This window comes from Pseudoalteromonas sp. HM-SA03 (assembly GCF_002289345.1).
In the GTDB taxonomy this organism is placed as follows: Bacteria; Pseudomonadota; Gammaproteobacteria; order Enterobacterales; family Alteromonadaceae; genus Pseudoalteromonas.
Map to the genome: position 1 here is coordinate 1 of NZ_NSDG01000030.1, position 44,143 is coordinate 44,143.

Consider the following 44,143-nt stretch of genomic DNA (forward strand, 5'->3'; position numbering starts at 1 on the left):
AGTTGGTTAGCTGTTGCCTTAGAGAATGCGGCCTGTCACGCCGGGGGTCGCGGCGGTTCGACGCTTCGATTCGAGTCCCGTCCACTGGGCCAGTTTGCAATTTCTTTTCTTAGCAAGTTTCCTTTACAAAAATCAAAAAGCTCATTTACGTTAGTCTTCCCTTTGTCATCACAATCAAGCAACTCATATTTTCTTAATGTCGATATAACTTTGCTCGTTGTAGCAAAGTGGTAGTTCAGTTGGTTAGCTGTTGCCTTAGAGGGTAGCACTCAGCTAGGCCAAAAGACGATTATCTACGCGCGACACTCATTGTTTTACGTCTCAGTTCTTGTCGCCTTTTATACAAATAGACTAGGGCCTGTTGGCCTTTGCTATTTGATTTTTGTTCTTCTGAGTGTGTTTTGGTCGCGACGCTCGACTTGCCGCCTAGTAATCTAGGCAAAAGTTGAGCAACAATGAACAAAGCGCACTCAGGTGAACCCAAAGGGCAGCGCTTGATTAGCATTTCTTCTGTGTTGCCCCACAAGGATGTGGGGTAAGGTGACTTTGCAGGAGCATAAAGTCTTTATCGCCAGACTTACATAGAATGACTATGCTACGCAGGCTCTGTCTTGTATAAATACCAATCAAACTGCTGCAAAAACAAACTTGAAAGATCAACAGGCCCTAGTTGTAGATCTCATTTCTCCTAAGCAAAACACGATTAACTTAAAGCGTAAACCATGGTTACTTTTTAACTCGCCTTTTTTCTAGCGATCTGCTTGCGATCTGTCTTTATTTAAATATACTGTATGTATAAACAGTATATGGTGATGTATGGCGAATTATATAGATCTTCTTGAGCGTAAAAACTTGCTTTGGCGTGGGCGTGGAAAGGCCGTGCAGCATAATGTCGTCAGTACTCGCTTTGCTGCACTTGATGATGTGCTGTGTGGTGGTTGGCCGCAACAAGGTGTGATTGGTGTAAAAACTGCAATGGGAATAGGGGAATTAAGGTTGATATTGCCCCACTTTGCGGATGATAACCGTTTGAAGGTATTAATTAATCCACCAGGAAAAATACATGCCGCGGCATTGCATTATTTATCGTTAGACCTGAGTGAGTTTATGATATTGCAGCCACCAAGTGAAAAAGAAGCACTGTGGGCTGCGGAGCAGTGTGTAAAAAGTGGTGCGTGTAGTGCGCTTGTACTTTGGCACGAAGCGCTTTCTATTGCTGCTGTAAAGCGTTTGCAGCTAGGTGCACAGGCGGGAGGTTGTAGGTTATTTGTTTTACATCAAGCACAGTACGCTCAAACTCTACCATTTACGCTTTCAGTAGCTTTACAAGCACAGCACAGCGGCTTGGATGTGATAGTGAAGAAGCACAAGGGGCACTTGGCACATCGTAGTCTTAAACTAGAAAACCCCCACTATTGGCCAGAGCTTGAAAAGCCAAATCTACCTCATGTTAGCAATAATATAGTTGCATTTACAGGCTATGAGCGGCGTTTAACGAGCTAGTTATGTGGTTATATCTCTATTTTCCTATGCTGCAACTAGAGGGAATGACAAAGCAAACGGTTTCCGGTGATTTTGTTACACCCGTTGTTATTATTGATGGCCGCAAAAACCAGATAGTGCAGCTAAATGATGCAGCGCAGCAGCGAGGTATAAAAATAGGAATGGGCCTTGGGACTGCTTGTGCATTGTGTACACAGCTTCATGTTTTGCCCTACGACGACCTTCTAGAAAGACAGCAGCTATTAGAAATTGCCAATACGCTTTATCAAGTAAGTGCAGATATTGTAATCGATGAACCTAATGGCCTTGTGCTTAAAGTCGATTCTATGCTGTCGCTCTATCATGACTTGCCAAGTTACTGGCAAGTAATATCTGAACAATTAGCGCAACTTGGCAAGAGTTATTATTACGGCATGGGTGAGTCCACAATAATGGCTAAGCTCTTAGCGCGAGAGCATTGCAATGCGCTTATGTTAACGCCGTGCCAAAAGCGTCATTATTTGGGGAAGATAGGATTAACACGTACAAGTCTAGACAGTCGAGTGATTGAGTTGCTTGCTCGCACCGGAGTTAAAAACGTGGCGCAGTTAGAGCAGTTTGCACTCAGTGAGCTGGCCAAACGTTTTGATACTGAACTCGTATATTATGTAGGCTGCTTGTTTGGAAAACTAAAGGAAACCCTTAACTATTACCAACCTGCGGAAACCTTTGAGCTTACTGCACCTTTACTTTACGAAGTCGAAGTAATGGCTTGGTTAGAAAAGCCAATCGAGCATTTGCTATCGCGCTTAGCCTTATTCCTACAGCAACGTAACTTAGTAACTCGAACGCTTTATTTTACCTTAGCACTTCGAGATAAAGAGGCTTTAGAGATCACATTAAACAGCGCGGAGCCTGAATATAAGGCGGCAAATTGGCAGCGCTTGTTAAACCTCAAGCTAGAATCCATAACCTTAGATGCACCCGTACAAAGTGTTTCACTCAAAGTTGATGCACTAGAAGCGCAGCATGCCACAATAAAAGATCTCTTCTCAACGCAGCAAAGTGCGATGTCTGCGCAAGGACTGCGGGCTATTCTATGTGCTAAGCTCGGTGAGCAGGCTGTGCAATATCTACAACTTACAGGCGATCCTCGCCCTGAAAAGGCCAGCACTTATAGCCACGAGCCACATTTCACGACACTCAAGAGTAAATTAAGACCTACCATTCTATTTCCGAAGCCACAGCCTTTATGTGAAAGAGTCAATATTATTTCTGGTCCAGAGCGCATCGCTTCAGGGTGGTGGGACGGTGAGCCGGTCCAGCGAGATTATTTTATTGTGCAAAATGAACAAGCGCAGCGGTTATGGGTATTTCGAGAGCAAAATAACCATTGGTATATTCATGGAGTATTTAGCTAATGTCTTATGCCGAGCTTTTTTGCCAGAGCAATTTTTCATTTTTGACTGGCGCATCGCGACCAGAAGAGCTGGTCAAACAAGCAGATTTTTTAGGTTATAGCGCAATAGCCATTACTGACGAATGCTCTTTGGCTGGCATTGTCCGTGCTCATGCTTATATTCGTGATCATAAGCTCAAGATAAAACTGATAGTTGGGAGTTTACTGAAGTCCAACAATATTGAGTTGGTTGCTCTTTGTCCTTGCCAGCTCGCTTATACAGAGTTATGTCGAGTGATCAGTAATGCTCGCCAGCGAACGGAGAAGGGACAATATCAGCTTAGTGAGTGGGATATTATGTCGCTTAAGCATGTCTTATTGTTGTGGTTGCCAAAGGGAAACAGTCAAGATGTTCAATCATTGCAATGGCTGTGTAAATACCACCAAAATAGAATATGGATTGGCTACCGACGTAACTTGAGTGCAAAAGATGTACATTATTTTACCCATTGTGTAAAACTGTCAAAAGCTTACCAAATACCTATTTGCGCTGTTGGTGGGGTGCTTATGCACTGCTCGTCTAGACTTGCGCTACAGCATACACTGACAGCTATTCGACAGAATCGTGTGATAAGCGAGATCCCTGAGAAAATGATTAGCAATAGCGAGTCGGCACTTAGATCTATCTCTAAGCTTAATAAGTTGTTTTCACCTACCTTTCTTGAAGAAAGTGTCAATATCGCGAAGCGATGTGTATTTAATTTAGATTCATTGCATTATCAATATCCTCAGGAGTTAGTGCCTAAAGGTTTTACTCCAATGGCTTATTTACGCGCGTTGGTCGAAAAGGGTAAACAAGTTCGTTTTCCTGATGGCGTGCCGCCAGAGATAGAAGCCATTATTGATAAAGAGCTAGCGCTTATCGAAGCGCTTGATTATCCGTTTTTCTTTATCACTATTCATGACATTGTGATGTATGCCAAACAGCATCAAATCTTATACCAAGGGCGAGGCTCAGCCGCTAACTCTGTGGTCTGTTACTGCTTAGAGATAACCGCGGTTGACCCTCGGCAAGTGGGCGTATTGTTCGAGCGTTTTATTAGTAAAGAGCGTAATGAGCCACCCGATATAGATGTGGATTTTGAACACCAACGTCGTGAAGAGGTGATCCAATATATCTACAAAAAATATGGTCGTAAACGCGCAGCATTAGCAGCAACGGTGATCACGTATCGTTTAAAAAGTGCCATGCGTGATGTTGGCAAAGCCTTGGGCATTGAAATGGCGCAAATAGAGTACTTTATTAAGCATCTCAACCGCCGTGATAAAGGACTTAACTGGCAGGCCCAATTAGTGGAGTTAGGGCTAGAGCTAAACTCATTAAAAGGTCAGCATTTTATTCAGTTAGTTAATGACATTATGGGGTTTCCAAGGCATTTATCGCAGCATGTTGGTGGTTTTGTTATCTCAGAAAGCCCATTACATGAATTAGTGCCCGTAGAAAATGCGGCTATGCCAGACCGTACCATTATTCAATGGGATAAAGATGACCTTGAAATCCTTAAGCTACTTAAAGTCGATATCTTGGCCTTGGGTATGCTAAGTGCTATCCGTAAGTGTTTTGGCTATATTGCAGCACACACGAAGCGGAACTTAGATCTTGCCCAATTGACTCGTATGCAAGACGACCCTTTGGTCTATAAGATGTTGCAAAAAGGAGATAGTGTTGGCGTGTTTCAAGTGGAGTCTCGTGCACAAATGAGTATGTTGCCAAGACTGAAACCCGCGAATTACTACGACTTAGTGATCCAAATAGCGATTGTACGTCCCGGCCCTATTCAAGGGGATATGGTGCATCCATTTTTAAAGCGACGGGATGGTGAAGAGCAAGTGACCTATCCATCAGAAGCGGTTAAATCGGTATTAGAGAGGACCATGGGGGTTCCCATTTTCCAAGAGCAAGTGATAAAACTGGCAATGGTTGCAGCTGGGTTCACTGGGGGAGAAGCGGATAGCCTACGCCGAGCTATGGCGTCATGGAAGAAAACCGGGGAGCTAATGCAGTTTAAAGAAAAGCTCATTCGAGGCATGTTGGCTCGGGGCTATGAAGCACAATTTGCTGAGCGGATTTTTGAGCAGATCTGCGGCTTTGGTGAATATGGTTTTCCTGAAAGCCACTCTGCTTCTTTTGCAGTGCTGGCTTATGCCTCTGCGTGGTTGAAATACTACTACCCCACAATGTTTTATACCGCTCTACTCAATAGCTTACCAATGGGGTTTTATTCGGCTTCACAGCTGTTGCAAGATGCATCAAGGCATAAAGTTAGCATTTTACCTATCTGTGTTAACCAGTCCGATTACGAACATCAAGTCGTACAAGAGCCAAGACAAGCATCGTTTGCGATCCGTTTAGGACTTCGGCTTATAAAAGGGTTAAGTGAAGAAGAAGCACTGCAATTATTACAATGCAGACCTCAAGAGGGGTTTGGTAAAATCGTGCAGTTACAACAAGCTGGTATTACCAACAGTACTATTGAAAAGCTGATTTCCGCAGATGCTTTACATCACTTCGTGGATAGCCGTTATGCTGCTAGATGGTCACTTGCAGATCAAAGTAAAGCGTTGCCACTATTCAGCAATATTGAAGAGAAAGGGTTGCAATATTGCCACTTTAGCGCCACAGAGTTTGAAAACTTACAGGAAGATTATAATAGCACTAAGGTTTCCTTACGCACTCACCCAATCAAACAACTTGAGCAAGCCAAGCTTATATGCCGAACGGTTAAGGCCAATGAACTGCTTTATCGACCACATAAATCGTTAGTAACAGTGATAGGATTGGTGACAGGAAAGCAAGCCCCGGGTACCGCAAAAGGCGTGACCTTTTTTACTTTGGAAGACGAAACAGGCAACATCAATGTAATTGTGTGGTCTGGTACTGCTCGAGCACAAAAACAAGCCTATATGGGCGCACAGCTATTAGAAATAAAGGGGATAGTAGAGAAAGAGGGTGAAGTGGTACATGTTATTGCTGGTAGGTTAATCGATAGAAGTGAATTACTAGCAGCGATGACAATTAAGGCTCGTGCTTTTCATTAGTTGCTTTTTAGTGATTTTTTGTGGCTTAAAGCTGAGAAATGTTGTTTTTGTAAATGCGCTCTATATTTTTATAAAGTTAAAGCCCCAATAAAGAGGCATTTTTGTCATGTCTTCAGCTTAGCCTTGGATCAGTTTCATCATGGCTGCTATAAAACCTTCTTGCTTGATTATTTGATATTTTTGACAGGTGTCTGGGTTTTTCAAATCGTGGCATAAATATAGTGTATTGCGCTCAAGCGCAGGCTTTGGATGTAAGTTTGAATCAAATAGCACAGGCTCTATACCAGGAAGACCAGACCAATATACACTACTAGCCACAAGGCCTAATTTTTCATAAGTAATCAGTTGTGGTTTTGGCAGGATAATAAATAAAACACCAATCACAGCAAACACTATCCACTTACCTTTACCCTTGGGTTTATCGTTATCTGTAGCGGCTTGTGTTTGAGGTGTATTTGTTTGCCGTGCTTGCGCGGTTTGTTGAGCCTTTATCGCTGCAATTTGTTGTGGCGATGGTCGGCGGTTCTTTATTGTACTAGTGCGTTTCTTTTGGTTGGGTTGTACTTGACCTAAAAGCGATTGTTTTTTTGATGGTTTTGCCATGCTTTAAGTAGCCTTTTAGTTGCAGGTCTCTATAATGCTTCTATGCTAAGTATAATAGCTTATTTTTACACTACAGCCTACGGGAAAGGACTATGGATCAAAATATCTCTATTTTAATCGTCGATGATGTAGGGACAGTTCGCAGCTTTTTACATCAAACCTTAATGCACTTAGGCATTGATCATGTAAGAGAAGCCTCCACTGCAACGCAATGCGTAAAGTCATGTGAAGAGCAACATTTTGATATTGTCTTTTTAGATATTGAGCTGCCCGATGGTGATGGTAAAGAGTTAATTGCAACCCTAAATGAAATAAACCCGAATATTAATGTCGTTATGGTGTCGGCACACTCAACGGTAGACAATGTTAAAGATGCTATTGAGCGCGGTGCTAAAGGTTTTGTTGTTAAGCCATTTTCGCCAAAGAAAATCGCGGCTATGCTGAAGAAGTTTTACCCAGATTTAGAATTGGTTTAAAACTGCGCTGATTTTATCTTTTGATACCAAAGTATATAAATTACAGACATAAAAAAACCGACATAATGTCGGTTTTTTCAATCCAGCAACAAATTAAAGTGCTTTGATCTTAGCAACTAAACGGCTCTTATGACGAGCAGCTTTGTTTTTGTGGATTAGACCTTTAGTTGCGTAACGGTCTAGGATAGGTGCAGCAACAGCGAATGCTTGAGTTGCAGCTTCTTTATCACCAGCTTCAATTGCAGCGATTACTTTTTTGAAGTATGTACGCATCATTGAACGACGGCTTGCGTTGTGCTTACGACGCTTTTCGCTAGTGATAGCGCGTTTTTTTGCAGACTTGATGTTAGCCAAGGTTTGCTCCTAACAATCTTAAAATAAGCTTAATTTAAAGGCCGAGGAATATGCCTGTTTTAATCGCAAAAGTCAATATAAATTAACAAGCGCGGCCTAATGTTCAACACCCAAGACTCGACTTGGGCTATTCTCAATTCTTAACCTGTACAAATCAAAACGTTGCTATGCGACATTTTTACTTTTATAGCAGGCAAGTAAACCCGTAATATCCCAAGTTGCACTAATAATTTGCAAAGCGTAGCTTCACAAAGTGCCTTGAAAATCTCAGGTCTGAACCAAAGTAAACAGTCAAATTTCACAAGGTGAAACAGGCCTACCAAGGTTAATGGCGCGTATTGTATCAAAGCTGACAGGGCGCGCCTAGTGCTAAATGCACAACGACTGTGGCATAATCTGCCGCGATTCACTGAATTTAGGAGTTAAGGTGGCAAAAGGGTTATTTAAATCGGGTATGATTGTCAGTGCCATGACTATGATTTCGCGGGTTCTGGGGCTAGTTCGAGATGCCGTCGTGGCAAACCTCTTGGGCGCAGGATTGGCCGCCGATGTCTTTTTATTCGCCAACCGGATCCCTAATTTTTTGCGTAGGTTATTTGCAGAAGGCGCGTTTGCTCAGGCCTTTGTTCCTGTACTTTCAGAAATTAAAGAAAAGCATGGAGACGATAGAGTAAGGTTATTCGTTGCACAAGCCGCTGGGACACTCGGGACTGTATTGCTTATTGTTACTATTTTAGGGGTGATAGGCTCTCCTGTGATCGCCGCATTATTTGGCACAAGCTGGTTTCTCGACTGGTGGCAAGGTGGTGCAGATGCCGAAAAATTTGTGCTTGCAAGCGCACTATTAAAGCTCACCTTTCCTTACTTATTTTTTGTTTCATTAGTTGCACTTAGTGGGGCGGTACTGAATGTTTATAATCGCTTTGCCGCAGCGGCCTTTACGCCAGTTTTACTCAACGTGTCGATTATTGGCTGCGCTATTTTTCTCCATGATAAATTTGCACAAGGTGCGTACGCTCTAGCACTCGGTGTATTTATTGGTGGTATTGTTCAACTATTATTCCAGCTCCCATTCTTGTTACGCTTAAAAGTATTGAGTCGCCCTCAATTTGCATGGCGGAGCCCTGAAATAACCAAAGTCAGAACATTAATGATCCCTGCATTATTTGGTGTTTCTGTTAGCCAAATTAACTTACTACTGGATACCGTCATTGCCTCTTTTCTCGTGACGGGATCGATTGCTTGGCTTTATTATTCAGACAGATTAATTGAATTTCCACTCGGCCTATTTGGTATCGGTATTGCGACCGTGATACTGCCTGCACTTTCTAAATTACACGCAGGAGAAAAAAGTGAAGACTTTCAGAAAACACTAGATTGGGGTGTACGTTTTGTCATCTTCTTGGGATTACCAGCGATGCTAGGGCTGATGGTGACAAGCCCACTTATTATTTCAGTATTGTTTGGCCATGGTGAGTTTGTTTCTCAAAATGCAGACAATATAAATAAGGTAAGCTTAGGGGTAGCCGCATATTCCGTTGGCTTGTTAAGCTTTATGTTGATTAAAGTACTGGCGCCGGGCTTTTACGCCAGACAAGATACCAAAACGCCTGTTCGTATTGGTATTATTACCATGGCACTCAATATGGTTTTCAACCTTATCTTGGCGCCTTTTATTGGTTATCTAGGCCTTGCATTGGCAACTTCATTATCAGCGTCTTGCAATGCGTTTTTACTTTATCGCCAGCTGTCGCATCAAGGTGTGTATCAGCTAAGCGCATTTTCTCTTGGTTTTACTGCCAAGTGCTTTGTTGCAGCGGTCGTGATGACTGCATGTGTCTACTTTCTCGGTGCCCGCTTTGAATGGCTAGAGTGGGGACTAATGGAGCAGGTGCTATTACTTTGCGGATTATTAGTAACTGCGATGGTGAGCTATTTTAGTTTACTATTTATACTAGGGGTAAGATTGAGCACAATCCGAGATGCTTGATTCGCATTTTTAAGCAACTTGGGTATAATCGGGCTCTTTGATATTTGCTGCACAAAGGCACGGCACTATGCAACTAATCCGAGGGATCCATAATATTCGACCACATCATTTTGGTTGTGTGTTGACGATTGGAAACTTTGACGGGGTTCATCTTGGACATGTAGAAGTTTTGAAGGGGCTGATTAGCGACGCAAAACACTATCAACTTCCAAGCACAGTGATGTTATTTGAACCGCAGCCCTTGGAGTTTTTTGCTAAAGATAAAGCACCGGCTAGGCTGACGCGATTACGTGATAAGCTAGTCCTGTTGCAAGAGCTTGGTATAGAGCGAGTCATTTGCGTCAACTTTAATCGCAAATTTGCCGCGCAAGATGCAGAGCAGTTTATCAAAGAAGTCCTAGTGACAAAGCTTGGAACCAAGGCGCTCACGGTCGGCGATGACTTTCGTTTTGGCCGCGAACGTGCTGGTGATTTTGCAATGCTAAAACGAGTGGGCGAACCGCTAGGTATGCAAGTAAAAGACACGGCAAGTTTTCGCAAGCAAGATTGTCGTGTGAGTAGTACGTTGATCCGCACGGCACTTGCGGCTGGTGATTTACGTCAAGCACATGATATGTTGGGCCATACCTATGCCATTTCAGGCCGTGTTATTCACGGTTGGAAGAAAGGCAGAGAGCTTGGTTTCCATACTGCAAATATTGCCTTAAAACGCCAAGTGAGCCCTGTGCGCGGTGTGTATGCAGTCAAAGCGACTGTGACTCACAAAACACATTATGGCGTAGCGAATGTTGGCACTAAGCCTACACTAAACGGAACGAAAGCCCTTTTAGAGGTGCATCTGTTTAATTTTAATGAGACCATCTACGGTCAGTTTATGAAAGTGGAGCTAATTGAAAAGCTTCGCGATGAGCAAAAATTCGAAACATTATTGCAGTTAACAGAACAAATCAGTCGTGATGTTAGCAATGCAAAACAGTGTTTTTCTTTAACGTAGCCGATACGGAAAGTAGGATAAATGAGCGACTACAAACATACTTTAAATCTACCGGAAACTGAGTTTCCGATGCGTGGTAATTTGGCGCAACGCGAACCAAAGATGCTGAAAAAATGGTATGAAGAAGACTTATACGGTCAAATTCGCATTGCGAAAAAAGGTAAAAAGCCATTTATTTTGCATGACGGTCCTCCGTATGCAAATGGTGATATTCACCTAGGTCACTCTTTAAACAAAATCCTAAAAGATATTATTATTAAGTCAAAAACGCTTTCTGATTTTGATGCGCCTTATGTACCTGGGTGGGACTGTCATGGCCTTCCAATTGAGCTACAGGTTGAAAAGAAAGTAGGCAAACCTGGTAAGAAAGTATCGGCTGCTGAATTCCGTGAAAAGTGCCGCGACTATGCTAAAAAGCAAGTGGATGGCCAAAAAACAGGTTTCAAACGCCTTGGTGTGTTAGGTGACTGGGATAAACCATACCTAACCATGAACTTTGATTTTGAAGCCAATGCGATTCGTGTGCTTGGCCGTATTATCAAAAATGGTCACCTGCACAAAGGTGCAAAGCCAGTTCACTGGTGTACGGATTGTGGTTCAGCGCTTGCAGAAGCAGAAGTTGAATATCAAGACAAACAATCACCTGCAATTGACGTGAAATTTGTATTTGCTGATCAAGCGACTATCATTAGTGCGTTTAGCTTGGCCGAAGGCCATGAGGGCAAAGGCGAAGTAAGTACCGCAATTTGGACTACAACGCCTTGGACATTACCTGCAAACCGCGCTGTGGCAGTACACGGTGCGCTAGAGTATGCACTGGTACAAATTGAAGATGAAGGTCAAGAGCAGCGTATTGTGCTTGGTTCTGAATTAGTCAAAGACGCTGTTGATCGTTTTGGATTCAAGCACTTCCACGTACTAGGTTACGCGAAAGGCGCTGCGCTTGAGAATCTGCGCGTTGCACACCCATTCTTAGATTTCGATGTGCCTGTTATTTTAGGTGAGCACGTAACAACAGACTCAGGTACTGGTATCGTTCACACAGCACCTGGTCACGGTCAAGAAGACTTTGCAGCGGGTCAGGCTTACGGTCTAGAAGTTGCAAACCCGGTTGGTGCAAATGGTGTTTATCTACCAGATACGCCGATTTTTGCAGGTCAGCACGTATTTAAAGCAAACGACAGCATCATTGAGTTATTAACTGAGAAAGGTGTGTTGTTCCGCCATAAGGCATTAACGCATAGTTATCCACATTGCTGGCGTCACAAAACTCCTATTATTTTCCGTGCGACGCCACAATGGTTCGTCAGCATGGATCAGGCTAACCTGCGTGCTGATTCACTGAATGAAATCAAAAAGACAGAATGGTTACCAGAGTGGGGTGAAAGCCGCATCGCAAATATGGTTGAAGGTCGCCCTGACTGGTGTATTTCACGTCAGCGTACTTGGGGTGTACCAATTGCATTATTTGTCGATAAAGACACCGGCAGCCTACATCCTGAAACGGAAGCCCTTATTGAAGCCGTTGCTAAATTAGTGGAAGAAAAGGGTATTCAGGCGTGGTACGACTTAGAGCCTAGCGCGCTATTAAGTGAAGCAGATGCTCAACAGTACGTAAAAGTACAAGATACACTAGACGTATGGTTTGACTCAGGTGTAACACATGCTTGTGTTGTTGATGCACGCGAAGATTTAACAGGTCCTGCAGATCTTTACCTTGAAGGCTCGGATCAGCACCGTGGTTGGTTTATGTCATCAATGATGACTTCTGTTGCTATCAACGGTCATGCACCTTATAAGCAAGTGTTAACGCACGGCTTCACGGTCGATGAAAAAGGCCACAAGATGTCTAAGTCATTAGGCAACGTGATCTCGCCGCAAGACATCATGAATAAGCTTGGTGCAGATATTTTACGCCTATGGGTAGCTTCTACCGATTATACGGCCGAAATGACCGTGTCTGATGAAATCTTTAAGCGCTCAGCTGACCGTTATCGTCGTATTCGTAACACTAGTCGTTACCTTCTTGCGAACCTAAGCGGCTTTGATCCAAAAACGGACTTAGTAGCAATTGAAGATATGGTTGAGCTAGATCGCTGGATTGTTGCACGCGCTGCACAGCTACAAACTGAGATCAAAACAGCGTACGATAAGTATCAAATGCTTCAAGTGACACAAAAGCTGATGAACTTCTGTACTGGTGAATTGGGCTCGTTCTATCTAGACGTGATCAAAGACCGTCAGTACACCGCGAAAAGTGATAGCCATGCCCGTCGTTCTTGCCAATCTGCGCTTTATCATATCGCGGAAGCGATGACACGTTGGATGGCACCCATCATGAGCTTTACTGCACAAGAAATCTGGGAAGTATTACCAGGTGAGCGCGGCCAGTTTGTATTCACGGATACTTGGTATGATGCAATTGAAGGGGCGACAGAAGGCTCGTTGAATAATGAGTACTGGCAAAACCTACTGGCAGTGCGTGATGAAGTAAACCGCGTACTTGAGAATGCACGTAAAGAAGAAGTGATCGGTGCGACGCTACAGGCTGAAGTAACGCTATACACAGGCGGTGACTTAGCTGAGCAGCTCAATGCCATTGGTGACGAATTACGCTTTGTTTTATTGACTTCGAAAGCAACCGTAGAAGTAGTAAACAGCAAGCCAGAAAATGCAATTTCATCAGAAATTGATGGTTTGTTCATTAGTGTAGCGGCAACATCGGCTAAAAAGTGTGATCGTTGTTGGCACTATACCGACGACGTAGGTACGGATGAGCAACATGCAGACATTTGTGGCCGCTGTATTAGTAACGTTGAAGGTGACGGCGAGCAGCGTCAATTCGCCTAGGAGTAAAACGTGACACAAACTACACAGAAAAGTGGTCTGGTGTGGTTGTGGCTTAGTCTACTGCTTTTTGCAGTAGACTACTTCACCAAAGCACTGGTTATGGCTGAAATGGAGCTCTATGAATCCATTGATATTTTGCCTATATTCAATCTCACCTATATGCATAACTATGGTGCGGCTTTTAGTTTCTTAAGCGAAGCAGGTGGCTGGCAACGTTACTTTTTAAGTGGCATCGCCATTGCGATTAGCACTTTACTGATTTTCTGGCTACGTAAATTGCCTGCATCAAATTGGAAGTTGGGATTAGCCTACGCGCTGGTACTCGGAGGTGCTGTAGGAAACTTATACGACCGTATCATTCATGGTTATGTGATTGACTTCCTTCATTTCTATTATCAAGATTGGCACTATCCAGCGTTTAATGTCGCAGACATGGCCATTGTCGGCGGTGCTGCCCTATTAATTTTCGATGCCTTTACCAGTGGCGATAAACCACAGGAGAAAAATGCGTGAGTGAGCAACTAATTGGAGCAAAATCAGAAGTCTTGTTCCATTTTTCAATTAAGTTATCAGACGGTTCAGCAGCAGATTCCACCAAAGTTCATAATAAACCCGCTAAGTTATTTATGGGTGATGGCAGCCTGACTGAAAATTTTGAAAAGTGTTTGCTTGGATTAAAAGCGGGCGATGAGAAATCTTTTGAGTTAGAGCCAGAAGATGCGTTTGGACAACCAAACCCTGATAACATCTACTATGTTGATAGAAACAAGTTCGGCGCAGAAACACCTGCTCAGGTAGGTAGCATCATTGCATTTACGCAACCTGATGGTACTGACTTACCTGGATTGATCCGAGAAGTAGCTGGCGACTCGGTAACTGTCGATTTCAATCACCCGCTTGCAGGCCAAAAAGTAACGTTTGAAGTTGAAATTCTTGAGGTAAATAACTAATGGATATCTTGCTGGCAAACCCGAGAGGATTCTGTGCAGGTGTAGATAGAGCGATCAGCATTGTTGAGCGTGCACTCGATATTTTCGAAGCGCCTATTTACGTTCGCCATGAAGTCGTTCATAACAAATATGTTGTTGATGGTCTGAAGTCTCGTGGTGCGGTATTCGTTGAAGAGCTAAATGAAGTGCCAGACGACAGTATTGTTATTTTCAGCGCGCATGGTGTTTCTCAGCAAGTACGTAATGAAGCGAAGCGCCGCGAGTTAAAAGTTTTTGATGCGACTTGTCCGTTAGTGACAAAGGTACATATGGAAGTGACGCGTGCTAGCCGCAGAGGAACTGAGTGTATTTTGATTGGGCACCATGGGCACCCTGAAGTTGAGGGTACTATGGGTCAGTATGACAATCCGAATGGTGGTATTTATCTTGTTGAAAAACCTGAGGATGTAGCAACACTTGAAGTTAAAAATGCTAATAATGTGTTCTATTGCAGTCAAACGACCTTATCGGTAGATGACACGGCGGATGTAATTGACGCACTGCGTAGTAAGTTTCCGAATATCGGTGGTCCACGCAAAGATGATATCTGTTATGCCACGCAAAACCGCCAAGATGCGGTTCGCGACTTAGCTGACAAAGTTGATTTATTGCTTGTGGTGGGGGCGAAAAATAGCTCGAACTCTAACCGCTTGAGAGAACTTGCAGATAAAATGGGAACTAAGGCGTTTCTTATCGATGATGCTTCTTCCATCGAAGAAAGCTGGTTTGATGGGGTTGCAAAGGTTGGTGTAACTGCAGGCGCATCTGCACCAGAAGTACTGGTGCAACAAGTTATTTCGCGACTTAAGGAACTTGGTGGGGAAACGGTAGTTGAAAACCCTGGGCAAGAAGAGAATGTCGTGTTTGCTGTACCTGTAGAGCTCAGATAAAAGCGTTAGCATGATGACACCACGTATTAGGTTGTTGTCAGCATTGTTGAGCGAGCGAGGCGTGCTAGCTTTGCTAGTGGCCTCGCAAATACTTGCAGTTATTTATACGTTGATTTCCGCAACTGCGTTTTGGCAACCCCTTGGGTTATCCAGTTTATTTATTCATTTTACCGCCTTTTTATCACTTGCCGTGTTAGCCATTGTTCGCCACGCTGTTGAAAAGCGTTCGGATCTCGTAGAAGCTGGAATTCTCATCTTGATCTTTGTGTTTTGCACTACGCTAACGAGTACGGCTTTTCCCTATGGTTTTGCATTACTGGGTTGGGTTGATGAGGCAAAAGTCGAATTAAGCCTATGGCGTAATATCGCAATATGTCTCTGCATTATCACGATTTTTGCACATTTCTTAGCTATTTTTACCGACAATATTCGTAAAGTACAAGCCTTATCTCAAGCGGAACTCGAAGCGTTACATGCGAGAATTCGCCCGCATTTTTTATATAATTCACTCAATACAGTGGCTGAATTGACCCATATCGACCCAACTGCAGCAGAAAAGTCAGCACTAGCTCTTGCCGATTTATCTCGCGCTGCGATGTCAACGCAAAATATTGTCCCGCTTAAAAATGAAATATCTTTGTGTAAGGCGTACTTATCACTGGAAAAGTGGCGCTTCGCAGAGCGTTTGAGAGTCGAGTGGGAAGTCAATAATGTGTCTGGTGAGGAGTTGGTCCCGGCGCTGATACTGCAACCTTTGATAGAAAATGCAGTTAGCCATGGGGTAGAGCCAAACCCAAACGGAGCGGATATTCGTATTCATATTCACTCTGACCAGCAGGTGTTAACTGTGGTAGTTTTTAACAGTTATGACGCAAAACTAAAGCCGACACATCAAGGGCATGGCATTGGAATAAGTAATATCAGGCGTCGCTTGGCTTTACACTACAATCAGTCTCTTGATTTTAAAACTGAGGCCAGCCAAGATAGCTATACCGTCAGTTTTTCGCTACCGCTATGAAAACAGTGATATCTTACCTTATTGTAGACGATGAGCCGTTGGCAAGAGCTCGTGTTAAACGATTAATGCAAAAGCACGCAAGCTTTCGTTGTATCGGTGAAATTGACTGCGCTGACGGTGTGGAAGCGCTACTAAATCAGGAGCCTGTACAGCTAATTTTTCTTGATATTTCGATGCCTGGTCAGTCAGGAGTTGAGCTTGCAAGCCAATTACGCATGCAATTTCCGAGGATGAAAATCGTGTTTCTAACGGCGCATCCAGAATATGCGTTAGAAGCATTTGAACTGCACGCCAATGGTTATCTAGTGAAGCCGTTAGATGGCGATAAACTAGATGCGTTATTGACTACTATCTTTCCGAGTATGGAGACGCTCAGCTACTACGTTGGCAGTGAGTTGCGTTACGTTCAGGTTTCGGATGTGATTGTTGCCGAGGCGGATGAAAAATATACACGAGTAACGTTGAATTCTAGCTTACAAGCATTAATTGACATGTCACTCAAGTCACTGTTAGATAAGTTCCCAACACATTTTATTCAAATTCATCGCCGCACATTAGTTAAGCGAACGGAAATCTCGGCTTTAGAATTACATGAACAGAAGCACTATGTTTACCTCAAGTCACTCCCCAATCGCTATGAAGTTAGCCGTAGAGCTTATACCCAAATAAAAACATTGTTTTGAGTGTTAAGCGGTGAATAAACCGTTTATCGCCTTAATAGACCTTTCATACTATCTCGTATTGAGTTTCAAAGACGACCGCTTACACTGAAACTAGGATAATTGAATTCTGGTTGAAATATGCAAATTTCGCTAAAGCAGCATGGCTTCACACTGTTAGAAGTACTTATTGCTTTTATGATTTTGAGCTTTGGGCTGCTTGGTGCTGTGGCATTACAAGCAAAAGCTAAACAAGCAAGTTTTGATTCTATGCAGCGAGCCGCAGCGGTTGAGCTTGCCAGCGACATCATGCATCGTATTCGTAGTAATGATACGACCGACATCACGACACTTTATAAGGTAAAGTTTAATAGTGAGAGCGGAACTACAGAAGCAAAAACTTGTTACACCGGATATTGTAGTGCAGCTGCCATCGCCCAAACGGATATTGCTAATTGGCGTCGAGCCATAAGAGCAGGAGAAAATACCGGCTCGTTGGACAACGCGGTTGTATGTATTACTCCCACCTCGAGTGCCACCGATCCTTCTGGGGTAAATGTGAGAGTTGTTGTCACGTGGCGAGGACGTCAGGCCATGACTGCCCTTGAGGATAACCCCGCAGGGGATTGTGGTACGGTTGACGATAGACGCAGAGCGGTAGTCATGGAAACATTTGTTTTAATTAGGAGTGAGCCATGAAAAGGATGCTAGGGTTTACCTTATTGGAAATAATGATCGCCATGTTCATTGGTGTGATGTTATTAGCAGGTGTTATAGCAACATACATAGGTATGAAGGCGACCACCAATGACACGATGCAAATTGGAGAATTACAAGAAAAGGGGCGCTTGTCTCTATCAATAATGCGTCGCGATATCGAGCAAGTTGGCTTTTGGGGAACCTTTTACGACAAAGGCTTCAAAAGTACCAATCAAAGTGCACCAGCAAATCCGGGTAATGATTGCAGCGATGGACCTAATAATGGAAGTTTCCCTAACAACGACCCCACAAATTTTAGACCTATCTTAGCGACACTCTCAGACGGTGCTAATGCTATGGAGTGTATTACCAAAGCGATACCCGAGACCGAAGTGTTGCAAGTGAAGTTTTTGGAAGGTAACCCAGTGGAAATCACAGGACTAGTTCCTGATGGGACACAAATCCAAAATGGAAGATACTACTTTATTGCGCAGCAAGAGCAGGCGGAGTTTATTGCTGGTAATACCATTGGCAATATGCCAAGTGTAAACGCCACATTGTGGCCTTATAGTCACCATGTTTATTACATAAGTGAAGAGCAGCAGGTGATTAACAATCGCACTATCACCATCCCTGTATTGAGAAGAAAACGTCTACTGGTAAGTGGTGGAATGAGTGATGAGCTGGTCATTGAAGGGGTTGAACGGATGCGGTTTGTGTTTGGCTTAGATACCGATTATGACGGCCGCGTAGATAGATATAGGCACACTGCGAATATGTCTGAGGCCGATTGGAGCGGAACGCGAGGGATTTTATCTTTGCAGTTGTTTGTTTTAGTTAGAGTCCTACAGCCTGATGCAGATTTCGGGGTGCAAAAGCGGACTTACTATCTGGGAAATGATCCCAATAGAAGCGAGCTAACATATACAGATGCCGTTCGCAGAACGGTTTTCTCAACTACGATTTCGATGTACAACATGGGAGGCTCAGCATGGGAAATGTAAAGCAACGAGGTGTGGTGCTGATCATGGCGATGGTGATGGTAGTTGCAGTGATGGCCGTAGCCGTGACCTTAATGAGTACCAGTACGTTAGATATTAAAATGACACATGCGGTGATGGAGCGAGAAGAAGCCGAGAGTTTACTGTTTGGTGAAATGCAAAGGTTGATAAGGCAAGAACAACGAGCCCCCAATAATGTGTTTTTACGCTCACGACAGCAGCTAGCAGATGGTGGCGCGACAGTACAAACACCCAATGGCTTACAAGCGACCGTGAAAAACTTAAATAACGGAGAGCTTGAGTTATTTTGTCCCCGACAATTTGATTACACAGATGGGTTCGTCTGTAACATGACGGAAGTCCAGGCTACGGTGGAATACGGCGATAGAGGTCGTCACAATGTAACTATTGTGATGGGTGTTGGGCAAGAAATAGTCAGTGTTTCAAATTAACTATAGACTTCTTCGGATATAAATTATGAAAAAGTTATTTTGTATTTTAATTGCTTGGTCCGCGTTGACACAAATCGCTCAGGCCGAAGATATCGAGCTTTACGTTAAACATAATGTTTCTACCCGTGAGCAGCCCAGAGTATTAATGTTATTTGATACATCGGGCAGTATGGCGTGGGATTCGCAAAATGGCAAAAAATGCTATGAGCGTTATTCTTATAAGTATCGAGGACGTTGGTACTACGATTATAGAGAACATGAGTGTTTCAACGGCAATAATTGCTATCAGGCTGACGACTATGGTCGAGCCATTCAGGGCTGTGCTGATAGCCGCCTCAAAGTTGCGCAAAACGCGATGCGTAAACTGGTGAATGACAACGCAGATATCCAATTTGGTTTATCTCGCCTATATTCTTCAAGTGGCGGTTATATATTAAATGGTATTGGTAGTAGTAGTGATGACATTGTAGAAAAAATAAATGCATTACCAGCGTCTGGCTCAACGCCGTTATCTGAAACCTTATGGGAGTTGTATAACTACCTTAAAGGTGGAGATGTCTACTGGGGCAAAAATGGCGGAAACGATAGAGATAAGAGTATAGAGCGTCGTGGCAATTATATCTCCGCGTTTACTCCAGCCCGTGGCGCGGATGAACGCTGCGATACCTCAATTAATTTAATTTTAATGACAGATGGAGATCCAACCAGTGACACTAGCTCTAACAATAGCATAGTGAATGAATATTTTTCAGTCTATGGCTCTTATCCCAATTACTTTGATATAAATGAAGGTTCTGGTGTCACTAAAAATTATTTACCCGCATTAGCTAAAACAATGCGCGGTACGTCTCAAGTTAAAGTTGACTTATATCCTTCTACACCTGATGAACACGATTTTGCACGGGTCTTCACGATTGGTTTTGGTAATGGTATGTCGGGTACAGGCATAGATCTGCTTAAAGAAACCGCGACGCAAGGTGGTGGGCAATATCTTCATGCGCATACTGCAAACGACTTGTCGGACGTGCTCAAAACCACGATTACCAATATCAGAAATGTGAGTGCAAGCTTTAGTTCACCAACCGTGTCTGCCAACGCACAAGACCCGACACAAACTGGAAACGCTTTATACTACACTCAGTTTAAGCCGGAAACTCATACTCGCTGGCGCGGTAACCTTAAAAAATTAAAATTTGAAAATAAAAAAGTGGTGGGCCAAGAAGGTACCCCCGCGATAGATGAAAAAGGCGCAATCTCAAACAGTATTACCACCTTTTGGTCAGCTGGAGGCTCGAAGGATGGCAATAATATTGAAAAGGGTGGTGTTAACTACGCTTTGGAAAATCAACTAACGAGAAAAGTGCTGTCGGATTTTGACGGCGGCTCGTTAGTTGAATTTACTTATGATAATGCAGAGAGTGCATACGGTGGCCGAACACAATTAGCAGATGCGATGGGCCTAAGTGGTGCCAGTAAAAGCCAGTTACAAGAAGTCTTCAACTGGGTAATTGGCAAAGATGTAGATGATGACGATGGAGATGGTTTTTCTTCGGATAGAAGAGCCGATATATTTGCAGATCCGCTTCACTCAAAGCCAGCATCAATTGACTATGGAAATGGTGACGTTCGCATCTTAGTAGGCACCAATGCTGGTGTGTTACACATGTTCAAAGACAATGGTAACAGTGTAAGCGAAAGTTGGGCATTTATTCCTAAGTCGCTTTTATCTATCTTAAACCCAGTGAAAACGGAAAAAGCAGAAACCAAGTTATATGGCATGGATGGCCCAATTACTGTCTATTTTCATGATATCAATAAAAACCGAAAAGTAGAGTCTGGTGACAAGGTGTGGGCCTTTGTTGGTATGCGCCGTGGTGGAAACAAGTACTATGGTTTCGATATCACTAACCCTGATTCGCCATCATTACTTTGGGGGGGGCCTATTTCTGGTGATTCAAATAAGTTTAAAGATTTGGGACAAACGTGGTCTAAGCCTGTCGTCAGCTTTATTGAGAAGCAAAAGAATAGACCCGTATTGATTTTTGCTGCAGGTTACAACACCAACAAAGATAATGTATCGCGCTCAGTCGACGAGAATAACAAAGGTGTTGGCATTTACATGGTCGATATTATGTCAAACAATGCTGATATCGTTTGGTCGCTTACGGGGGATGCGTTTAAGGGGGAGCATAGCATCGTTGCGCAACCTGCATTGACGGATTCGGACTACGATGGCTTTAGCGACCGAATATATTTAGCGGATACCGCGGGCAGTATATGGCGAATAGATATGCCTGGACCAAACCCTAATGATCCTACGGAGCCGTGGACACACTTTGAGCTTGCACAACTGGGTAGTACAGCCGCTGATCAGGATAGACGTTTTTTCTATAAACCTACGATTGCGAGAACGTTTTATAGTGAGGTAACTAAAACTATCTTCGGTACAGGAGCGAATGATTATCGTATGGATCGAAAAGATACACCGTTTGATGCCATTGTAATAGGTAGCGGCAACCGAGCAAAACCAACAGACTCAAGTGTAACGGATTATCTATTTATGGTTAGGGATGTGAATACCAAAACACAGTCATTTGTCGAGGATATCCCAGAGCCGATAGTCATCAGTGATTTAATGGAAATGAAAGATGATCCTTTTGGTAATGCGGTAAATGACTTGGACAAATTCGTTAAACAAGAGGCTAAGCTGGCTCAATTTAAAGGTTGGAAGTATCAATTATCTGGTGGAGAAAAGTCGCTAGCAGAATCAACAGTGATTGGAGGGGTCGCTTATTTTACGTCATTTACCCCAGCAGACCAGACTACTCAGCAATGTACGCTCACGGGCGGTAAAGGCCAGCTCTATATGTTTCATTTGCACTATGGTACGGGTAAAACCTATATTACATCACAAGACTTACCAGATAAGCCCTCGATCATAGTAAGAGACAATATTGTGTATATTCCAGGTCCAGGGATTGAAGCAGGACCTGATGCAAGTACTCCATTTGCACCACCGAGTATTCCTAGTGAACCGGTACCCGTTAAAAAACCGGTTGAAATATTCACAACCAAAAGCACAACGATAAAGACCAAGCAGCTTTATATTTACAAGAGGGAGGATAGCGATGAGAAAGGGGAAGATAAAGATGAGTAAAAGTAAATTTATGACCTCTACAATAAAAGGGTTTACCCTGATTGAAGTAATGATAGTGGTGGTGATTATCGGGATCCTATCAGCTATCGCTTACCCTAATTACAGTGAATACGTTAGGAGGGGGGCAAGAGCAGACGCTATGACTTTGTTACTTGACGCTGCGAATAAGCAAGAACAATTTTTTGTGGACAACAGAGCATATTCGAATGATCTTGAAGCAATCGGTGTACCAACAGCAACAGAGAATGGCTACTTCAACGTGACACTTGAAAACGTCACCAATGATACTTTCAGAATTGTTGCAACAGCTGCATCGGGGCCCGTACAAGGTGATGAACAGTGCCCTGCTTTAACTATCGATGAACTTGGGGTTCGTGGTGTTACTATGACAACGGATCAAGATATTATAGACAGGTGTTGGGAACGTTAATTTTTTGGGGGAGTAGTTGACCCCCTTTGTATTAATACTACTTATCCCGAGCTTAGGTTATTTACTTTTGACACTCATCAGTATCTTTTAGAGTGCTTTTCCCTGTGTAGCTAACTGACAACGACAATCCCACAGTAGAACTTGCGTTACAGTAGACAAAAGTACCGTTATAGAGTCCTGCGAGATGACCAAAATGACGAAATATAATGGCGTTTCTTGGGTAGGTGAGCTTGTCACCTGAGTCTACTGAGTCCACAACCGCTAACTTATAATCATCGTCTGAAAACTCACCTTGGGGGCGGTAGTCGATAAAAACCGTTAACTGAGTGTGCCACTCTTTGTCGTCGCAGCGATTGTTTTTCAGTGGGCATAAAGTAACTGTTGCACCGCTTGCAACAGCCTGAATACGAGCAAAATTGATGGCTCGCCGCAATGCTTCAAGTTTCATTTTTGGTTTATCAAACTGAAATAAAGCCGTAAGACTGGGAAGAGAAAATAAACTGACGATGGTGATAATCGCCAAACACACTAAAGATTCCAGTAGGGAAAAACCCATATGACGATGCATATCCTTTGCCTCGTATTATATTTTCTTTAAGCCTAGTCGTTTATATGTTAAAGGCAAGGTTGAAGCGAAGAGATATTTTACGTATCAGTATTTTTGTGGCTATTCGCAGGATTCTGTCGTATCTCCACGATATAATGCTGTGCCAGCGGTTGAAACACTCAACTGCTGATTGTTGTCGTCACTGCCAGGACAATAGGTAAAATTTCCCGCGTTTGAACCACTTAAGAGTCCGCTTGAATCAAACCTTAGACGATTGTCACCAGAAAATACCATAGTGTCGTTATCGTCTACGACCTCCATAGTGCGATGGATAGTATCTCCATTACTAAATGTGCCATTTTTGTCACGATCAACAAACACGCTAATTCTGTTTGTTGCCCAATTATCTTGGCAAGTAAATGCAGTCCTAGCTTGAATATTGGCTGGTGGCGCGGGGCAGAGAATGACAATGTCGTCTGCAGCGGTTGCTTTTACACGAGCAAAAGCGATATTGCGTTGTAATTCTTGTAAGAAGGACTCTGCTCGGTTGCGTTGCAGCAGGTTGCCATCAAAGCTAAATGAAATGGCCAACACGATAGCCAATATAGCGATGGTTATCATGAGTTCTAGTAGATTGAATCCCGCTGATTGTTTCATTACCGCCTCGCAACCAAAAAGTAATAATTTATGATTAATATTATTGCGTGAAATCACTTCAACTTTCAATGTCTTTGTTTGCCTTGGGCAAGCGGATTGTCTAAAATCGACGCTATACCAAAGGAATCGAGATAGTCATGAAGAAAATAGAAGCAATAATTAAACCGTTTAAACTTGATGATGTCCGAGAAGCGCTTTCGGATGTGGGGATCACAGGTATGACGGTATGTGAAGTAAAAGGTTTTGGTCGTCAGAAAGGTCATACTGAGTTATATCGCGGTGCTGAATATATGGTAGATTTCTTGCCTAAAGTAAAACTTGATATTGTTACCGCAGATGAAGACGTTGACAGAGCCATTGAAGTTATCCTAAAAACCGCGCAAACGGGCAAAATCGGTGACGGTAAAATCTTTGTGACCGACGTTGAGCGTGTGGTCCGGATCCGTACAGGTGAAGAGGACGAAGAAGCAATTTAATGACGTTGTTAAGTCAAATGCTTACCTTTTAAGGCTGCTCACCTTCTATTACTGGCAGCCTAAATCCTTCCTTATTACAACTACAATCAAATAAAACACGCTGACGGCTGATGTCTATGTACAGGAAACAAGTGTTTTTTACCGCGGTATAATGTTTGAAGACGAGTGCTGGTTGAGAGAGAAGTCACGACATCGGTGATATCGTGACTTAGCACTTTTTTTATTTGTTACGTGCGTTAACCAATTTGGCTTTTTTCACGTTATCTGCAAGGTCAGGAAGACCGAGTTTGCGGTAGCTTTTTTCCATAATGTCAAAAGCCTGGGTCAGATAACTGCTTTGAGAGTAGTGTTCTACTACATATTTGCCACGGTTTGCTGCGGCAAGGTACGCTTCACGCTCGAAGTAATATTCAGCGACTCTAAGCTCGTAACGAGCCATTTTATTTAGTAACCATACTAAGCGTTTTTTCGCCTCTGGTGCATACGGACTGTTTGGATAGTTTTTGACTAATGTGGTTAAATCCTGAAAAGCAACGCGGGTACGATTGGCATCGCGGTCGGCTCTGTCTACACCGAAATATTCTTGGAATGCGTTTTCGTCAGCTTTAATACTTACCAGACCTCGCATGTAGTACATGTAGTCTAGGTCTTTATGATTTGGATTTAAGCGAATAAAACGATCAATAGTGGCAAGTGCTTGGTCAGTGTTACCTGTTTGATAATATGCATAGACTAAGTCCATTTGAACTTGTCTTGCATAAGGGCCAAACGGGTAACGAGCATTAATCGCGCCCAATAATTCAATGGCACGGGCATATAAACCTGAATCTAATGTTTGTTTAGCATCTTCATAAAGCGCTTGGGCGGATTTGTTTGGTACGCGTTCAATATCTTCTTGTTCTGGTGCGGATGAACAGGCTGCCAAACCCAAAACAGACGCGGCTAACGCCAGCCTAAAGGCGTGTGTCCTTAAGTTTTTAATCATTTTATTTTACTACCTTTGTTTTCTTCGGCTAGGCCAACTCGGCAAAACCGAGTAAACTATGCATTAATACGATTCTAACCCAGTCGAGCACGGCTTGCACTGGTAAATTAGGTAAAGTTTCAGATGTCAGAGCAAATTTCCCTCCAAGCGGAGGTTCCAGTCGAACTCGGTGGTAAACGTCTAGACCAAATATTGGCGCAATTGTTCCCGGATTTTTCTCGTTCAAGAATAAAAACTTGGATCCTTGAAGATAAAGTCACCGTAGATGGTGAAATATTCAACACCCCTCGTGAAAAGTTACTTGGTGGTGAAAGTGTCGCTATCGAGACGGTTATAGAAGCACAACGTGAATACGAAGCGCAAGATATAGAGTTAGACATTGTTTATGAAGATGATGACATTCTTGTGATAAACAAGCCGATGGGGCTGGTGGTTCACCCCGGTGCCGGTAACCCAGATGGCACTGTGTTAAATGCTCTGCTGCACCATCACCCAGAAATCATTAACGTGCCTCGCGCTGGTATCGTACACCGTCTAGACAAAGACACGACTGGTCTAATGGTCGTGGCGAAAACTATTCAAGCACAAACGCACTTGGTGAAGAATCTACAAGCGCGTGAAAACTTCACACGTGAATACGAAGCTGTCTGTAATGGCACGATGACGGCGGGTGGCATGATTGAAAAGCCAATCGGTCGTCACGCAACCAAGCGTACACATATGGCAGTACATGAGATGGGTAAGCCAGCTATCACTCATTACCGTGTTGCTGAAAAGTTTCGAGCACACACGCGCCTGCGCCTGCGCCTAGAAACCGGTAGAACGCACCAAATTCGTGTACATATGGCGTATTTGAATCACCCACTAATTGGCGATCAGCTCTATGGCGGCCGTCCTCGTCCACCAAGAAATGCGACTCAAGGATTAACCGAGCAATTAAGAGAGTTTAAACGTCAGGCATTGCATGCTATAAAACTGAGTATCGCTCACCCTATTACTGGCGAGAAGATGACATGGGAAGCGCCTGTGCCTGAAGATATGATTAAACTGGTGGCAGCGCTTAGAGAAGATACCAAAGAAAACCCGGATTTAACGTTATAAGATGCAACTCGCTCAGTGGCCATTAACCCAATTCGTTGGGACATTATCAACAACGCGCAAGGGCGGTGTTTCAGCACCGCCGTATGATAGCTTCAATCTAGCCTTTCATGTTGGTGATAATGCTGAACAGGTAGCCGAAAACCGTCGAATTTTACATGGTTATGTGGCCAACCCGATTGTATGGCTTGAGCAAGTACATGGCGCAGAAGTGGTGGTGGTCGACGAGCAGTTTGAAATCGCGCAAGTCCATCAAGCCGATGCATTATACACTCGCTTGCGTCAAACACCACTGGCTATCATGACAGCAGACTGCTTACCCATTCTGCTTGCATCAAAAGATGGTGAAGAGGTGGCCGCTATCCATGGTGGTTGGAAGCCTCTTGCGGCTGGAATTATCTCGCAAACTCTGGCTAAATTTAACTGTGCACCAGAAGAGATCTGTGTATGGTTTGGCCCTGCGATTGGCCCTAGCGCCTTCGAGGTAGGTGAAGACGTAGTTCAGGCTTTTGAGGCACAACGAAATACGGCATTTGTTGCCAAAAAAGACGGTAAATATCTTGCGGATATTTTCGAGCTTGCACAATCGTTACTATGCGATCAAGGTGTAAAAAATTTTTACGGCGATAAACACTGTACAGTAACTATGCCCGAGCAGTATTTTTCCTATCGTAGAGATAAAACAACGGGCCGTATGGCAACTTTGATTTGGCGCAAATAATCAGGGTAAATTATTACTTTTACGCTTGAACTTCGTTCAGTTAATACCCATAAATAAGGTAATTCGATATTTTATATGGGTAAATAAATCATGCGTTTAGATAGATTTACAAGCAAATTCCAAGCTGCGCTTTCCGATGCGCAGTCATTAGCGCTTGGGCGCGATCATCAATTTATTGAACCTGTTCATTTAATGTATGCTCTGCTCCAGCAGAGCGGCTCAAGTGTGCGCGCATTATTAGCACAAGCTGGCGTGAGTGCCGACGAGCTTAATACTAAGCTGTCACAAGCCATTGAAAAGTTATTTAAAGTAGAAGGCGTAGGTGGTGATGTACAGCTTTCAAATAACCTTATTTCACTGATCAATCTGTGTGATAAATATGCACAAAAGCGTAAAGACAAATATATCTCTAGCGAGTTATTTGTTTTTGCCGCGTGCGAAGATAAAGGCCCGTTAGGCGAGATTTTCAAAGCGCTTAACATCACTCAGCCAAAGATTGAGCAAGCTATTAAGGCTATTCGAGGCGGTCAAAAAGTGGATGACCCTAATGCCGAAGACACTCGCCAAGCACTTGAGAAATTTACCATCGATCTCACTGAGCGTGCAGAGCAAGGCAAGCTAGATCCGGTTATTGGCCGTGATGACGAAATTCGCCGCACTATTCAGGTACTACAGCGCCGCACTAAAAACAACCCTGTACTTATCGGTGAACCGGGCGTTGGTAAAACCGCCATCGTTGAAGGGCTCGCGCAGCGTATTATCAACGGTGAAGTTCCTGAAGGCTTGAAAAGTAAGCGCGTACTATCGCTAGACATGGGTGCGTTGGTGGCTGGAGCCAAATACCGTGGTGAATTCGAAGAGCGCCTAAAGTCGGTATTAAACGAGCTGGCTAAAGAAGAAGGCCAAGTCATCCTCTTTATTGACGAAATCCATACCATGGTAGGCGCGGGCAAAACTGACGGCGCAATGGATGCGGGCAACATGCTAAAACCCGCACTAGCCCGTGGGGAGCTTCATTGCGTGGGGGCAACCACACTTGATGAGTATCGTCAGTATATTGAGAAAGACGCTGCACTTGAGCGTCGTTTCCAAAAAGTATTTGTTGCAGAGCCAACCGTAGAGGACACCATCGCGATTCTACGTGGCTTAAAAGAGCGTTACGAATTGCACCACTCGGTGGATATTACCGATCCCGCGATTGTCGCTGCGGCTAATTTATCACATCGTTATATCTCAGATCGGCAGCTTCCAGATAAAGCTATCGATTTGATAGACGAGGCAGGGTCTTCAATTCGGCTGCAAATTGACTCAAAACCGGAGCAATTAGACAGACTAGAGCGCCGTATCATCCAACTAAAATTGGAAGATAACGCGCTGGCAAAAGAGAAAGATGAAGCGAGTCAAAAGCGTCGCACTGAGATGCAAACGCTCATCAATGAATTAGAAGCTGAGTATCGTGAGCTTGATGAGGTGTGGAATGCCGAAAAAGCCTCACTACAAGGCACACAAGTGATTAAGGCTGAGCTTGAGCAAGCGCGTTTAGATCTAGAAGTCGCGCGTCGAGCAAGTGACTTGCAACGCATGTCCGAACTACAATATGGTCGGATCCCTGAGCTTGAGCGAAAACTAGACCTTGCTTCTCAGGCTGAAATGCAGGAAATGAGCCTTTTAAAAAATCAGGTCGGTGAAGATGAAATTGCAGAAATTTTATCTCGCTGGACTGGGATCCCGGTCGCAAAAATGCTTCAAGGTGAGCGTGAAAAGTTACTGCAAATGGAAGACGAGCTCCATAAAAAAGTGATTGGTCAAGACGAAGCCGTTAATGCGGTTGCCAACGCTATCCGTCGCTCGCGGGCGGGGCTTGCGGACCCTAACCGCCCAATTGGTTCGTTCTTGTTCTTAGGTCCAACAGGGGTGGGCAAAACGGAGCTGACCAAAGCATTGGCCAACTTTATGTTTGATACGGAAGATGCCATGGTGCGCATTGATATGTCCGAATTTATGGAAAAGCACTCAGTTGCGCGCTTGGTTGGCGCACCTCCTGGCTATGTTGGCTACGAAGAAGGTGGCTATTTGACAGAAGCGGTAAGGCGTCGCCCTTATTCTGTGATTTTGCTTGATGAAGTGGAAAAAGCGCATCCAGATGTATTTAACATCTTATTGCAAGTCTTGGACGATGGCCGCTTGACCGACGGCCAAGGTCGCACGGTTGATTTTAAAAATGCGGTGATCATTATGACCTCGAACTTAGGGTCGGATGTCATTCAAGAGCAGGCAGGAAATAACGACTACGCAGCACTCAAAGAGCGTGTTATGGCCGTGCTCGCTAGTCAGTTTAGACCTGAGTTTATTAACCGCATTGATGAAACTGTGGTGTTCCACCCGCTTATCAATGAACATATTAAAGAAATTGCGAGTATCCAGTTAGACAGATTAAGTAAACGCTTGACTGAAAGAGGGTTTGCGCTTGAGCTCAGTGACGCCGCGCTTGATAAAATCGCTGCAAGCGGATTTGATCCTGTATATGGTGCTCGTCCTCTAAAACGAGCAGTGCAACAATACATTGAAAACCCGTTGGCGCAGGACTTGTTACAAGGTAAGTTTGTGACTGGCGATACCATTAAAGTCGAGGTTGTTGACGACCAGATAGTGTTCAATCACTAATATGGAAAAACGCTCTTACAGCATGCTGTAAGAGCGTTTTTCCTTCCCATACTGTAAATTTCTTCAAACTCTTTACCCTTTCGCGTATTCTACAAAGATAACAAACTGTCTTCTAAGAAAGCCGCATATGATAAATAACGCAACCACTTACGGTATTTACGAATTTGGTGATAGCAATCAACTGTGTAGCACCACCATTTCTTTGCCAGCGCTTAGTTCAGGCCAAGTGCGCATAAAAATAAACAGTACCAGCATAAATCCTATTGAAGTGAAAACCAGGCAAGGTCTTGGTTATGTTGCAGCGCAAAAAAGCGCAGATGCCTTTTTGCCGCTCGGATACGATCTGTATGGTGAGGTGGTTGAGGTTTATGGCCCAGATAGCCAATTTAAAGTAGGCGACCCTATCATCGGTATGATTGGGTTTGCAAGTAACCCCGGAACCTATAGTGATTATGTAGTGGCGCTTGAGTCAGAACTCATCAAGGTTTCTTTGCAAGAAAGTCCAGATATTGCAGGTCTTTGTCTTGCGGGTCTTACGGCAAAACAAGCGTTAGATAAATTCTCTAATCGTGATCGTCCATTATATGTATTGGCACCAACTGGTGGCGTGGGGCATTTAGCAATTCAACTAGCACAGCTCCAAGGGCGAAAAGTTATCGCGGTCTCGACCCGCCCTGAGCACGAATTGTTGTCGAAGCTCAAGGTAGCGGCAATAAGTTATGACGAATTTTATCAGCACCAAGTTGAGTGCGATTTACTGGACTTAATTGGTGGCGATATTGCATTACAGTGTGTCGACTCGATGAAGCCGAATTCGCACCTAGTGACTATTCCCAGCGTCACCAAAGAAATGGTCTGTGAGCGAGCTACGACAAGGGGTGTAAGGGCTGAAGGTATGCTGGTTGCGAGTAATTTAGACGATCTTAAATATTTGTATCAGGCGTACCAAGCTGGCAAAATCAGCATCAACGTAAGTCATTACTTTGCGATGGCGGATATTGCGCAGGCTCATCACTGTATGGAAAGTGGTAAGCATGTTGGCAAAGTTATTATTAAGGCCTAAGTGTACTAAAAGTAGCCATATTTAAATTGATTGCTCGGTTTAAATCACTCATTTGATGAATACACTTGGTATAATTTGGTTTCGACCCCATAAACTTGAAATTGGCCTGTAGGTTCGAGGAAGAATTTTTGAAACAATTAGACTTAAACACTAAGCTGGACTTATTGTCTGACGGCGCGCATCGCGGCGTTTTCAAAGGTATCAAAAGAGGTATCGAACGTGAGGCATTGCGGATCCAAGGGTCGGGAAAAATAGCGAAAACACCGCATCCAGAAAAGACGGGCCACGCACTGACCAATGGTCATATCACCACTGATTTTTCTGAGTCGCTACTCGAATTTATCACTCCAGTGAGTGAGGACCCACAAGAGACATTAGCGCAACTTTCTGATCTACAGAAGTTTACTTTGGCTAGCATGGGTGACGAGTTACTGTGGCCTTTGTCGATGCCGTGTTTTATTGAGGATGAAGAAGACATTGTGCTAGCGCAGTTTGGCACTTCTAATATCGGCAAAATGAAAACGCTATATCGTGAAGGGCTGAAAAACCGTTATGGCAGTATGATGCAAGCCATTGCTGGTGTGCACTTCAATATTTCGTTTCCAGAGACCGTATGGCAAAGTCTGCAACTGATGTCTGAAAATGATAAACCTCAGCAATCATTTATCTCCCAGCAGTATTTAGGCCTAATTCGTAATTTCAAACGTGAAATGTGGCTGATAAGCTACCTGTTTGGCGCATCTCCTGCGCTTTGTCCGTCATTTTTGCAAGGCAAAAAGAGCGACTTGCCATTTAGTAAGTTAGAAAATGGTTCCATCTACCTTGAATATGGCACCGCACTTAGACTGGGTGATTTAGGTTATACCAATAGCGCACAAAGTTCGCTTAAGGTGATGTATAACGATCTGGATGAGTATATTGCAGGTTTGCGACAAGCCATTCGTTGCCGCTCCGACTTATATCATGAAATTCCAGATTACCGGGCGGCGGAGCCAAAACAGCTAAATCGCAACATTTTACAAATTGAAAATGAGTTCTACTCGCCAATTAGACCAAAACGCAACGCCAAGTCTGGTGAAACGCCGACTCAGGCACTTGAACGTGGTGGTATCGAGTATATCGAAATTCGTGCGCTGGATGTTAACCCATTCGAGCATACCGGTGTGAGTCTTGAACAAATCCACTTCCTCGATGTGTTCTTAACCTACTGTTTGCTAAAGCCAAGCCCTGAACTTTCGTTTGAAGCGCAGAAGCTCGCTGGTAAGAATTTACATCAGGTGGTTAACCAAGGTCGCTGCACAGCACTTGAACTAAGTAAAGCGGGTGAGCCTGTGAGTGTGAAGCAGTGGGGCACAGAGATTTTTACAGACTTACTCAAAGTCGCAAAAATGTTAGATGCGAGTACCGAAAAATCAGTCTATGTGGCGACGGTGGAAAAATTAATGTTGTCAATTGAAACGCCTGCACTTACTTTTTCTGGGCAGTTGCTATCTCAACTGAAGAGTCGTACCTTAGAGCAAGGCTCAATGGGCATTGAACTTGCGAAAAAATATAAGCAACTTCATCAAGATATCAAATACGGCTATTACGATGAAGATACACTGAAGTCATTTGCACGTCAGTCTTTCGAAGATGAGGCTGCGGTTAGAGCTGAGGATACGGTAGACTTCACGGCTTTCCTTGACGATTATTTTTCAAGGGCATAATGCACAAGGCATAAAAAAGCGCAGCCATAAGGCTGCGCAAATAAATTTCAGGGATGAAACAATGCTAAACTGCTGCATTCATAAGTTCAGACCAATGCAAATTGTAAAAGTTCATTAGGTTTCGAAAAAAATGCAAAAAAAATTAATTTTAATTAGCCTCGTTGCTGTTTTATCCGGATGTGCTACTGCACCACCTAAACAACCTCATGATATTTGTAAGATTTTTGAGGAAAAAGAAGATTGGTATTATGATGCTCGTGATGCTCAAGAAAAATGGGGTTCACCAAAGCATGTACTGATGAGCATGATGTATCAAGAAAGTTCTTTTCGGCATGATGCGGCTCCTCCGATGGAGTATTTCCTGTGGTTTATTCCTGTTGGCAGAGTGAGCTCTGCTTATGGCTACTCTCAAGCCAAAACTCCGACCTGGTCTGATTATATTCGTGAAACTGGAAACTCAGGTGCAGATCGCGATGACTTTGAAGACGCCATCGACTTTATGGCTTGGTTCGTATACAAGACTCACAAGGTAAACGGCGTGTCTAAATGGGACGCTTACGCACAATACCTCAATTATCATGAAGGCTGGGGTGGTTATCGTCGTGGTACTTATAAAAATAAGAAATGGTTAATGCAAGTCGCAAATAAGGTAAAGCATCGTGCTGCGCGCTATGCCGTTCAACTTAAACGCTGTGAAGATGATTTAGATAAGAACTGGTTCGAGAGAATTTTTTCTTGAGTAAATTGCGGTGTTACTTTCAACACCGCAATTGAGTTTAGAGTTTAGCTTTTACTCGCTTAAGAGTTATACCAATTAGTCTTAATACTTGCTCAATTTGAAAGATCAAATCTGACGCTAACAGCGTTAAAAATTTCTCATTTAGAACAACTAAATAGTAAAATTATTGCCTTGCCTATATGGATGTAGGTACCTTGGCGATAGCAGGACGCGGTAGCGGTGTTATCGACAAGATTTTCTTGCCTCAAAATAGACCACTTAATCAAGCTAATTGGTAGTAGAAGAAATTTTCACCATCTTGATCATGTTTTCTTTAATCTCAATGACTTCCATCTTATAACCAGAAATCGTTAAGCCAAGAGGCGCATCTGGAATATCTTCAAGGTGCTCTACAATCAGACCGCTGAGAGTTTTAGGACCTTCGGTAGGTAAGTCCCAACTCATTTCTTTATTTAAGTCACGCACGTTTACACTGCCGTCAACCATAACTGAGCCATCACGCTGCATATTTACGTCTTCACTCGGCGCACGCGTCTGCGTGGTGGTAAAGTCACCAACGACTTCTTCAAGAATATCTTCAAGCGTAACCAGACCTTGAATGTCACCATACTCGTCAACAACAAGACCAATACGTTCTTTGGCTTCTTGGAATTTGATCAGCTGTGTATTGAGTGAGGTATTCTCTGGTACATAATAAATTTCTCTTACCGCACGCAGTAGTGACGGCTTATCAAACTGCTCTTTTGTCAGTAGGCGTAGCGCATCACGAGCGTGAATAAAACCAACCGCATCATCAATTTGGTCACGGTAAAGTAGCACTCGGGTGTGCTGCGCATTCGTGAGCTGGCGAGCAATATCTTTCCACTCGTCATTGATATCTATCGCATTGATTTCACTGCGTGGGATCATAATGTCTTCTACGGTCACGTGATCCAAGTCTAAGATAGAAGTGAGCATATTTTGGTGGTTTGAGGGCAGCATAGCGCTTGACTCATTTACCACGGTTTTTAATTCTTCTTTACTTAGGCTGTGCTCTTCAATCTCTTGTGGTGTGATCCCGACCAAACGCAACATACCATTGGTGATCCAGTTAGTCGCGACAACCAAAGGAAACAAGACCTTCAACAATACTTTTAGGATTACAGAGCTTGGGAAAGCGACTTTCTCAGGATATAAAGCCGCAAGAGTTTTAGGTGTGACTTCAGCGAAGATCAGGACCACAAGTGTGAGACCAAAGGTAGCAACTGCGATACCCATATCGCCATACAAACGTAATCCGATGATAGTTGCAACTTGCGCAGCGGCAATATTGACGAGGTTATTTCCGATCAGGATCAGACCAATCAGTCTGTCAGGACGGTTAAGGAGGTTACTTACACGCTTCGCACCACGGTGATTTTCTTTTTCAAGATGGCGTAGACGAATACGGTTGATTGACATGATACCGGTTTCTGAACTAGAAAAATAAGCCGACATCAAAATGAGCACGCCGAGTATGATAAACAAGGCGCTGGTCGATATGTCTTCCAACAGTGGATCCCTTTTTTACTTACGAAAGAGTATTAAGCGTTAGTGAGTTACGATAGTCAAGTTAAAGTTTAAAACCTGCCTAAAATCACTTCTTGTATAAAGCGACTGCCAAAGTAACCTAAAGTCACGATGCCAGAAGCCGCTATGATGGAAATCACCACAGACTTACCGCGCCAGCCAAACTGCCTATGCCCGAAGGCGACGACGACATAGATAAGCCATGCAACGATAGATAAAATGGTTTTGTGAATAGTCTCTTTAGCGAACATACCGTCTAAAAAGTAAAAACCGGATGCTAATGCCAGCGTTAATAAACCTGTGCCTACAAATAACAGCTGATAAAGCTGCCTTTCTACTTGCATAAGTGGCGGTAGATGGCTGGTCATAATCGCCAAATCCCGTTGTTTTAAGCGTTTATCAATAAACATAAATTGAATGGCGTAGAGCGTGGCGATGATAAGTACGCAGTAAGCCAACAAAGAAAGTGAAATATGTAAAACGAGGCCAACATCTATGTTTATCGTATGCATAATAATGTGGTGTGGAATAAATAGGCTTGCTAATAACAAAATAGCCGCGAAGCCATACACCACGGGCAGCAATAATGTTGCAGGGAAGCGTAGAGATACAGTCGTTACAGAAACAACGATAACCCAACAGGTTAACAAGGCAACGTTGACGGTACTGAGATCTTGTCCTTGGTGCGTAAACACTGAATTCACCAACACTAGCATATGAGTCAAAATGGCGACAGTGCTTAATATTAAGGTTTTCTTTTGATCTGGACCTTGTTTGTCAAATAAGCGCGATAAAACATGGCTGGTGGCCATGATGTAAAAGAGACAGGCGATTAATGACAAGCTAATAATCAACATAAAAATAAGTGCCTAATTTTTGCTTTCCTTTTCTAGCTATTGTATTTAAAGCCTCTGCGCTTGCATAGGGTTTTATTTCAATCCGTTAACTTATTCTTATTTTCGTTCAACGAAAGCGTAAAAAGCAGAACAATCTGCTTGAATACTGTATTAGTAGCTCGCATATCAGTATAATGCCCGACAATTTCGAGATTTTGGAACCGATACATGTTTGAAAACCTCCAAGAGCGTTTAGGAAAAACGCTTAAAAACATCAGTGGCCGTGGCCGACTAACTGAAGACAATATTAAAGAAACACTCCGTGAAGTACGCATGGCATTGCTTGAGGCTGACGTTGCCTTGCCGGTTGTGCGCGACTTTGTAAAACAAGTAAAAGAACGCGCGGTTGGTGTAGAAGTCACAAAGAGTCTGAGCCCAGGCCAGGTTTTCATCAAGATTGTTCGTGAAGAACTTGAAAAGTCGATGGGTGAGGCTAACGAAGAGCTAAACCTAAACGCGCAGCCGCCAGCTGTCGTCATGATGGCAGGTCTTCAAGGTGCGGGTAAAACCACCAGTGTTGGTAAGCTGGCTAAATTCCTCAAAGAGCGCAAAAAGAAATCTGTGTTGGTGGTGAGTGCTGACGTTTATCGTCCAGCGGCTATCAAACAGCTTGAAACGTTAGCCGCTGAAGTTGACGTCGAGTTTTTCCCCAGTGATATTTCACAAAAACCGGTAGATATCGCAACGGGTGCTATTTCTCACGCGAAGAAAAAGTTCATTGATGTGGTGCTTGTGGATACCGCTGGTCGTTTGCACGTAGATGCAGACATGATGGACGAAATCAAAGATTTACACGCGGCGATTGACCCAATCGAAACCTTATTTGTCGTTGACTCAATGACAGGTCAGGATGCTGCAAATACAGCAAAAGCGTTCGATGAAGCGCTGCCACTCAGCGGTGTTATCTTAACTAAAACGGATGGTGATGCGCGCGGTGGTGCGGCGTTGTCTATTCGTCATATTACTGGTAAACCCATTAAGTTTATCGGTGTGGGTGAAAGAACGGATGCCTTAGAGCCATTCCACCCTGACCGTGTTGCATCTCGAATTCTCGGTATGGGCGATGTACTGTCGCTTATTGAAGAAGTCGAAATGAAAGTCGATAAAGACAAAGCCCAAAAAGTGGCTGAGAAGGTCTTTAAAGGCGATGGTTTTACACTGGAAGATTTTGCTGAGCAGCTGCGCCAGATGAAAAACATGGGCGGTATGATGTCAATGATGGAAAAGCTGCCTGGTATGTCAAACTTGCCGGATGCAGTAAAAGGTCAAGTAAATGATAAGACCTTTAACCAAATGGAAGCCATCATAAGCTCAATGACGCCAAAAGAGCGTGCACGTCCTGAAATCATCAAAGGCTCGCGTAAAAAGCGTATCGCTGCGGGTTCTGGTACGCAAGTACAAGACATTAATAAGTTGCTGAAGCAATTTACCCAAATGCAGAAGATGATGAAGAAGATGAAAGGCAAAGGCGGCATGATGAAAATGATGAAGAACATGAAAGGCATGATGCCGCCGGGCATGTTCGGTGGCGGTGGGCCTAAGTTCTAACACCGTTTTATAGTCTGTATAATGTGAAAGGCAAGCCATGAGGCTTGCCTTTTTGTTTACTTAGTTATTCTTAAAATTGGGCACTATTGGCCTAAAGTTTTCTGCTTTTTTCGGGTCGCCTGTACCAATGTACTGGGCTTCTTGTGGATAGGGGTAAACAGGGCGAGTGAAAAGAATATTGCCCTGCGGATCTTCTTTTTGCGTCATAAGCGCATCCGGTGCTATGCCTGTATCAAGCCAATGCACTAACGCTGCGATGGCATCAAAGGTTTCAGCGCCAGGTCCCTCAATACCACAATGCACCAATCCTGGTGGCAAGAATAGCCGAGTAAAGTCGTAGGTGTTGTCTTTACCCATATAGTTGATAACTGACTCATACCAATCAATAGTTGCATATGCGGGTATTGCAGCGTCTGACCATCCATGTAATACAATCATTTTGCCACCGCTATTTTTAAATCCAGTGAGATCAGGGTGATCGGCGTCCATAAAGCTTGAGATAGGTGAAAGCTCGCCAACCTCATTGTTATAAGAAAAGTCTCTCCAGTTGCCTTGATTGTATCTTTCTCGAGGAAAAGCCAAGTACTTTAAATACTCGGTTGCAGCATAATAGTGATAAGGCTTGATAAACGGTGCTTCAGGGAACAACCAACCTGTCCATTCAGGTTCGGAGCCATAGGGTAGGCCACCATAAATGACGTTGCCTTGTTGGTCGTAGGATGGTGCATATATGTCCTTAATTACGTTAACTTGGCGAGGTGTCAGGCATTTACCCGTGGTGTTGTCGCTGCACAGGAGCGTTTGCGGGTCAAAATCACAGCGTCTTGGGTCGCTTATTAATCCATCAACTAAGCCATCTTTATGGTCACAAGCTTGCATGACGGCCTGTGAAATAAAGTCAGTGTAGCTTGCATCGAGCAGTGCGTTATCGTTTTCATCCAAAATAGCTTTTGCATTATCCATGCAGTTGATTAGGTTGACTTTGGTGTAATTAATCGTCGGCCCTCTGGCAATCACGCCATCAAAATCATTTGGGTAACGCTTTGCGGCCATTATCCCAGCATGGCCTCCCTTCGAACAACCCGATATAAATGAGTACGTAAGTTGTTTACTATAAAAGCGCTCAATAACCGCTTTTGCTTCAACAGCAACCACATGGTTCGCTCTATAGGCGAAGTCTTCTCTTAATGGCACATTGTTTTTAGCCCACAAACCATCGAATCCAGCAGCGGTATGGCCGCCATCATGAGACATGGTCGCGTAATTACGCATAACGCCAGCCATCGTTGGGTAGTTCGATACTTCGCCACAAAAGCCCATACAGGCATTGAGTAAAAAACGTTGGTTCCAAACTTGGTCCATTGGCAACCTAAGCTGAAAACGTATCGTCGGTGCGGCATAGCCTTCAACCAAACAGTGTTCAGGTAAAGAATTTGTTCCTTTTGGTACAGGTGCACCTAATAGGCGACTATACTTATATGTCCAGAGTTCGGTGTCGGCATCTAGGGTTTGGCTTGGTACATATTCTGCGTTGGTGATACTCATTGCAGCATTACCTTGCTCTAGCTGCGAGAAGTCACCAAAACGTAACAGTTTACAAGCCGTTATTTCTTCATTGCTTGCTGCCAGTGTTGAAGGAGCAACGAGCGTAAAAGAGATGAGTGGTATACTTAGGAATAGGTGTTTAATTGAACGTTTTGCTTTCCACATTTGGTTCATATGTGTGCTCTCCTTATAATGAAACAACAGGGGGGCGACTTTCCAGTATTGCTGAAAAGTCAACTTTTCGTACCGATATTGAGACGAATGTGGCGTGTGAAACTTCAGCAGTAATTCTTTAGCAAGGCCTAATAAAGCATCAACTATGGAATTAACTTGCATTGCGCGTGAAAATGCGTAAAATGCCCGAGCTTCCCGTAATGGGAAGTACAAACTTATTAATGAAAACAGTCAATCTATGTAGAGGACGGTATGGTAACTATTCGTTTGCAACGTGGCGGCGCTAAAAAGCGTCCATTCTATCAAATCGTGGTTGCGGATAGCCGTTTCTCGCGTGACGGTCGTTTCATCGAGAAGGTAGGTTTCTTTAACCCTATCGCTGCAGGTCAGGAAGAAAAAGTACGTTTAGATTTATCTCGTGTTGATCACTGGGTAGGTCAAGGTGCAGCTCTTTCAGATCGTGTTGCGAAGCTGGTTAAAGACGCTCGTAAAGCGGCTTAATAGGCGTAAGTGTAACCATGAGTCAAAGTAAAACCTCGACAATCGTTGTTGGTAAGCTTGGTGCTCCTTATGGCATCAAGGGTTGGCTTAAGGTGCATTCATTTACTGACGATCCCCAAGGGATCTTCGATTTCAGCCCATGGTTGATAGGGCAACAAGGTAAATGGCAAAACCTTGAAGTGAGCGACTGGCGTCGTCACAACAAGGGATATATCGCTAAATTTGCACAGGTAAACGACAGAGACGAAGCAGTGGCTTATACCAATGCTGAAATCGCTGTTTATGCTGAGCAGCTTCCTGAATTACCTGAAGGGGAGTTTTATTGGCGAGATCTCATCGGCATGTCAGTAGTAACCGATAAAGGCTACGACTTAGGCATAGTTGATGACTTGATGGAGACTGGTTCAAATGACGTTTTGGTTGTGAAAGCAAACAAAAAAGATGCATTTGGCCAATCGGAAAGATTAATTCCATTCTTAACAGACTCTGTTATTTCGGATATTAATCATGACGAGAGAAAAATTACGGTAGATTGGGATCCAGCGTTTTAATGAGCGTTCAGCAAAAGCTATGGGTTGGAGTGGTTTCGCTTTTTCCTGATATGTTTGATGCGATAACTCAGCAAGGCGTAACGGGTCGAGCTGTGAAGAACGGCTTGATTGAGTTTAATTGTTGGAACCCGAGAGACTACGCCATTGATAAACATAGAACCGTGGATGACCGCCCTTATGGTGGTGGCCCGGGAATGTTGATGATGGTTGAGCCTCTTAAAAAAGCTATTCTTGATGCCAAAGCGGCAGCAGGAGAAGGTGCTAAAGTAATTTATATGTCCCCTCAAGGGCGAAAGCTAGATCAACAAGGTGCGACCGAATTGGCGCAATCTGAAAAGTTGATTTTAGTAGCGGGTCGTTATGAAGGTATTGATGAGCGGATCATCGAGTCTTATATAGACGAAGAGTGGTCCATCGGCGATTTTATACTGAGTGGTGGTGAGTTACCGGCCATGACATTAATCGATGCAGTAGCGCGATTAGTGCCAGGTGTGTTAGGTCATAATCAATCAGCAGAGCAAGATTCATTTTCGGATGGCTTGTTGGATTGTCCTCATTATACTCGGCCGGAAACATTGGATGATAAACAGGTGCCTGCTGTATTACTCAGCGGAAACCACCAAGAAATAGCCAAATGGCGCTTAAAGCAGTCTTTGGGTAGAACTTGGCAACGTCGTCCTGACTTGTTGCGTAACCTAGCTCTGACTGAGGAGCAGGCGGCATTACTTGCTGAATTTCAGCAAGAGAATGGCCAAGCTTGTGGCTAGAAGACAGTTACACCTAGGAATGTGAGAAATAAAATGGCAAAAGTAAACCAAAATATTATTAAAGAGCTTGAAGCTGAACAGCTTAAGCAAGACGTACCTGCGTTCGGCGCTGGTGATACAGTAGTTGTACAGGTACGCGTAAAAGAAGGTAACAAAGAGCGTCTACAGGCCTTTGAAGGTGTTGTAATCGCTAAGCGTAACCGTGGTCTACACTCATCTTTCACTGTTCGTAAGATTTCAAGCGGTGAAGGTGTTGAGCGTGTATTCCAAACGCACAGCCCTCTTATCAGCAGCGTAGCAGTTAAGCGTCGTGGTGCGGTTCGTCGCGCTAAGCTTTACTACCTACGTGAGCGTTCTGGTAAATCTGCACGTATTAAAGAGAAACTTAACTAATACGTCGCATTTATCAAATGCAGATAAAACAGGCCGCTTTATGCGGCCTGTTTTGGTTTTATCCCTCTCATTATTTCCATTCTGTGAATACTCACTGACATCTCAGGCGTCTTGTCACGATATTTTCATGGTTGCTTACTTTTAAAGCGGCGTACTTCTTGTTAGACTCGGTGTATTATTTAATTTACTACTGTATATATAAGTTTACATCATGAATGGGGCTAACGATTTAGAAGCAATACGCGTTGCAATAGATGATTGTGATAGCGAGCTTGTCGCGCTACTTGCAAAGCGCAAAGCATTGACCGAACAGGTTGGAAAAATAAAACAGCAAAAGGGCGCACCGCTACATGTGCCGAAGCGCGAAGCGGAGCTGATCAAAGCCCGGCGCGCAGAAGCGGATGCTAAAGGGGTAAACCCTGATTTAGTCGAAGATATTCTGCGTCGTATGATGCGAGAAGCCTACGAAAACCAGCAAAGTGAACTTGCCTGTGCCGCACCAAAAATGTCTCCGGTTGTTATTGTCGGTGGCCAAGGTGCCATGGGTAAACTGTTTGCGAAACAGTTTAGACGCTCAGGCTACGAAGTACGCATTTTAGACAAAGACAATCAATCACAGGCTACTGAGTTACTGAGTGATGCTAAGTTAGTACTGGTGAGCGTTCCTATCAATGCCTTTGAGCAGGTTGTTAATGCGCTACCAACGCTGCCTGATGACTGTATTCTTGCTGATATTACCTCTGTGAAGCAAGCCCCGCTCAAAGTACTAATGAACAAGCACAACGGCCCTGTGGTCGGTCTACACCCTATGTTTGGTCCAGATATATCTCATTGGGTTAAACAAACTGTTGTGGTGTGCGAAGGACGTATGCCAAAGCAATGTGAAGGATTAATCAAGCAACTAAAGATCTGGGGCAGCCAGTTGGTACCGATGGACGCTAAAAAACACGACCAATCCATGCAGATCATTCAGGTGATGCGCCACTTAACTACGTTTGTATACGGTCAGTTCTTATCTAAGCAGTGCCATTCATTAAAAGAGCTAAGAAGCTGCTCATCGCCCATCTACCAATTAGAGCTGATGATGGTGGGACGGCTGTTTGCGCAATCCCCTGAACTTTATTCAGATATTATGCTCGCGCAATTTAATGATGTAGAAGGGTTATTGGCAAGCTATCAAGATACCTTTGAGCAGACATTGACCAAGCTACAACAAGGCGATAAAGAAGGCCTAATGCGATCTTTCTCACAAGCCAAACATTATTTCTCAGAAAGCGCGAAACACTTCTTATCACAAAGCCGAGGCCTGCTTAACAAAGCCAATGACGCTAAAGTGTTGGATTATGAGGAAAGTATTTAGCGTCTTGATATACCTCCTACACCACAGGGTAAATAGTGTTGTGGGGGGGCTTTACGCCACGATTTTACGTAGGTCGCCATTTATGGCGACAAATAACCTTAACGAGCCAACAGAAGGCCCGGATAGAACCCCCTCGTATGTAGCAAGTGATTTGTGTGTTGAAATTATAACCTTTGACTGGTAACTTACTAAAATAATTAAATAAAGTTAGTTAGCTAGGTAGTTGTTGTTTCATTACTTGTGGATAAGAGAGATATTGAAGAACTCATGCTAATGAGCTGTTAGCACTTGAGAGGGAATTATGAGTAAATTTTTAAATTCGGTTGCCTTGTTACCAATGCTCGGTTTCGTTTTTACTATGATTTATAGTTTTATTGCAAAGGAAGAAATTTATACCAATCACCACTGGTTTGTTGTTGCCTTAATTTCACTTCAAGCTACCGCTAAGCGTCTTAAAAATGTAAATTCAGTAAGCACAATGATTTTTGTTTCTAGTATTCTTGCAAACATATTATTACTTATAGCGTGTGGGTTTGATTTAAAAATAACTCCAGCCACTTTTGTAATATTTTTAGGTTATTTAAGTGTTGGTGCTTTAGTTGTAATGGGTAATTTGGCAGTGAATTGGTACAAGCAAGTGAGTACTAACAAGGCCGTAAAATCGGATTCGTTAAATAATAAATAATAAATAATAAATAATAAATAATGACACCTATTGCTATTCCAATAATAAATAACACCCATTACTATTCAATTTAAAATATAGTGTTCTGGTAAATTTAGCTTAAAAGGTACGGAAACACTTAAAGCAAGAGACAAAACGTTTGTCGATGGCTACTTTTAGCGCCCAAGCGTACCTCTACACTAAGAACAGGGTTATCACGCACGACAACGCGCAGCAAACACAACAGTTAAAAATTTAGAGTTGAGAATGTGAGTTTTACTAAGCCAGCAAGTGCTCGCAGTTTGTTAGGTTTGTCCGTCGTCGTTTTTGCAGTGTTTCACAGTAAGCGGTTAGTGTCCGCTCTCGACCAACTGCACCGTGAAATACCCGTGAAAATTGCGTAGTAAGTTTTATCCAGTTCTCCGGTCCGATATTTAGTCGAGTGAGAATAGGCTGAGACTCAAAGATATAACCGTGTTTATCGGCTCGAATACACTGGCCCGTGAGCTCAACTAATTCAATATAGGACTTGAGTTCAAAAGGAAGGCCTTTAGGCATATGTTTTCGTGGGCTGCCTGCAAAGCGTAGTAGGCTTTTTGGTTGTTTTCCCAGCTTCGCATGGTCGATGCGTTTTTTGATACTGGTGTAGTCTGAGGTTTCAGGCGTTGCGGCGATTTTGGCTCTAATGGGGTTTAAGTCTACATATGCCAAACAAGCAGCCAGTGCAGCTTCATCCAGTAATGCTTGGGATTTGAATCGTCCTTCCCAAAACCGACCTGTACAATTATCTTCTTTATTTGCTCGACGGGCGATGTCTTCGTTAAGTACCCGCATAAACCAGCTAATATCTGCGAGTCTTTCTCTGTACTTGGTGACATGCTCATCGAGTATCAATTGTTCCGACTCGCTGAGTGGCTCATTTTCAACATACTTTTGGCTTATCCAATTGCCTTTAAACAACTTGTGCCACCGTATCACAATCGCTTCATCCGACAGAC

The 44,143-nt window shown here is 43.5% G+C and carries 42 protein-coding genes; 32 read left to right on the forward strand and 10 right to left on the reverse strand.

Annotated features, from left to right (window positions below):
- Positions 1–234, forward strand: a 234-nt coding sequence (locus tag CKO50_RS24235) for a hypothetical protein (protein ID WP_217989646.1), incomplete at its 5' end; no start/stop codon positions are given.
- Between the two features lie 55 nt (positions 235–289).
- Here the strand turns inward: CKO50_RS24235 and CKO50_RS25060 are convergent.
- A complete protein-coding gene (locus CKO50_RS25060) occupies positions 290–505 on the reverse strand; it encodes a hypothetical protein (RefSeq protein WP_095727485.1) in 216 nt (71 codons plus the stop codon).
- A 311-nt stretch (positions 506–816) separates the two neighbouring features.
- Between CKO50_RS25060 and imuA the strand changes: the two genes are divergently transcribed.
- The 3 genes from imuA to CKO50_RS06420 are packed head-to-tail and all read left to right on the forward strand — an operon-like array spanning position 817 to position 5,980.
- Entirely contained in the window at positions 817–1,503 is a 687-nt protein-coding gene (gene imuA, locus CKO50_RS06410; RefSeq protein WP_095727486.1) for a translesion DNA synthesis-associated protein ImuA, read from the forward strand.
- Positions 1,504–1,505: 2 nt separating this feature from the next.
- Positions 1,506–2,903, forward strand: coding sequence for a DNA polymerase Y family protein (locus CKO50_RS06415; RefSeq protein ID WP_095727487.1), 1,398 nt, complete (start codon positions 1,506–1,508; stop codon positions 2,901–2,903).
- Positions 2,903–5,980, forward strand: a complete 3,078-nt coding sequence (locus tag CKO50_RS06420; protein ID WP_095727488.1) for an error-prone DNA polymerase — start codon at positions 2,903–2,905, stop codon at positions 5,978–5,980. Before CKO50_RS06415 ends, CKO50_RS06420 begins: the two co-directional genes overlap by 1 nt.
- 117 nt (positions 5,981–6,097) lie before the next feature.
- On the opposite strand, the gene CKO50_RS06425 is transcribed toward CKO50_RS06420, so the two are convergent.
- Complete coding sequence (locus CKO50_RS06425; protein WP_095727489.1) at positions 6,098–6,583, reverse strand: hypothetical protein; 486 nt, start codon at positions 6,581–6,583, stop codon at positions 6,098–6,100.
- Positions 6,584–6,675: 92 nt separating this feature from the next.
- On the opposite strand from CKO50_RS06425, the gene CKO50_RS06430 reads away from it, so the two are divergent.
- On the forward strand, positions 6,676–7,059 hold the full coding sequence (locus CKO50_RS06430) for a response regulator (RefSeq protein ID WP_010370975.1): 384 nt from the start codon (positions 6,676–6,678) through the stop codon (positions 7,057–7,059).
- Positions 7,060–7,152: 93 nt separating this feature from the next.
- Here the strand turns inward: CKO50_RS06430 and rpsT are convergent, their stop codons facing one another.
- Positions 7,153–7,413 (reverse strand): 30S ribosomal protein S20, encoded by a 261-nt coding sequence (gene rpsT / locus CKO50_RS06435; protein ID WP_010370978.1) that lies wholly within the window; start codon positions 7,411–7,413, stop codon positions 7,153–7,155.
- A 427-nt stretch (positions 7,414–7,840) separates the two neighbouring features.
- Between rpsT and murJ the strand changes: the two genes are divergently transcribed.
- The 13 genes from murJ (at position 7,841) to CKO50_RS06500 (ending at position 22,542) form a co-directional block, all read left to right on the forward strand.
- Entirely contained in the window at positions 7,841–9,403 is a 1,563-nt protein-coding gene (gene murJ, locus CKO50_RS06440) for a murein biosynthesis integral membrane protein MurJ (RefSeq protein ID WP_095727490.1), read from the forward strand.
- Between the two features lie 67 nt (positions 9,404–9,470).
- Positions 9,471–10,397, forward strand: coding sequence for a bifunctional riboflavin kinase/FAD synthetase (gene ribF, locus CKO50_RS06445; protein WP_095727491.1), 927 nt, complete (start codon positions 9,471–9,473; stop codon positions 10,395–10,397).
- 21 nt (positions 10,398–10,418) lie between these two features.
- Positions 10,419–13,247: an isoleucine--tRNA ligase gene (ileS, locus tag CKO50_RS06450; protein ID WP_095727492.1), complete on the forward strand. Its 2,829-nt coding sequence runs from the start codon at positions 10,419–10,421 to the stop codon at positions 13,245–13,247.
- A 9-nt stretch (positions 13,248–13,256) separates the two neighbouring features.
- Positions 13,257–13,760 (forward strand): signal peptidase II, encoded by a 504-nt coding sequence (lspA, locus tag CKO50_RS06455; RefSeq protein ID WP_095727493.1) that lies wholly within the window; start codon positions 13,257–13,259, stop codon positions 13,758–13,760.
- Positions 13,757–14,197 carry an FKBP-type peptidyl-prolyl cis-trans isomerase gene (gene fkpB, locus CKO50_RS06460; protein ID WP_045990201.1) on the forward strand — a complete coding sequence of 147 codons (441 nt, stop codon included), beginning with the start codon at positions 13,757–13,759 and terminating at the stop codon, positions 14,195–14,197. Before lspA ends, fkpB begins: the two co-directional genes overlap by 4 nt.
- Complete coding sequence (ispH, locus tag CKO50_RS06465; protein WP_095727494.1) at positions 14,197–15,126, forward strand: 4-hydroxy-3-methylbut-2-enyl diphosphate reductase; 930 nt, start codon at positions 14,197–14,199, stop codon at positions 15,124–15,126. The genes fkpB and ispH overlap by 1 nt, the downstream gene beginning before the upstream one ends.
- Positions 15,127–15,136: 10 nt before the next feature.
- Complete coding sequence (locus tag CKO50_RS06470) at positions 15,137–16,144, forward strand: sensor histidine kinase (protein ID WP_255229445.1); 1,008 nt, start codon at positions 15,137–15,139, stop codon at positions 16,142–16,144.
- Complete coding sequence (locus CKO50_RS06475) at positions 16,141–16,827, forward strand: LytTR family DNA-binding domain-containing protein (protein ID WP_095727495.1); 687 nt, start codon at positions 16,141–16,143, stop codon at positions 16,825–16,827. Before CKO50_RS06470 ends, CKO50_RS06475 begins: the two co-directional genes overlap by 4 nt.
- A gap of 117 nt (positions 16,828–16,944) precedes the next feature.
- The gene (gene pilV / locus CKO50_RS06480) at positions 16,945–17,502 is read left to right on the forward strand and encodes a type IV pilus modification protein PilV (protein ID WP_095727496.1); all 558 of its coding nucleotides are present in this window, start codon (positions 16,945–16,947) and stop codon (positions 17,500–17,502) included.
- Positions 17,499–18,506: a PilW family protein gene (locus CKO50_RS06485; RefSeq protein ID WP_095727497.1), complete on the forward strand. Its 1,008-nt coding sequence runs from the start codon at positions 17,499–17,501 to the stop codon at positions 18,504–18,506. The genes pilV and CKO50_RS06485 overlap by 4 nt, the downstream gene beginning before the upstream one ends.
- Positions 18,494–18,955: a pilus assembly protein PilX gene (locus CKO50_RS06490; RefSeq protein WP_095727498.1), complete on the forward strand. Its 462-nt coding sequence runs from the start codon at positions 18,494–18,496 to the stop codon at positions 18,953–18,955. The genes CKO50_RS06485 and CKO50_RS06490 overlap by 13 nt, the downstream gene beginning before the upstream one ends.
- 25 nt (positions 18,956–18,980) lie before the next feature.
- Complete coding sequence (locus tag CKO50_RS06495; RefSeq protein ID WP_095727499.1) at positions 18,981–22,112, forward strand: pilus assembly protein; 3,132 nt, start codon at positions 18,981–18,983, stop codon at positions 22,110–22,112.
- Positions 22,105–22,542 carry a type IV pilin protein gene (locus tag CKO50_RS06500; protein WP_095727515.1) on the forward strand — a complete coding sequence of 146 codons (438 nt, stop codon included), beginning with the start codon at positions 22,105–22,107 and terminating at the stop codon, positions 22,540–22,542. The genes CKO50_RS06495 and CKO50_RS06500 overlap by 8 nt, the downstream gene beginning before the upstream one ends.
- A gap of 61 nt (positions 22,543–22,603) precedes the next feature.
- On the opposite strand, the gene CKO50_RS06505 is transcribed toward CKO50_RS06500, so the two are convergent.
- Positions 22,604–23,110 (reverse strand): GspH/FimT family pseudopilin, encoded by a 507-nt coding sequence (locus CKO50_RS06505; protein WP_239421724.1) that lies wholly within the window; start codon positions 23,108–23,110, stop codon positions 22,604–22,606.
- 99 nt (positions 23,111–23,209) lie between these two features.
- The gene (locus CKO50_RS06510) at positions 23,210–23,815 is read right to left on the reverse strand and encodes a GspH/FimT family pseudopilin (protein WP_095727501.1); all 606 of its coding nucleotides are present in this window, start codon (positions 23,813–23,815) and stop codon (positions 23,210–23,212) included.
- Positions 23,816–23,883: 68 nt separating this feature from the next.
- Between CKO50_RS06510 and glnB the strand changes: the two genes are divergently transcribed.
- Entirely contained in the window at positions 23,884–24,222 is a 339-nt protein-coding gene (gene glnB / locus CKO50_RS06515) for a nitrogen regulatory protein P-II (protein ID WP_010371023.1), read from the forward strand.
- A gap of 220 nt (positions 24,223–24,442) precedes the next feature.
- Here the strand turns inward: glnB and CKO50_RS06520 are convergent, their stop codons facing one another.
- Positions 24,443–25,207: an outer membrane protein assembly factor BamD gene (locus CKO50_RS06520; protein ID WP_095727502.1), complete on the reverse strand. Its 765-nt coding sequence runs from the start codon at positions 25,205–25,207 to the stop codon at positions 24,443–24,445.
- 123 nt (positions 25,208–25,330) lie between these two features.
- Here CKO50_RS06520 and rluD point away from each other — a divergent pair, with 123 nt between their 5' ends.
- From rluD to CKO50_RS06550, 6 genes are all read left to right on the forward strand, one after another.
- Positions 25,331–26,308 carry a 23S rRNA pseudouridine(1911/1915/1917) synthase RluD gene (rluD, locus tag CKO50_RS06525; protein WP_095727503.1) on the forward strand — a complete coding sequence of 326 codons (978 nt, stop codon included), beginning with the start codon at positions 25,331–25,333 and terminating at the stop codon, positions 26,306–26,308.
- A 1-nt stretch (position 26,309) separates the two neighbouring features.
- Complete coding sequence (pgeF, locus tag CKO50_RS06530) at positions 26,310–27,026, forward strand: peptidoglycan editing factor PgeF (RefSeq protein WP_095727504.1); 717 nt, start codon at positions 26,310–26,312, stop codon at positions 27,024–27,026.
- A 90-nt stretch (positions 27,027–27,116) separates the two neighbouring features.
- Positions 27,117–29,690, forward strand: a complete 2,574-nt coding sequence (gene clpB / locus CKO50_RS06535) for an ATP-dependent chaperone ClpB (protein WP_095727505.1) — start codon at positions 27,117–27,119, stop codon at positions 29,688–29,690.
- Positions 29,691–29,817: 127 nt separating this feature from the next.
- On the forward strand, positions 29,818–30,753 hold the full coding sequence (locus tag CKO50_RS06540) for an NADP-dependent oxidoreductase (RefSeq protein ID WP_095727506.1): 936 nt from the start codon (positions 29,818–29,820) through the stop codon (positions 30,751–30,753).
- Positions 30,754–30,881: 128 nt separating this feature from the next.
- Positions 30,882–32,459, forward strand: a complete 1,578-nt coding sequence (gshA, locus tag CKO50_RS06545; RefSeq protein ID WP_095727507.1) for a glutamate--cysteine ligase — start codon at positions 30,882–30,884, stop codon at positions 32,457–32,459.
- A 130-nt stretch (positions 32,460–32,589) separates the two neighbouring features.
- Positions 32,590–33,198: a transglycosylase SLT domain-containing protein gene (locus CKO50_RS06550; RefSeq protein WP_010606683.1), complete on the forward strand. Its 609-nt coding sequence runs from the start codon at positions 32,590–32,592 to the stop codon at positions 33,196–33,198.
- Positions 33,199–33,465: 267 nt separating this feature from the next.
- On the opposite strand, the gene CKO50_RS06555 is transcribed toward CKO50_RS06550, so the two are convergent.
- Together CKO50_RS06555 and CKO50_RS06560 are read right to left on the reverse strand one after the other, a co-directional pair.
- Positions 33,466–34,728 (reverse strand): HlyC/CorC family transporter, encoded by a 1,263-nt coding sequence (locus tag CKO50_RS06555; RefSeq protein WP_095727508.1) that lies wholly within the window; start codon positions 34,726–34,728, stop codon positions 33,466–33,468.
- Between the two features lie 68 nt (positions 34,729–34,796).
- On the reverse strand, positions 34,797–35,603 hold the full coding sequence (locus CKO50_RS06560) for an inner membrane protein YpjD (protein WP_095727509.1): 807 nt from the start codon (positions 35,601–35,603) through the stop codon (positions 34,797–34,799).
- 207 nt (positions 35,604–35,810) lie between these two features.
- Between CKO50_RS06560 and ffh the strand changes: the two genes are divergently transcribed.
- The gene (gene ffh / locus CKO50_RS06565) at positions 35,811–37,190 is read left to right on the forward strand and encodes a signal recognition particle protein (RefSeq protein ID WP_010606686.1); all 1,380 of its coding nucleotides are present in this window, start codon (positions 35,811–35,813) and stop codon (positions 37,188–37,190) included.
- Positions 37,191–37,250: 60 nt separating this feature from the next.
- On the opposite strand, the gene CKO50_RS06570 is transcribed toward ffh, so the two are convergent.
- Positions 37,251–38,909, reverse strand: coding sequence for a tannase/feruloyl esterase family alpha/beta hydrolase (locus CKO50_RS06570; RefSeq protein WP_095727510.1), 1,659 nt, complete (start codon positions 38,907–38,909; stop codon positions 37,251–37,253).
- A 252-nt stretch (positions 38,910–39,161) separates the two neighbouring features.
- Between CKO50_RS06570 and rpsP the strand changes: the two genes are divergently transcribed.
- The 6 genes from rpsP to CKO50_RS06600 all read left to right on the forward strand — a co-directional run bounded on the left by rpsP (position 39,162) and on the right by CKO50_RS06600 (position 43,166).
- Positions 39,162–39,410 carry a 30S ribosomal protein S16 gene (gene rpsP, locus CKO50_RS06575; protein WP_010371051.1) on the forward strand — a complete coding sequence of 83 codons (249 nt, stop codon included), beginning with the start codon at positions 39,162–39,164 and terminating at the stop codon, positions 39,408–39,410.
- A 17-nt stretch (positions 39,411–39,427) separates the two neighbouring features.
- On the forward strand, positions 39,428–39,961 hold the full coding sequence (gene rimM / locus CKO50_RS06580; RefSeq protein ID WP_010371053.1) for a ribosome maturation factor RimM: 534 nt from the start codon (positions 39,428–39,430) through the stop codon (positions 39,959–39,961).
- Positions 39,961–40,728, forward strand: a complete 768-nt coding sequence (gene trmD, locus CKO50_RS06585) for a tRNA (guanosine(37)-N1)-methyltransferase TrmD (RefSeq protein WP_095727511.1) — start codon at positions 39,961–39,963, stop codon at positions 40,726–40,728. Before rimM ends, trmD begins: the two co-directional genes overlap by 1 nt.
- 33 nt (positions 40,729–40,761) lie before the next feature.
- Positions 40,762–41,121, forward strand: coding sequence for a 50S ribosomal protein L19 (rplS, locus tag CKO50_RS06590; RefSeq protein WP_017216162.1), 360 nt, complete (start codon positions 40,762–40,764; stop codon positions 41,119–41,121).
- A 211-nt stretch (positions 41,122–41,332) separates the two neighbouring features.
- On the forward strand, positions 41,333–42,481 hold the full coding sequence (gene tyrA, locus CKO50_RS06595; RefSeq protein ID WP_095727512.1) for a bifunctional chorismate mutase/prephenate dehydrogenase: 1,149 nt from the start codon (positions 41,333–41,335) through the stop codon (positions 42,479–42,481).
- A 301-nt stretch (positions 42,482–42,782) separates the two neighbouring features.
- A complete protein-coding gene (locus CKO50_RS06600) occupies positions 42,783–43,166 on the forward strand; it encodes a hypothetical protein (RefSeq protein ID WP_095727513.1) in 384 nt (127 codons plus the stop codon).
- Between the two features lie 258 nt (positions 43,167–43,424).
- Here CKO50_RS06600 and CKO50_RS06605 read toward each other — a convergent pair.
- Positions 43,425–44,143, reverse strand: a 719-nt coding sequence (locus tag CKO50_RS06605) for a transposase (RefSeq protein WP_255229447.1), incomplete at its 5' end; no start/stop codon positions are given.

Bases quoted from the DNA above. Each gene is read 5' to 3' on its own strand.
- pgeF (WP_095727504.1), top strand. From the start codon at position 26,310: ATGCAACTCGCTCAGTGGCCATTAACCCAATTCGTTGGGACATTATCA.
- pilV (WP_095727496.1), top strand. From the start codon at position 16,945: ATGCAAATTTCGCTAAAGCAGCATGGCTTCACACTGTTAGAAGTACTT.
- CKO50_RS06470 (WP_255229445.1), top strand. From the start codon at position 15,137: ATGATGACACCACGTATTAGGTTGTTGTCAGCATTGTTGAGCGAGCGA.
- ileS (WP_095727492.1), top strand. From the start codon at position 10,419: ATGAGCGACTACAAACATACTTTAAATCTACCGGAAACTGAGTTTCCG.
- CKO50_RS06540 (WP_095727506.1), top strand. From the start codon at position 29,818: ATGATAAATAACGCAACCACTTACGGTATTTACGAATTTGGTGATAGC.
- ribF (WP_095727491.1), top strand. From the start codon at position 9,471: ATGCAACTAATCCGAGGGATCCATAATATTCGACCACATCATTTTGGT.
- rplS (WP_017216162.1), top strand. From the start codon at position 40,762: ATGGCAAAAGTAAACCAAAATATTATTAAAGAGCTTGAAGCTGAACAG.
- CKO50_RS06570 (WP_095727510.1), bottom strand. From the start codon at position 38,909: ATGAACCAAATGTGGAAAGCAAAACGTTCAATTAAACACCTATTCCTA.
- trmD (WP_095727511.1), top strand. From the start codon at position 39,961: ATGAGCGTTCAGCAAAAGCTATGGGTTGGAGTGGTTTCGCTTTTTCCT.
- clpB (WP_095727505.1), top strand. From the start codon at position 27,117: ATGCGTTTAGATAGATTTACAAGCAAATTCCAAGCTGCGCTTTCCGAT.
- CKO50_RS06490 (WP_095727498.1), top strand. From the start codon at position 18,494: ATGGGAAATGTAAAGCAACGAGGTGTGGTGCTGATCATGGCGATGGTG.
- CKO50_RS06485 (WP_095727497.1), top strand. From the start codon at position 17,499: ATGAAAAGGATGCTAGGGTTTACCTTATTGGAAATAATGATCGCCATG.
- CKO50_RS06560 (WP_095727509.1), bottom strand. From the start codon at position 35,603: ATGTTGATTATTAGCTTGTCATTAATCGCCTGTCTCTTTTACATCATG.
- CKO50_RS06495 (WP_095727499.1), top strand. From the start codon at position 18,981: ATGAAAAAGTTATTTTGTATTTTAATTGCTTGGTCCGCGTTGACACAA.
- CKO50_RS06425 (WP_095727489.1), bottom strand. From the start codon at position 6,583: ATGGCAAAACCATCAAAAAAACAATCGCTTTTAGGTCAAGTACAACCC.
- rluD (WP_095727503.1), top strand. From the start codon at position 25,331: ATGTCAGAGCAAATTTCCCTCCAAGCGGAGGTTCCAGTCGAACTCGGT.
- CKO50_RS06500 (WP_095727515.1), top strand. From the start codon at position 22,105: ATGAGTAAAAGTAAATTTATGACCTCTACAATAAAAGGGTTTACCCTG.
- CKO50_RS06505 (WP_239421724.1), bottom strand. From the start codon at position 23,110: ATGCATCGTCATATGGGTTTTTCCCTACTGGAATCTTTAGTGTGTTTG.
- CKO50_RS06520 (WP_095727502.1), bottom strand. From the start codon at position 25,207: ATGATTAAAAACTTAAGGACACACGCCTTTAGGCTGGCGTTAGCCGCG.
- CKO50_RS06475 (WP_095727495.1), top strand. From the start codon at position 16,141: ATGAAAACAGTGATATCTTACCTTATTGTAGACGATGAGCCGTTGGCA.
- CKO50_RS06550 (WP_010606683.1), top strand. From the start codon at position 32,590: ATGCAAAAAAAATTAATTTTAATTAGCCTCGTTGCTGTTTTATCCGGA.
- rpsP (WP_010371051.1), top strand. From the start codon at position 39,162: ATGGTAACTATTCGTTTGCAACGTGGCGGCGCTAAAAAGCGTCCATTC.
- CKO50_RS06415 (WP_095727487.1), top strand. From the start codon at position 1,506: ATGTGGTTATATCTCTATTTTCCTATGCTGCAACTAGAGGGAATGACA.
- rimM (WP_010371053.1), top strand. From the start codon at position 39,428: ATGAGTCAAAGTAAAACCTCGACAATCGTTGTTGGTAAGCTTGGTGCT.
- ffh (WP_010606686.1), top strand. From the start codon at position 35,811: ATGTTTGAAAACCTCCAAGAGCGTTTAGGAAAAACGCTTAAAAACATC.
- tyrA (WP_095727512.1), top strand. From the start codon at position 41,333: ATGAATGGGGCTAACGATTTAGAAGCAATACGCGTTGCAATAGATGAT.
- ispH (WP_095727494.1), top strand. From the start codon at position 14,197: ATGGATATCTTGCTGGCAAACCCGAGAGGATTCTGTGCAGGTGTAGAT.
- imuA (WP_095727486.1), top strand. From the start codon at position 817: ATGGCGAATTATATAGATCTTCTTGAGCGTAAAAACTTGCTTTGGCGT.
- glnB (WP_010371023.1), top strand. From the start codon at position 23,884: ATGAAGAAAATAGAAGCAATAATTAAACCGTTTAAACTTGATGATGTC.
- CKO50_RS06430 (WP_010370975.1), top strand. From the start codon at position 6,676: ATGGATCAAAATATCTCTATTTTAATCGTCGATGATGTAGGGACAGTT.
- CKO50_RS06600 (WP_095727513.1), top strand. From the start codon at position 42,783: ATGAGTAAATTTTTAAATTCGGTTGCCTTGTTACCAATGCTCGGTTTC.
- CKO50_RS25060 (WP_095727485.1), bottom strand. From the start codon at position 505: ATGCTAATCAAGCGCTGCCCTTTGGGTTCACCTGAGTGCGCTTTGTTC.
- CKO50_RS06420 (WP_095727488.1), top strand. From the start codon at position 2,903: ATGTCTTATGCCGAGCTTTTTTGCCAGAGCAATTTTTCATTTTTGACT.